Raw genomic sequence first — 52,713 nt, 5'->3', positions numbered from 1 at the left:
TGGGTCGCGCCGGCCGATGGCGATTAATTGGGCGATTCGCTAGAAATTCGACGAACAGGGCCTCAGACACAGATGGCGTGGTGGGTGTCCAGGATGTCCCTCCCCAGGATGTCCCTCCCATTACCCAGGCCAGATGTTTGCGCGATCGAGCTGAAACCCCCACCGACTGTGCTCAGCGCTGCGCGATTGTGTGTGATCGACGGCCAATGGCGGATGCCATCCAGAGAAGTGCAGCAACGATGAGAGACGGAAGCACTACTAAGCTTGCCCCCAGCATTGTCGCAGATTGCCTCGACTGCCAAACCCATGCCCAAACGACCACCAAGTAGAGCAAGTAAGCTGCAACTGTTGGCGCCCTCGCTGCTCGAAAGGATTGAGCAATGAATATGAAGACGAGGAGCGTGACCTGAACGATTCCACCACCCGCAGCCAAATAGATAACGATTGGATCACCGCTTGCATGCGCCGCAGTTCCCTGCAAGAGAAGAAAGCAGCCGTATAGTACAGAGACAAGTCTCGCTTTCATTGCAGTCCTCAGTCGTGCCCGAAGATAAACAGATCACCTTGAGGTAACTCCCCGCGTTGGAACCATTGCCACGCAGCTTCCGTCGCTCTGTGAAGAGCGCTGCCAGCACCCGGGTCAAAGACTTCGGCTCGCACGTGTGTCGCCTGCTCTCCAAAGGTTTCGTTTCCAGACCAAAGCTGGAACCCCGCGTGCGACGGTGACGTGGCGTCCTGAAGCGTGTGAAGTGCAACCCCAAATCTGAAGAGTGCTTCGTCTCGTGTCGACGCTGCCCACGCTCGCGCGAAGTGTGCTCTGACAAACTCGTTCGCAAGCGCTCTTGCTTCATCCGCGGTCTGATCTGGATTTCTCATTGCATGCCGGAACGACGAGGCGGCGTCTTGAAACTGCACGCCATCAGCAAATACCTGCGCCCTATCAAGAATCGCGCGCTCACGGGACGATAGAGTACGCCCGATCACATCGCGTGTGACGTTCTGATGAACGTAAAAGCCCTTTTGAGATGCCCATGCCAAGCGCGTGCCGCTTGCCCCACCGACTGTGCTCCCCTTCGACGTCCCCGCATCCCGCGGCTGGTGAGGCAGATTGAACGGCTCGCGCTGGTGAGTGCGAGGGATACTGTAAGCGGTTATGTGGGGCGTGGTCGATAGCCGCTGGATCCTCGACAGCATGTCATGCCGATCCATGCTGGTCCACGAGAGCAGCGAGTTAAACATATAGTCCGCGGCGCTGACGCCAAGGCCGAGGTCATTGAAGTCGGGCCCGCCCGGATCCCACGTTCCAGTATCCAGGTGGCCAAAGATCGCGTCGTTCAGACTCTCCTGACCGTCGGGATGGCAGATTGTTATACGACAGCCACCGAAACCGCTCGGATCTGTAATGCTGAGCGGATTGTTGCCCACGTACGCGTAGCGATTCCATCCCTGCGTAGCTCCTCTTTGGACATCCACATACTTTTCCACATACTTTGCGCCGTCGCCTTCTTCCCTATTCGGGCCTCCCTCAGTGGGTATCCAGAGATGTCCACTCCCAGCACGGCACGGCTCGCCGTAAGCCGCGCATGCGATAGATATTCAGGTCGATGGGTGTCCAGGCCGCCCGCTAGAGCAGCCAGCGATCCAGGATTGTGCCATTCATGGCATCGGCATCTAACACGCCGATGCCAACGCTGGCAATTGGCTACGTCGGATCGATCTGATTGACGCTGCAGCTGCCGTTCACCAGACCAGCAGTGAACACACGCATCTGCACGTCACCGAGATCGCCGCGTAACTGCAACCCGAGTATGTAAGCCTGCATCGGTTTGCCTGTCGCGGGTATGGACATCCAACCGTAAGGCGCGCCCGCGCAATTGTCGGGAAGGCCGGTATCGAGCCGGATCATCACCTCGCCGCCCGCCATCGTGATGTCGATCACCCGACCATCCTGATAGTTGGGGCCGGCACTGGCGACTTGGCTGACTCCCAGGCCGACGATGGCAGTGACGATCGCGCCTCTGACGATTTTCTTGCTCATAGTCATACTCCGTGTCGTACTACATCCGTGACTGGTCCGGCTCCACTCCATCGATCACGCTCAGAACCACAGAAACGTCCTGCCGTAGTTGGGCTTCGCAACTATTGAGCGATCGGCCGTGAATAGGGCTATCGGCATCGTCTATGGCCGTGAACACGACATCGATCGCGCGCTGCAGATATGGATTCAGGCTCTCCATGGAGCGCGAGTCGCGCAGGCGCTTCCACAGCACCTGGTAGCGATCCGCGAACTCCTCTGCAGGAAGGCGGCCATCGACGAAGCTCCGCATCGATTCCAGCAATTCCTTGAGATCGTCACCGGACATTGCTGGCTAACGCAACTCCATTTGGAAAGCAGTCCAATCGGGAAAATCTCCTGAGAAGATGAAGAAGTCGTCGATGTAGACGAGGCCAAGACTCTCCAGTCTGCGCTGGAACTCGTCGGCTGCCTCGCGCCCAAAGTGAGGACCGAACGAAGCAATGTCTTCGTTTTTGTCCAACGGCTTGTCCACCTCCATGGCATCGAGCACCCGCTTGAACTGAATTCCTTTCGCGCGCAGCGCTGCCAATCGCACGACGATTCCATTTTCGGCACTGATGACGACCGATGCCATGGTTGATCCTCCTCTAGTCAAGGCGGGTAGGTGACCGACATGTTATAGATCGGCACACGCTGCATGGGTTGAAGTATCTGAAACCACTCTGGTTTTCCGGCACCGAGCAGCGCCCGTGAGTCAATTGCAAAATCTATGCGCACAGCGTCAGTTCCGCCAGGTTTGGCCGCGCCGAAGGCTGTGACGTAAACACGCCCCTCGGCTCCTATGCCGGCTGGTATCGCTGTGCCGCCATTAGCAATCCAAATCTCGGCTTCCTCCGCGGACGCCCATCTGCTGACTGATGTGTGACCAGGCGGAATGGGGCCAGTTGCTGCGCCCGGGCCGCGCGGGAAAACTATCCGAGGGCCAAACCGGGCCGGCATGCCATCGGCAATCCCTTGCACTTCCAACCCGAATGCCAAGGGGGCTGCCGCAAGCGGCATGAGCTCGGCAGTCAGACCCAGTGTTGCCACAGTCAGTGCGACCGCGGCAGTGCTTACCTTGGCCTGATCGGAGATGTCCGGATCGCTGACAAACTCGTACGCGCCGCTCGCAGCGAATGAGCCTGGCTCGCCGAAGCGTGTGAATGGGTTTGAACTGCGTGGCGCGGGCCGGTCGATCCAACCTAGTTCCGTCACCGTCACGCTCGACATCCGACCGTCGGCAGCGATCGAGTAGGCGCTGACATTAGTGAGCTTGACGTTTGCATGCACTACCACGGTCTCGAGAATCGCAGCGGCCGCCTGCCCGGCCGACATGCCATCGCCGCCGCCGCCGCCGCCCCCACCGAAGATCGCTGAGTTCACCGGTTGATCGTTGAAGCCAGGCGCGCAGACCGTTACCTCGACGTCAGTCGAAACGCACACCTCCGCAAAACCGCTCGGGTCGATCATCGACAGCGGGTTATTCCCCACGTAGCTGTAGCGATTCAGGCCCTGGCTGCTGCCGGGCGAGAAGATGAATGGATCGGCGGAGATGAAGCGGCCGAGCCCCGGATCCTGGACGCGGCCGTTCATGTGGATCAGGCCGAGATTGTCCAAGTGCTCGTGGCCGGTGAATCCGTGCCGCGTGGCGTTGGCCATCGATTGCAACTCGGAGGTGGTCAGAGCGCTGAGCCAGTCAGCACTGCGGCGCTTGCCGAACGCGTCGAAGGACTGATCGACGATGACATTCCCGCTCGCATCCGTGATCAGGCTGGAACTGCCCAAGTGGTCCGGCGAAACGTAGTAGTTCTGCGACGTCCCGTTCGCGAGGCGCGAATGTATGACCGTGCCGCGACCTGCCGCGACGTGGTGGCGGAAGTAGGTGGTCGTTCCCGAAGTCACCTTCTCGAACAAGCCGGCCACATAGATCGTGGTCTCGCCGCCGCCGGAGTAAGTGGCCACCTGCTTGCGACGGCTTCGATCCGGTGCGTATGTGAAGGTGCTGGAGGCGCCGCCCGAGCCGTTGATCACATTCGGCATGTTGAAGGACGTCCAGCTGATCGCACTGCCGGCGCGCGACGTCATGTTGCCGTTCTGGTCGTAGCAGTACGACGCCGTGCCTACGCGGCGCACGGCGTGCGGCTGGCTATGCGAGTAGTAGTTGCAGCCAGCCTGAGCGGTCGAATAGTCGTACGTCGACGCGCTGAAATCCGACTTCTGCGTGATGTTTCCAATCGCATTGACGGAGAGCGACAGCGTCTGCACGCCGAGCCGGTACACGTTCTGCAGCCGGTCGAGCGCGTCGTACGTGAAGGTCTCGTTCAGATTCGAGCGATTGAGATCGGTGCGCGACTCCAGATTGCCGTTCGGATCCCACTGATAACTGAGGTTCTGCCGATTCGTGGTCGAACCGGCAACACCCGAGCTGACGCTGCTGACCAGGCCCGTCAGCGCGTCGAAGCCGGTCACGATCTGCTGGCCGTTGCCGAAGGTTTCCTGCGTGACCTGGCCGCGGTCGTTGGTATTCGCCAGGGTCCACAGCGTCGTGTTGGCGTAGTCGTCCTTGACCTGGACCTGCTGGCCATACAGATATGAGTACTTCGCGCGGAACCGATTGGCGCCGCTGCTCGCGGGATAGGTCAGTGTGTCGAGCAGTCCCGCCGCGTTGTACCCCACATCGATATCGTAAGAGCCGTCCGCGCCGTAGTTGTACGTGACGTGATTGGGTCGACCATACCCGTCGTAAGTGTACGATTCGATGTAGCCGCCGGCCGCCGTCACGGATTCCATCTGACCGATGTTCTTGAACGCCGCGGACGCGCCCCAATTCCACTGCGTCAGCACGCCCGGCGTTTCCGGCTCGGTACGAGTCTTCATCCTCGACAGCGGGTCGTACGTGAAATCGACCTGCTGATTCTTGGCGTCGATCTGCCGGGTCAGCTCGCCGAACGACGTGTATCTGTACTGCCACACGCCGGCATCCGGGTCGCTCTGCTCGAGCTTGAAGCCGCGCCGATTGGTTTTGCTCGTCAACACGTTGCCGGCATTGTCGATGGCCGACGTCGCCAACAGACCGGCGCTGTCGAATGAATAGGAATACTCGGTCGTTCCTCCCGGCGAGGGATCGACGACTTTACGCAGTTGACCAAACAGATCGAAGAAACGCTGCGTGGTGTGTCCGCGCGGGTTGCGGATGCTGACTTTGTGTCCCGCGTAAGTAAGCTCGGTGTAGCGATCGATCGTGTTATCGGCCCGAAGCAACTCGGAGCGAGTCACGCGACCGAGCAGATCGTAGAGATAGCGCTGAGCGCCGTTGCCGCCGGCGCTGTACGGAACGCTCTCGGTCGAGAGCCGGCCGAAAGCGTCGTAAGTCTTGCGGACGTTGCTCAACGATCCGGACGAGGGACCGGTGGCCCGCTGCGCCTGCTCGAAGATGGGACGATCGAAACTATCGAGCGCCTGCATCCGGCGCACGATCTCCAGGCCGTCGCGATCCCTTTCTGCAGTTGTTTGCTGCCAGCGAGCGCCCGTGACTCCGCACTGGCCATTGGCACAGCTTCCGTAAGTGATGTGCGTGGACGTCTGATCGGGACGCGTCTCGGACTTGAGACGCCCGAAGGCATCGTAGTCCCAAACCGTCTGCAACTGATTCGCATCGGTATGGGTCCGCGGCACACCCAGAAGATCGTCGAAGCCGAACGACTCCGTCTGGTTCAGGGGATTGGTGACACTGGTCGGGAAGCGGCACGAAGCGGTGTTGTAACCGATCTGCGTGGTTCGCGACGGCATGGCCGTACCGTCGGCATACAAGCCGTCCACGCGCACCGAGCTGAGGTTGCCGCAGTCCTCGGGATCGTACGTGTAATCGATGAACAGCCTCTCCGCCGCTGTAGCGACCGAATCCGGTTCGATGGTCTCGTCTTCCACGCGGCACGCCGCATAGTCGACGGTGCGCGAGGTGACGTGAGATCTGGATGACGAACCGAGCGATTCGGTGAACGTCGTGCGATTGGAACGACCCAGGCACCAGGTGGCCGCATCGTTATGGATCGTTTCGGCTGTGCTTCGTGACAAAGTGACGTTGTAGAGCGGCGAGTCCGTCTGCAGATCCAATAGCGACATGCTGGTCGAGGTCGGATTGCCGTAGCTGTCGAGCCCCACCGTGATGGTCTTTCTTGCAACCACTGAATTGGCGAGCACGCCCGTGACCTCGCGCAGATTGGTCACGGCCTGCCAGACATACGGATAGCTCGTTTGCTGACCCGTGGTCGGACTGGAGTACGTCAGGCTAGTGGGCGAGTTGGTGGTCTCGCTGACGATGCTGCCGCCTTGACTGACACGGCTCGAGCTCACCATGCCTCGATAAGGAAACTGCTGGTGCAGATCCACGCGAGTGGCAACGCTGTTGCGGCTGTCCGTGACGGTTCTGCGCGAGAATCCCGCGAAGTCGCGTCTTTGTACGTTCAACCTGGCGTTCTCGTAAGCGAAGCTCAAGTTATAAGAGCTGCCATTGCCATCGCTGATCTCCACGCCGCACGCTACGAGCATGCCGATGCTCACTGCGCGCAGATGCGTGTTCGCCGCCGGAGGTGTCGAGGATCCGGTGTAGCAGTTGCCCGCCGCGGTCGACTTGTAATTGAAGCGCGCGAAGTTGCCGAATCCATCGGTGATGGCCGTGACCAGCTCGGAGCGGCCGTTCGGATTGCTCTGGTGCCGGAGTTGGCCGCCGGTATCCAGGTAAATGATGTCCCGACGGCCATTGCCGTCCATGTCCAGCACGGTGGCATTCACCGGCTGATCGCCGTAGTAGGGAACGCCGGTGGAAACAGGTTGCTCGAACGACGTGCCGGTCGAGCGGCTGACGAACAAGGTGCCGCCGTTGCTGTAGAGCCGGTCCTCGAAGCCATCGCCATCCCAATCGTGGATGAGCGGAGTGGCATACAGGCCGGGCACTGTCACAGGCGCATTGAGCGCCGAAGCGCCCGAGAGCATGCACTTGCTGATCCAGAGCTGCGTGTTGCTTACCAGGTCCGTGCAGTGATCGGAGTTGGCGTCGATGTCGACCGCCACTGAGTTCAGCGTCTCGCCTACCGTGAAACCACTGGTCGTGGAGTAGAGAACGCGAGCGGTGTAGTTGGTTGCACTGGCCTGTGCGATCAGGTCACCGCGGCCGTTGCCGTCGACATCGATCCCGCCGAACGCGCGCATGCTTTGGCCGGCGCCGATGCGGACCATGTTGAAGCCGACGTTGTAAGTGGTCGTGCCGCCCTCGAAGCCCGCCGAGCCGTCGTGATTGTGATAGCGAATCCGCAGCTGGTTCTGGTTGGCGCCGATATTGACCAGGTCCTCGTAACCGTCGCCGTCCACATCGGTCATTTCCCAGATGCCCCACGGTCCGGACGGGATCGCCCCGGAGGTGGGTACGCCGGTATCGGTGAAAACGAATGCGCCGTTGTGATAACGCAGCCAGTACCACGTGCCGTAGTTCATTATCAGCAGGTCGGTGCGACCGTCCGAGTCCAGATCGGTCGGCAGGAACATCAGGCCGCCCGAGCCGTAATCGGTCGGCAGCACCAGCTCGGAAGCTCCAGGGCCGGTGGCGGAGCCCCACCTCACGCGCAGGAACCGGCTATAGTCGCCCCACTCCGTCGGGCCGGTCATCTCGACGTAGTAGGTATCTTCGTAGCCGTCGCCGTTGATATCTCCTGCGACACCAGCCTCCCAGGGGCCACTGCTGTAGCTTGCGTCGGTCTGCCCCCAGCCCTTGCTGCTGACGTTCCATTCCACGCTGGTCGGCGACCCGCAGCCCAGCCGGGATTCGTAGCCGGAATACACGCACTCCTGAATGGAGCTCAGCAACGGCCGGCCGTCGGGGCCATTGCCGCGAGTTGCGTACTGAAAGTTATAAGTGCGCCATGGCAGGCTCTGCTGCGAACCCTCGATGGAGATGTGGATCGAAGTCAGATAATAGTGATATTTCGCCAGGCCGCCGAACCACCAGGAGACATCGCTCGGCGGCAAATCCGAGCCCAGCGTCGGGTCATCGTTGAACTCGATCCATACCTGCGGCTGGATACCACGACTCTGATTTCCGCCGTAAGTGATACGCGCCGGATAGGCATGGCCGCTCTCGATGTCATAGGTGACTTCCATGGCATTGCCGGCGCGGTCGCTGACGCGATTGAGCGCCCAGGTATTCGTGATAGTCGCGCCGCCGAGAGTCGTCGCAATTCGCGACTGTTCCGTGTTGCCGTACTCGTAAATGTAACCATCCTTGCCTCGCACCTCGAAGGCCGTCGGACCGTAGCTGTTGTGCCCGGTCACCTTCACCAGCGAATAGGTCTCGATCTCGGTGCGATACGTGGAGTTGGTCTGCGCATAGGGGCCCGACACATGACGCAGGCGCCTGCCGTCCAGGCAATAGGCATCGTTGGCAGTCAGCGTCATCCCGGTCGTGACACCATCCTGCGCAAACGTTTTCGGGCAGCGAGTGATGTTGGACAGGCCGGTGATGTCCCAGCGCGGCCCGAGCTGCCCAGCCTTGCTGTTGTGGTTGTACGAGATGGCGAGCCGCGGCGCTACGCCATTGATGCCCGCCGGCAGGTCCAGCGGAATCGTGTACTGCGCCTCGCCATCGATCGAGATATTCGGCTGTCCGCCGAGCCGGACTCCGGCCATGCCAGGGTAAGTGCCGGTCGTGTCGTACATCCGTTGGAACGAGGGGCTCACGCCAGCGGCGATCGAGGTCGCCTGCTGGTTGATTCCCCCTGCATCCAGCGTCTGGAAAATCAGACCGCTGCTGTAGCCGCTGCCGTTGGGGAAACCCATCGGGATGAGTTGCGAGCTGGTCGACGACCATTGCGAGCCAGGCATGGCAACGCCATTCGTCAGCTGCGTGTTGCCGTCGGTGGTCAGAAGATACGTCGTACCTCCCGAGCGCCTTGCCTGCAGCAGGATGTCGGCTCGATTGTCGCCGTTGAAATAACCGACGATCACGTTGGCGTTGTTCGGGGACCAATCGACTCCGCGCTCGTGCCGGCTCAACAGATCCGCGGTCGCGAACACCGGCGCCGAACCCGTCGAATACGACAGGACGATGCCGCTCATTTCGGCCGGGTACGTCGGCACCGGGAAGGGCACATCGAAATCGATCGTGACGAACTTCGGCTTCGCCTGGACGAAGAAGTCGGTCTTCTGATCGCCGTTGAAATCGGCGGCATGCACCACGGCCGCCTGCGTCGACCAGTTCAATCCCTCGACCGGATTGCCGTTGTCCGACCAGCTATAGACCCATGCCGAGCTGCTGAAAGGCGCACCCGAGGATGCGGCGAACAGGATTGCGCTGTCGCCCGCGGCGGAAGTCGCCTGGAAAAACAAGTCCGCGCGACCGTCGCCGTTGAAGTCGCCGGGAATGATCTTGTGCTTCGCCTCGGACCAGTCCAGGCCGAAGGCCGGGTTGGCGAAGCTCTGGCTTGCGCCGGTGAAGTTCTGGTTACTGTCGGCCAGCAGCAGGTAGCTCGCGCCGCCGGCCTTGCTCTGCATCAGAATGTCGGGGCCGTTCTTACCGTCGAAGTCGGCGTAGATGAAGTTATATACCTCCAGCGACCATTGCAGTCCGAGGTAGTTGCTGGCCCAGGACTGCCGGCTATAAATGACATTTTCCGTTAAGAAGCCGTTGTCCAGCGCCGCTGTACCGCTGAGCTTGCTGGCATCGCGCCCGATGTACAGCAGGCTCGGCGTCGGCTTGTATTCGACTCCTATGAACGCGTAGTCCTGCGCGCTCATCGAGGTTTGCGCCAACACCTGCGGTGTCGCGACCAGAGCCAACAGCAGGTACAACAGTCGAGTGAAGTAGTTCATGCCTTCTTCCATTGAGCACGTGACTTCGATTGATTCGTGATTCGCTACGAGGCGGACAGTGGCGACCCGGGCGTTGCTGCCCTATCGTTCGCAATGACGGAGCCATCGAGCGCGAGATCCGTGACGACATCGCCACGTCGGATCGTGACCGTGACGACTTCGCCTTTGGCGAGCACGCTCAGCTGCTCCCTCGCCCGCAGCACGTCGTTTGCAACAGCACCGTCGATGGCAAAAATGACGTCGCCCGACTGCAGACCGAGCTGCGCGAATGCGCCACGGTCCTTGCCCGGGAAAATCTCCAGCCCATCCATCAATCCGTTCTCGTAATGGGGAGCCGATCTGATGATGTTCGTGATCGAATAGGCCGCGCGCTTCGCACTTCGCGCCGGAACGTCAGTTGCGCGCAAGCTAGTCAATGCGGCGGCCGCGCCCGCGCCGCCGCCTGCGACATACAACGTGGCCGTTTCAGTGCCTCGCTTGAGCAGCACGCGATCTGCATGAATCTCGACCAGTTCCGCACCATTGGCCAGCACAGCGCCGGCGACATATGTTTGCGGTTCGGCGGGATCAGGCCCGAGTCGCGCCGTACCTTCGTATGGGGTTCGTCCAGGGGAAGTGCTGACCAGAATCAACCGTTGCGGATCGGAAGCGTCGGGTGCGCTTTGTTGATTTGTGTTGGCCGGCTGCACGGACGCCGTGGGCGCCGGTGCGACTGCCGCGCTCTGCGCCGTCTCCGACGAATCTCCAAACCAGCGCTTCGGAGAGATATCCGCAGCCCATAAGAACACCGCGACGACCACTGACGATGCCGCCACGCAGAACGTGCGCATCAGCCACCGATGTCGCCGATCCATCTCGGCGACTTCGCGTTGATATCGATTCATGCCCGGCATGATCAATAGCGCGATGCTGCTTCAGATAGGCCACGCCGGACACGAACCCATGACGCCGATTGTTCTTGATGTCGTCATACGTCACCCCAAAAGCATCCCATCGCGTCGCCATGCGACGCGCCGATGAAACTTTGTTCTTGCCGGGGTTCGCGGCGACTTTTGTTATTCGCCATCCCTAGCTGCTTTCGTGCGGTTACCCTTCACCGCCGTTGCACATAAGTTGCAAGCGCAACTCAGTGCTGTCAACAGCCTTGACACTGGGGAAAGTGGAATCAGGGTTTCACCCAACGAGCTTCAGATGCAACGCTGCCAGTCCCCGAATGATGAAGCTCGGCTCGAAGTCGAGATTCCGGTTGCCGCGCGGACCATGTTTGTCCGCGGACAGCTCGATCTGCGATGTCTGTTCGAGAAAGCGTTCGAGGATGACCCGTACTTCCACTCGTGCGAGCGGCGCGCCGGCGCAGACATGCGGGCCGCGGCCGAATGCGAGGTGCTCTTTGATCTTTTCGCGATTGAGCTGGAACTCCTTCGGCTCCGGCCAACGACGCGGATCGCGATTGGCCGCGGCAAGCGCGAGGAAGATCTTCGTGCCCGCTGCAATCTCCACACCGCCAATGCGCGTGTTCTTGCGGGCCAGGCGAGACGTCATCTTGGTTGAGCCTTCCAGGCGCAGGACTTCTTCGATGAGCTGAGGGATCAGCGAGGGATCAGCGCGCAGTTTGTCCTGCAGCCCGGGCACATCGACGATGTAGCGCATCGAATTGCCGAGCAGCTTGGCGCTCGTATCCTGTCCCGCGCCGAACAGGAAGGTCGCGAGCCGGACGATCTCCATCAGATCCGGCGTCGAGCCGTCGGGATAGGTCGCATTGGCCAGCTCGGACAACACGTCGGAGCGAGGGTTGGCCCGGCGGTCCATCACGTACTGCGCGAAGTACCGGCCCATAAACTCCAGCGGACCGTTCTGAGCCTGCTGATTTTCCGTCTCGATGTTCCCTGGCGGCGGCCCCGCGGCGATCACTTCCATGAACAGCTTGCGATCGTCCGCCGGCACGCCGAGCAGATCGGCGATGACGAGTGTGACGAACGGCGTCGAAATCTCATTGATCAACTCGCAGCCGCCGCGCGCCACTGCATCGCTCACCAGCTCGCCGGCGTACTCGCGAATGAAAGCCTCGTTGGCCCTCAGGCGCGACGGCGTAAACAAACGGCTGAGGATGGAGCGAGACATCGAGTGCTGCCGGTCGTCATAAGCCACCAGCAGATCGCCACCGATGAATCGATTGCGATGCGCCTCGATCTGGGGCGTGAGGTCGTCGCCCTGGGGCGCGAAGGGCAACGGCATCGCCGGCCCCTGAGGCGCGATCGCCGAGGAGAAATCCCTGGTGTTGTTCAACACCTCGAGTGCTTCGGCGTAGCCGGTGACGACGACCACACCCCGATCCGGCAGCGTATGCACCGGCCCCTTGGCGCGCACCGCTTCGAAGTATTCGTACGGCTCTTTCAGCACCGCATAGTCGGTGAAGTAATCGCGCTCTTCCATTCGCATGGCTGACTCCCCCCGCAGATGAAACTATGAAACACCATATTGCTTAGATAAGCAACACTGTGAATCACAGTTGTCTCGGCTACAATGCGGCGACCGAACCCGATCACTCGCACCCATGGCATCGAGAACGCACCGACCTCATTTGTCAGCGGCCCAGGATCCGCGCGCAGTCCACACGCGCGAGGCGATGCGCACCGCCTTCCTGAAGCTGCTCGAAGAGAAGCCGCTGGATCAGATCAGCATTCGCGACATCGCCGCCCGGGCTGGCATCAGTTACGTCACTTTCTTCCGTCACCACCCGACGAAGGAATCGCTGCTGCATGCGATAGCGGCGGACCAGGTGCGCCGGCTGTCCGAGCTGATGCTGCCTGCGCTGGAGGCGGACGACACGCGCACCGCTTCCGTCAATCTGTGCACGTACGTCGACTCTCACCGCAAGCTTTGGTCCACGCTGCTAACGGGCGGCGCCGCTGCGGTGTTGCGCGAAGAGCTGCTGAAACAGGCCAGCGATGTAGCCTCCAGCCGCTCGAACCCGGACAACTGGCTACCGCCCGAACTGGCCGTGACTTTCAATGTGACTTGCACGATCGAGCTGCTCAGCTGGTGGCTGCGGCAGAAGCGCCCGGTGTCCATCGAGCGCGTGGCCGAGATCCAGGAGCGCATCATCATCAATCCGACGGTCGCGGCTGACAGGAACTGGGCTCAGCGCGCCAAGACCAAGCGCGCCAGGCGATCCTGAGCCGATCACTCGCCAAATCGATAGCGCAACCGGAAGCCATACATGCGAGGCTCGCCGAGCGCTGCATAGTCGCTGCCTGAGGTCGGCAGCCCCGGCACGTACTGGAAATATTCTTCATCGGTCACGTTGGTGGCGAACGCCGACAGATCCACCGGGCTGCCTGCGATGCCCTCCCAAGTCACATTCAGATTGAGCAGGTCGCGACTGTCGATCACGCCGTAATTCTTGCCGAACAGCGCCAGGATCGCCGGATCCTGGTAGCTGTAGCTGGTGAGCTGCTCATCCGTGTGCACGAAGGTCGCGCCGAACGTGATCAAGCCCACCGTCTCGGGCAGGCGCCAGGTGTAATTCGCCGACAGCGCATATTTGTTCTTCGGCGACAAGGCGAGCGGCGCGCCGCTTTCGATCTGCGAAGTCTGCACCTGATAGTTCGGATCGAGCGTCGTGACCTGATCGATGCTCCGGATCTCGGCATTGAGGTAAGTATAGTTGGCATCGAACGTCAGCCCTTCGATCGGCGTGATCGACACCTCGACCTCCGCACCATAGATGCGTGACTTGCCGGCGTTGATGACGGCTGTCGTCGGCGACACCGGCGCCGTCGCTCCTGTCACCGGATCGACGCGAGCATCGAACCCGAACTGCAGCTGCTGATCGGTGAAGTCGTTGTAGAACGCGGCGATATTGAATACGCCACGCACTGCCGAGCGGAAGCTGGTCTTCAAACCGAGTTCGAAGTTATCGACCTTCTCCGGATCGAACGTGCGATGGTCGATGGGCGCATTCGTGAACACGCCACCCGCGCGATAGCCGCGAGCGTACTTGCCGTACACCAGCACGTCGTCTCCGGGCTTGTAATCCAGGCCCAGCAGCCAGGTGGGCTTGTCGGACTCCTGCTTCAGGAACTGACCGCACGACGGCGCGCTCGACGGATCGGTGCAGCGCTGCGATGGCCCGCCGATGAACGGCGGCAACACGGGGAAGCTGTATGTGATGCGCTGGGCGCTGTTCGTTTGCTCATCCCACGTGTAACGCAGGCCGCCCGTCAAAGTGAACCGCTCGGCCAGGTCGTAGCTCGATTGCGCATAGACGCCGCGGCTTCGATACGCCGTTCTGCCAGCCGTGTAATTGACCGCTCCTACGTTGACCGGCACCGGGAATCCGAGCTGCTGACTCAGCGCCACACTGAACACGCTGCCGATGGGATCGGTGCAGTCGAGGGTAGCCAGGTCAGTGCACGACGCCAGCTGTGAAGACTGGTTGCCCACCGTGCTGAGCGGATCGCTCCACTCCAAATATCCGCCCAGCTGATAGCGCAACTTGCCATCCTCGCTCGATCCCTGCAGTTGCAGCTCTTCGGTGTAAGTGGACTGATCCGCCGTGTTGTGGCCGGGAATCGCGAACACGCCCGTGAACACGGCCGGCACGCCACGAAAGAACACCATTGGATAAGGCATCGGCAGCGTGCTCGTCTGCCAATTCGTGGCGAACAGCTGCGCGCGCTGCTCGTTGGTGAACTCCGCATAGCTCGCAATGTTCTTCAGCGTGACCGTGTCGGAGACATGCCAGGTCGTCGTATTGATCAGCTGCCACTGCTCGATGAGAGAGATCGGATCGGTGACGGCTGCCTGCACATCATGGAAGTCCGTGCCGCGAGCCTGCTCGTCCGCAAGCTGTCCGCAGGAAAGAATGCCGACGAAGTTGCGCAATCCCAGCTGCGGATCGGGCGGATTGAAGCCGGTCGGATTGCAGGCGATCAATTTCTCGACGCTGCCGTTGGTGTCCGACTTGCTCCAGGAAGCGATGGTGTAATTCTCGAGATTGGGGGTGAGATCCAGCACCAGACTGGCGCGCACGGCGCTGTAATTGACGTCGTTGTAATCCTTCGGCCCGATGCCCGAAATATTGTTCAGATACCCTTCGCGCCCCTGATGATCCGCCGCAAGCCGAAAGCGCGCGCCCTCGCCGAAAGGAACATTGAGCGCCGCCTGCAGCCGATACATATCGAAGTTGCCGTACGACCCTTCGAGGTAACCCTCGAAGTCGCCAGTCGGCTTTTGTGGCACGAGCAGCACGGCGCCGCCGGTGGTATTGCGCCCAAAGAGCGTGCCCTGCGGCCCCTTCAACACCTGCACGTTCTGCAGGTCGAAGAAACTGCCAGGACCCACACCATCGCCGGCCTGCGTGCCTTGAGTCGGGCCGCGCGCCGCGACCACATCGGCAAAGTAAGTGCCGACCGACGGCTGAGTGCCGAGCTCTTGCACGAAGCCGCGGATGGCGAAGCTCGTATTCTCGATGCCGAAGTTGCTGTTTGCCGAGAGCGACGGCGTGTAGTTCGCGAGATCGACCGCGTTGGTCACATTGCGGTTCGCGAGCTGCTCCTGATTGAACACGGTGATGGAGATCGGAACGTCCTGCAGCCGTTCCTCGGTGCGACGGGCGGTGACGATGATTTCGTTCAGCTCGTCGATCGCTGCATCGCCGCCGGCGGCATTGACGGGCGGTGTCTGAGAGAGCGCCGGTGCGCTCACACCGAGACCCGCCGCCAGCGCGGCGCCGATCACCAACGGACGCTTGTGCAACTCCGCCTTCATGGCACTCCCCCCTTTTCCGTTCTGTTTTAAGCGAACCCCGTCATTGCACTTATGAAACACACTGTTTCTTTGAGAAACACTGTGTATCACAGATTCCGGCTTGTCAACTTCACCGGATGACTCGAGCGCTTGGCTATAACGGAAGAATCAGGGGACGAATGGCGCCGCGGTCGCGACTGCTCGAAGGCAAGAACTGCGTCCGAGTTTGTTGAAGACGCGCGCGCTCTGGAACGAGCGCGCGCGTGTTACGCACTTAGTGCAGAAAAGTCCAGTTCGACGTCTCGGTGAGTATCGAGCCGTTCGACAGCTCGACCGTCCACTCGATCGGCGCACCGCCCGCCAGCGGCAGCAGCGAATCGGCGTTCGGGCACAGCACCGCGGGCTGAGCGGCGCTGGTCGGCGGCGGCACCAGTGTGCAAGAGCCCGGATAGCCGATCGGCAACGGCGCACCGTTGGCCTCCGCGATCACGCTCACGACGCTGCTGTTACGAGGCAGAGCCAGCGCTGCATCGAACTGCTGGGTCGACAGGAAACTGCCCGCCGCCGGCGACACGACGACAGCGTCGACAACGACGGGCTCGGCGCTCTCGATGTTTGCGACCACCATGAACGACTGACCAAAGTTGCTGCTGATAACGACTTCCTTCGGGTCGTACTCAGTCAGAGTGGGCACGGCTGCCGGCAGCGCCACGGACTGCGTCATGTTGCCCCGGCCATTGAAGCGAACCGTGATCTCATCGACCTGCGCGGTGCTCGCCAGCGGCTTGTTGTCGCGACTGGTCATCTCGAACATTCCCGACCCGAACTCACCCTGCGGGTCGACCTCAATTTCGATGCCCTGAGTCGGTTGATTGTTCTCGAACACGATGCCGCCAGACACGAAACGCATGCGCGCCTCATTGGCATAGGGCACATACCTGCCATACCCCTCGGGATCGTCCGAGGTATTGGGCGTGTTCGTGTTGTAAACATACGTGCCGGTCAACCGGCTGCCTGCGAGGATCTTGCCGTGGAGCATGGTGCCCGGATCGTAAACATCGACGACTCGAGCCGTGACCTTCACCCGCACGACCTCCGCCACCGCCGGTGCGGACGCCAACGCGGTCAACAACAGACCGCTGACAAACAATGCTGCCTTTTTCATGGTTCTCCCTAACGTAGTTTGCGAAAATAATGCAAGCGCGAATCCGCCGCGCGCAACGGTGGATCGCCAGGGAGCAAGGTATTGTGGCAGCGGCGCGCGAATGGCGCCGCGACGGTCGCAGCTCTTACCCGATCCCTGGTCATTCCCTGCTGCTGGCCTCACACCCATCGAGGCCACGGTTGCAGATTCGCGAGGTTTAATAGCAGATAACTGTGACGATTGCACGCACGGCGAATGAGTCAACAGTTGCTCGGCCGAAGCTCATTTCGTTACGCTGAGTCAAAGGAAACTCATCGTGCCAGAACGACTGCCTCTCGTATTGTTGCCCGGCCTGTTGTGCGATCACCGGCTGTGGCGCGATCAAGCTCGGGATCTCGAAGACATTGCCGAGCCGACTCTCCCCGACCTCACGCTCGACGACAACTTGAGCGCGATGGCCAAACGCGTGCTCGATGCCGCGCCCGAGCGTTTCGCGTTGGCCGCGCTCTCGATGGGCGGCTACGTCGCGTTTGAAATCCTGCGTCAGCAGCCTCAACGCGTGACGCGTCTGGCCATGCTGGACACGAGCGCAGCGCTCGACTCGCCACAACGAGTGACGCAACGATTGGCCGGCATCCAGTCACTCAAGCACGGGCGCTTCTTCGGCGTCACGACTCGCATGCTGCCGCAACTGGTTCACACCAAGCATGTACACGGCCCCGTCGGCGCGGAAGTACAGGCCATGGCGAAGCGCGTCGGCGGTGACGCTTTCCTGCGCCAACAGAACGCCATCTTGAATCGGCCCGACTCGCGCCCCTTGCTGGCTTCGATCGATGTTCCCACGCTGATCGCCGTTGGCGACTCGGACATTCTCACGCCGCCTCGCGATGCCGAGGAGATGCATCGGCAGATCGCAGGCTCGACCTATTACGTGTTCGCTGCGTGCGGCCATTTGCCGCCGATGGAAGCGCCGGAGGAGACATCGACGTTGCTGCGTCGCTGGCTGCTTGAATAAATTTCATAGCGCGAGAACGACCAGCAACGTATAGCGCCGGATCGCGAGCCGGCGCATCATCGGCTGCATGCTTCGCCTCACTGTATTTGTTGTCGGCCTGCTCGCGACCGCCCACTGCGCGACGGCTCAAACACAGCCCGCCTCGCCACCGTCCTTGCGCTTCCAGATCGACGAGGGGCGTAACATCAACAGCTTCTTGCGCGAAGGGCCCGTAGCTGCGCACTTGTTACTACGATCAGGCACGGACCCGCGCATCCTCGTCGCCTTCCCTGCTGGCAACAGCGGCGTCGGCCTCTGGTTCGGCAGGAGCGAGCAACCGGTGGAATGGCAGCTCGCTCGTCAACCGATGCCGGCGCACGAAAAAGACTCGAAAGGTCGGCCGCTGCATGGCGTCGAAGCGGAAGTCACCCTCGACACTGACAATCTCCGTATCCAAGAAGCGGTGCTGTCATCCGTACGCGTGCTGCGTGACTATCAAGCCCTCGGTACGATTCCGAATGAAGTCGCGGCGAAGCCGGATGTCACAGCCAATCGCATCGTTTGGGACCGCGGCAGGCTCGATGGTGCGGCGGGCTATCGGCTGTCCATCGAAGCGCTCGACGGCGCGCGAGTATCGACAGAATCCATTACTGGCGCGAACGGCAAGCTCAGGCTGAAAGTCGTCGCGTTGACCGGCGAGACTCCTCTCACACCCATCGACAACACGTCGCTGCTGACTGCGACGGCCGCTCGCGACACTCGCGCACGCGACGTGCTCACCTTTCTGAGTTATCGCGAGAAGTACCTCGCCGGCTCGTGGCGCTTCGATACTTACTTTGGCCGCGACAGCTTGATGTCACTCACGCTGCTCGCTCCAGTCCTGCAGCACCTGGCCATCGAGAGCGGCATCGGAGCGGTTCTGACTCGGCTCGCGCCGAACGGCGAGGTCGCGCATGAAGAAGATATCGGTGAGTTCGCCGTACTTCGCAACTTCAGAGAAGGTCGCGGAAAGATCGACGCACCGATCTACGACTACGGAATGGTCGACGACGACTTCATGCTCGCGCCCCTCGCCGCCGACTGGCTGCTGGACAACGAAGGCAGGACGCGTGCGCCGAAGTTCCTCTCCGAGAAGAACGCCGCCGGCCAGCGACAAGGCGATGCGCTCGTGAAGAACTTGACGTGGGTGGTGGAGCGTACCGCCGCGTTCGTGGCAAATCCCAAGCCCGCGAACCTCGTTGGCATCAAGGAAGGTCGCATGACAGGGCAATGGCGAGATAGCGAGGAAGGCCTAGGCCGCGGTCTTTACGCTTACGACGTGAACGCAGTCTTCGTTCCGGCTGCGCTCGACGCGATCGATCGTCTGCTAAAGAGTGGATTGATCGATAGTTATCTGACGGATGCCCAGCGTCGCAGCTTGCAGCGAGCAGGCAACCAACGTGACGCCTGGTCCCGCAAGGCGCCACCGATGTTCGTCGTGACCTTGCCCGCGAAGCAGGCGCGAGATCAGGTATCAGCTTATGCCGCAACAATCGGTGTGGATGCCAAGCAGCCGCTCGCCGCGCTCGACAGCGGCCTGCGTGAGCAGTCATTGACGTTCAATGCCCTGTCGCTCGACGCCAATGGCAAGCCGATTCCCATCATGCACTCCGACGATGGCTTCGCGCTGCTGTTCACTCAGCCGAGCGCTGCACAACTGCAGCGTTCGATCGATGCGATCATGCGTCCGTTTCCCGCGGGGCTGATGACGCCGGCCGGCTTGCTGGTTGCCAATCCTGCGTTTGCCGATCGAGACACGCAGGCTCGCTTCGGCAACTCTGCCTATCACGGAACGGTCGTCTGGTCGTGGCAGCAGGCGGTGCTTGCGGCGGGGCTCAGTCGTCAGCTCGCCCGAAGCGATTTGTCAGCAGAACTTCGCACGCGATTGCAGGCGGCGCGCGCTCAACTTTGGAAAGCCATCGATGCGACCAACGCGCTGCGCTCTTCGGAGCTTTGGACGTGGTCGTTTGCGAACGGCCAGTATCGTGCCGAGGCGTTCGGACAACACAATACGCATGCGGACGAATCGAACGCGGCTCAGCTCTGGAGCACGGTGTATCTTTCGTTCCGGAACGGGGAATGGCTGGGCGCGAAGCGCACGCAGTGAGTTATCGATTCGCAGCCGGGCCGGCCGCCGCGCGCCGGCGTGAGACCACGACCGGCACGAGCGATGCAAGCAACAGCAAACCGATGACCGCCCACGCCGGCGGCATCCAGGATTGTTCTTCGGCCGCAGCTGCCGTCTCGATGAGTTTCGGGCGAGCGTTGGCGACGGCGTCGATCTCGATGTCTACACCGTGCCCTTCCGCGGCGTAGGCTGACACTCGATAGCGATGACCGTCCGCGACCGGAAAATTGAACTTGCCGGCATCGTCGGTCTCGCCCGCCACGGCAGTCGCATCCGGCGTCGAAAGATCGAGCAGCTCGACGGACTCGCGCACCGCCAGCTCGCCATTCGAGTAATACACCGTGCCTTCGATCTTGTCGCCGACATGCTTGGCGTCGAGCAACAGACCGTGCGCCGCCGCCAGGCCCGGCAGCAGGAACATCAGGCAAGCGAACACCTTACTTCGCATCGAACCCAAAGGAATATTCATAGCTCAGCTCCGTATATTTGGGATTGCCTGCAACCGGAATCCGTTTGCCGGCCCACAGCCGGTTGAAACCCTGCTTCGGCACGAAAGCGGCGACGCCCTCGGCATCGGTCACCGGATCCGCCGCCGTGCCTTCCTCGCCATGGCCCAGTTTCACACCGGCGACAGGCTTGCCATCCTGAAGTACACGAACGCGGAACGGCTGACCGGCCACCGGCTGCTGCGCGGACAAAGGGACGACCTCGAACGGCTGACCGAGCGCCTTGGTCACCAGCGGCGCCCAGTCCACCACTGTCTTGTGATATTTGACGGCGTAGGTCGCACGCGTGGCGCCAGCGACTTCGTTCATCGGCTTCTCGACGCTTGGCCCCGTCGGTGGCCGCGAGTGAATGCCGTTATCGAAGTGCATGGAGATCAAAGCAGGCGCACCCGAAACATGCAGGCGCACGCCGTCGGCGGTCACCTCCTGCTTGACGCCGAGTTTCCTGCCCTGCTTGTCGACCGCATCGATCTGCTTGATCTTCTCCGGCTGGTAAGTCTCGAGCTTGCCGGCGTGGCCGCCGAACAAAACCTGGAAGTCGCCCTGAGTCTGCGGCATGGACTCGAGCCAGACCGTGTGCGCCATGGCACCCGAAGCGCAGCATGTGAGCATCGCGGAGAAAATCAGCTGGCGTGATCTGGCGAACATATCCCTATCTCATTGGAAATCGAATTGAATGCCGGCGCGCACGGTGCGGGGCGATCCCGGCGCGAACAGGAGCTGACCGCCGATGACCGACACCGAGGTGGCGTACTTCTCGTCTGTAACATTGTCGAGCCGCGCGTAGACGCGATAGTTGCGCGCGCTGCGGTTCGTGTATGAGACGCCCAGATCGAGGAGATCGTAGCTCTCCGCCTGCACCGTGTTGAGCGCATCGACTTCGTACTCGCCGACGTAGCGCCAGAACGCGTTGATGCTCCAGTCCGCGAACGGACGGTAAGTTGCTTCGAGGCTGCCGGACGTTTCGGGCACACCTGGCACCGTCAAGCCCAAGAGTCGAGCATCCGCGTTCTGCTCCACTTCGGTGTCCGTGACGCCATAGACCGCGCTCAGCTCGAAGTTCGAGACCGGCGTCCATTTCGCGCTCGCCTCGACGCCTTCACGCATGGTCGCGCCATAGTTCTCGTAAACGCCGGGCGACACCGTGCGCACTTCGCCCGTCGACTTCAAACGATAACCGGCGATGTCGAACTCGAATGCGTGGGCGGCCGCGAAGCGCATGCCGATCTCGGTCTGACGGAACACGTTCTCATCGAGCGGCTGGCCACCGATCGCGTATTTCACGAATCCGTTCGGCAGCGCGAAGCCCTCAGCCCAGCTGGCGCGCAACTGCAACCAGTCGGTCACTTGCGAATTCAATCCCACCTTCGGGCTGGCATGCTCGGCCTTGTTGAGAGCACTGCACGGGTCGGTGCCCGTCTCTGTGCCGCGCAGCTCGCACCCACCAGTGAAACGATCGGCGCGAAGCCCGAGCGACAGCTGTGCGAGCGGGTGCAGGCTCGCCCGCACTTCGGTGAATGCCGAGACGCTGTTGAGATCGGTCTCGCGATTCGACTGTGCGGGCAGCACGCGACGGCGACGGTCCAGGCCGTCGAAGAACTTGTATTCGGTGGACTCGCGGAATGTTTCGACACCAGCGATGTAGCTCACCGGAATGGACGCCAGCGCCGTCACGCCATTCAAACTGGTGCCGGCGCCAAGAACGCTGCGATCGTACGTTTCTTCGCGCTGCCGCCAGGTCGTCGCATTGATGGGCCGCGAGAACCAACGTGTGAAGTCCTGCTGGGTCGTGTACGCAAACGTCAGCAGCTTCAGGTCATCGTCGATCTGATAGTTCACGTCGCCGCGAACCGTCAGGAATTCCTTGTCCGCGCCGTCGTTCTGTGTGTTCGGATCGATGCCGCGGGGATCCGCCTGGAACTGCGCCTGCGTCAAATACGACGCAGAGTCACTCTCCGACTGCAAGTAGCGCGACGACACTGCAACTTGCAGGTCTGGCGTGACATCCGCCGACCAGCGGCCGGAGAACGTGCTGCGTTCAGTCTCACTCTGCGGCCGGTAGCTGTCAGTGCGGAACAGCTGCCCCGCAAGGTTGATCTGTTGGGTGTCGCCGAGCCCCGCGCCGTATGCAGCTTGTAGATCCACGGTGTCATACGAGCCGAACGACAAATCCGTTTCGGCATAGTCGCCGCTCTTGCGCGTCTGGATATCGACCATACCGCCACGATTGTAGTTGCCGTACAGCGCCGACACCGGGCCTTTGAAAACGCTGAACGACTCGATCTCGAGCGGCACGACCGTGTTCAGGTCGACATAACCGTCGGCATGCGACATGGCTTCGTTGAGCGGAATGCCGTCGATGACGGCGCCGAGATCGCCACCGTGACCGCCGTTGCCGAAGCCGCGAATCACGATGTTGCTGGCCACCGAGCCGAGCTGCAGGTCGCGCACGACCATGCCGGGCACGAAACGAAACAGATCGTCGACGTCGGCCAGCGCCTGCTCGCGAATCGCCACGTTGTCCAATACCGTCGCGCTGAACGCGGATTCCTCGGGCCGAAGCAGCTGACCCTTGACGACGACCTCATCGATCGTCTCGGCCGCCGCGCCGAGCGACAAAGTTCCCAGCACGCACGCGACCGCCCACCGCAATGATTCATTCGGGTTATGCACTGTCATGGCCGCTCTCCATCACGACGGGTAGGTCGCCCTTTCAGACACTGCGGTCACGTCCTGCGACGACGTGACGTAACCGTGAACTTGCACAGCCAGCAACACGGCGCTTGCCGCGATCAAGGCGCCGTTGGTTACGCGCGTGATTGCCGGGAAAGCAGTGCTCGTGCGCCAGACTTTGACGACTGCAGTCATCAACGCCAGCGCGGCAATCTGACCGAACTCGACGCCGACGTTGAACGCGATGATCTTCGTCACCAGCTCCGGATCCTTCGCCAGCGTCATCTGCTGCAGACGGGTCGACAGGCCGAAGCCGTGGATCAAGCCGAACACGAACACCATGAACAGCAGATTCGGCGCGGGCCGGCCGAACCAGCGACGGAACAGGTCCATGTTCTCGATGGCTTTGTAAGTCACGGTCAGTGCGATCACCGCATCGACCAGATAGGGATTCGCAGTGATGCCCGCCAACGTCGCGAACAGCAGCGTGATCGTGTGGCCCGCTGTGAACGCCGTGATGAACACGACGATCTGGCTGAAGCGCGTCAGAAACAGCATCACGCCCAGCAGGAACAACAGATGATCGTAGCCAGTGAGCATGTGCTCGGCGCCGATCCACGCGGCGTCGGAGAATCCGCCGATCAACATGCGCTGTTGTGCTTGTTCGCTGACCGAATGCGCCATTGCCGTGGCGGCGGCGAGCAGCACGCTCGCCGCACCACAGACAACGGACAACTGCACTGAAAAGCGACTTCTCACAGCCACCCACGCCCTCGATGGAGTTATTCGCGTCGAACCGTCCGAGGCGCGAGCGGGACGTATGATGATTTCAGAATATTTCACACAGGTTTCAGGCCACAACTTTTTTATTGGCCCCGGCTTCATCCATGAATGCGTGCTTCTGTAAGTTATGCTGCCCGCTTCGAAGCACGAGTACCGCCATGCGACGCCTCACCATTTCCATCGACGACGAGCTCGCCGACACCTTCGATCGGTTCATGCAGCAGAAGGGTTACCAGAATCGCTCCGAGGCCTTTCGCGATCTGTTGCGTGGCGAACTAGGTCGGGACAGCGTCGACCAGGGCGGTGCTCACCACTGCGTGGCGGCGCTGAGTTACGTCTACAACCATCACGAGCGCCAACTCGCCGGACGTCTCGCGCAGCTTCAGCACGATCATCACGACGTGACGGTCTCGACCATGCACGCGCATCTGGATCACGACAATTGCATCGAGACCATGATCCTGCGCGGCCACACGCAGGAAGTGGTGCAGTTTGCCGAAGCCTTGATCGCCGAGAAGGGCGTGCGCCATGGCAAGTTCAACGTGATCCCGGTGGAATCGGAGACCAACGGTCGCGCGCACCCTCAACACCACCACGTCCACTTGCGACCGCACCGCTGAAGCCGCCATCATCTCCGTTTGACGGAGACGACCGATGCGATCCCACTTGTTCACGCCGGCCCAGGTCGGCCCTCTCACGCTTGCGAACCGCATCGTGATCGCGCCCATGTGCCAGTATTCGGCCGACAACGGCTGCATGACCGACTGGCACACGATGCATCTCGGGCAGCTCGCCGTGTCGGGCGCCGGCCTGCTGACCATCGAAGCAACCGCGGTCAAGCCGGAAGGCCGCATCACTTATGCCGACGTCGGCCTGTACTCCGATGAGTGCGAGCGAGCGATGCACGGGGTGGTGGAATCGGTGCGCCGCTGGTCGGACATGCCGATTGCAATTCAGCTCGCGCATGCCGGCCGCAAGGCGTCCACCGACGTACCTTGGAAAGGCGGTGCGCAGCTACCGCCCCCTCATGCACACGGCTGGCAGACCGAAGCGCCCTCCTCGCTCGCCTTCCACGAGAACGACCATCCGCCCATCGCCTTGGATCGCGATGGCTTGAAAGATGTCCGCGACGCTTTTGTCGCCGCCGCTCGCCGCGCTGTGAACATCGGTCTCGACGCGATCCAGCTACACGGCGCGCACGGTTACTTGCTGCATCAGTTTCTGTCGCCGCTGTCGAATCGTCGCCATGACGAATATGGCGGCTCGCTCGAGAATCGGATGCGCTTTCCGCTCGAAGTGTTCGATGCGGTCCGGGACGCGGTGCCGTCCGAAAAGCCGGTCAGTATTCGCGTCTCCGGAACGGATTGGGCGCCGAACGGGTGGGACATCGAACAAACCGTGGAATTCGCGCGAGCGCTCGACGCGCGTGGCTGCAACGCCATTCATGTTTCCAGCGGCGGACTGTCACCGGCGCAGAAAATTGCGGTCGGTCCCGGCTATCAAGTGCCGCTAGCGCGAGCGGTCAAAGCGGCCGTGAAAATGCCGGTCATCGCAGTTGGCTTGATCAACGATTTCGAGCACGCGGAATCGGTGCTCGTTGCAGGCGATGCGGATTTCATCGCGCTTGCGCGCGCCATGCTCTACAACCCGCGCTGGCCGTGGCACGCCGCGGCTCACTTCGGCGCTCGTGTGAAAGCGCCCGATCAATATTTGCGTTCTCAGCCGGCGCGATTCCGTGGATTGTTCGATTTGCGCGCGGACGATTAAAGCGTTCGTTGCGCCCTGATATTCTGTGCCCGCTCCGGATGCAGCTCTTGCATGAGCGCGTCCAATTTGTCTCTCTGCCTCGTATCGACGTAGAAGCGAATCACTCGAGTGCGCGCCAACTCACGGGTGGCCGAATCGACGCCATCGGCCGTGGCCAGGATGCGATAGCTTTCGACCAGCTTCGATTCGGCCTCTCGATGTTTGCCTTCCTTGTGCAGGACTTCGCCAAGCGCGTTAGCCGATCGCGCCGCGCGCCATTCGGGCGCCCCGGTGCGCTTCCAACGGTTGGCCGCGGCCGTGAAATGCGCTTCGGCATCGGCGAGCTTACCGGTGGCCGCCAGGACCTCGCCCAGGTAGTGCTCGGCCGATGCGACGTATTGATGATCGGGGGGCAGACTCTTGCCGAACAATTCCAGAGTGTCGCGCAGTAGCGGCTCGGCTTCTTCGAACTTGGCCTGCCGGATCAAAACCGTTCCCAGCATCGTTTGCAGAAAACCGATCTTGGCGTACGCCGTGCTATGCGCATTGCGATGAATCGCGATCGCCTCGCGCACGAGCTTCTCTGCTTCGACCGTGTCCCCTTGCGCCAGCCGCACCTGGGCCAGCGAAGAAATGGTTTCCGCGACCGCTGGATTCGCTTTGAAGAGCGCTCGCTGGGTGGCCAGCGTGCGTTCGTAAATCGGCGCGGCCGCGCTGAGCTTGCCCTGGTACAACAGCGTTTCGGCCAGCACGAAGTCCGCCTTGACCCGGTCGGGATGGCGAACGTCGACCGACTCGTAGATCTCGACCGCCTCGCGTGCCACGGCTTCGGCCCGGGCATAGTCGTCCAGCCAGGTGTAAAGATTGGCCTGCTCGCTCAGGATGCTGCCGATCTCCGGATCCCGCGATCCCTTCGCCCTTCGCATCAATTCCAGCGCGGCATCGAAAGCGGCCAGCGCCTCGACCGGCCGGCTGCGCATCGTTTCGAGCCGACCGATCTCGGCCAATAGCTTTGCCTTGGCCTCCGCATCGGTCTCGCCGAGGCTCGCCATCATCGCCTGCGCCTGGCCGAAGTGCTCATCGGATTCCCGAGCCAGTCCGGCATCTCGCTCCGCGACCGCAAGCTCGATCAGAGTGGTCACGACCTTCGGGCTCGATTCCCCACTCGACTCACGCCGCAGGCGCAGCGCTTTCTCGAGCTGATCGACCGCTTCGTTCGGTTCGCCCAGGCGCCGGTAGGCGACGCCCATGTTGACGTGCAGCTCCGAGCGGACCTCGGGATTCACGTTCGGATCCGCGTCGATCACCAGCTTGGCTTGATCCAACAGCTCTCGCGCCGACATCTCCCGGCCGAAGTTCACATAGGGATTGGCCGCGGCAAAGATGTCGCGAAAATGTCCGGACACCCGTTCGGCCGTTTCTTTTTCCTGGGTCACCAGCTCGAGCGCGTCCTGAACGGCGGCCCGCTGGATGGACACGGTAATGAGCGAGCTCACGATGAGCGCCGCCACGGTGGTGCCGGTGGCCACCGCCAGGCGATTGCGCCTGATGAAACGGGAGGTGTAGTAGGCCCAGTTGCCCTGCCGTGCCTGCACCGGCTCATTCGCCAGGTAGTGTCGGATGTCCCCGATGAGCTGATCGATGGAGCTGTAGCGATGCTGCGGCTCCTTGCGCATGGCGCGCATGATGATGGCATCGAGATCGCCGGCGAGGCCGCGCTCCAGTTTGTCCGGCGTCGTGGCGCGTGCGTTGGCCAGAACGGAGATCGATGGTTCGTCATCTTTCGGTCCGGCGCGCAACGCTGTCTGCACGGCGACGCTCGGACGCAGCGGATCGGTCACGCAAATCGCGCGCTCCAGCTCGAGCTGACTGGCCGAGGACGAGGACAACGTGTACGGGCGCAATCCCGTGAGCAGCTGATAGAGCACGACGCCCAGTGAATAAACATCGCTCGCGGTCGTTACCGGCCGGCCGAGAATCTGCTCGGGACTCGCATACTCGGGCGTGAGCAGGCGGTCGTTCATGCGCGTCAGGTCGGACGGTTTGGTGACATCGCTGGCGTCCAGCAGCTTGGCGATGCCGAAGTCGAGCAGCTTGGGCACGCCATCGCCCGTGACCAGAATGTTTGCCGGCTTGAGATCGCGATGGACGATCAGGTTTTGATGGGCGTACTGCACCGCGGCGCAGACCTGGAGAAACAATTCGAGCCGTTCGCGCAGGTTCAACTGCCGCTGATCGCAGAACTGATCCACCGGCTCGCCATGGATGTACTCCATGACCAGGTAGGGCTGGTGACCTTCGGTTTCGCCCGCATCCAGCAACCGGGCGATGTTGGCGTGATTGAGGCTCGCCAGAATCTGCCGCTCGGCGCGGAAGCGCAGCCCGAAGGAAGCCGCGGCGCTCTCATCGATGATCTTGACCGCGACCTGCGCCGAATATTGTTTATCCGCGCGCTCGGCCAGATAGACGGTGCCCGATCCGCCCCGGCCGAGCACGGAAATGATCTTGTATCGATCCGCAATGACATGGCCCAGCAGGCTGTGACGGCCTGCCTGGCTGGAGCGCAGGAATGCGGCGCCGACCGCCCGTGAGATGGGGCCGCTCGTGGCCGCCTCGGGATAGACGCTGAGCAAGCCCAGAGCTTCTTCGAGCTCCTGCGGCTCTGCGATCTGCTGACGAACGTAATGCTCCCGGTCCTCGGGCAGAAGCTGCATCGCTTCTTCGAGTACTTGCCCCACTCGCGTTAGGCGCCGCTCCTCGGCGGTTCTCGGAGATGTCATTAGATCGGCATCGATAGTTACTAAACGTCAGTGGCGGATCGGACCAGGGATGTGCAAAGCCACATCGAATAACAACCCTCGGACGAGCGCCAATTCTCCGTAAAAAACAGGATGTTTGCGTGTCGGACTTTCCAGTTTCGAGGTTCTCGTCCGGGTTCTCACGCCGACCACCTAGGGCCGCAGGATGCAGTGCCGCTTAAGCAATACCCTGATTTTGCATTGGAGATAACATAATCGAACATTTCCAGTGTGACGAGGATCACAATTAAACAACGGTTATGTCTATGATTCGTCCTGTCGAGCGGGTGGCTTAGCACATTGTTTGCGGGAGAAACGTTGATATGCGTAGCAAGATTATTTCGGCGTTCGCTGTGTCCTTTGCACTGATGGCGAACGTCGCCCTGGCCGATGGCACGGTTGGCGGCAAGCGCCCGCTGCTGGCTGACGGCACGGTTGGTGGCAAGCGCCCCCTCCTGGTCGATGGCACGGTCGGCGGCAAGCGCCCGCTCCTGGCCGATGGCACCGTCGGCGGCAAGCGCCCGCTCCTGGCTGACGGCACGGTTGGCGGCAAGCGCCCTCTCCTGGCTGATGGCACGGTCGGCGGCAAGCGTCCGCTCCTGGCTGATGGCACGGTCGGCGGCAAGCGTCCGCTCCTGGCCGATGGCACGGTTGGCGGCAAGCGCCCGCTCCTGGCTGACGGCACGGTCGGCGGCAAGCGTCCGCTCCTGGCTGATGGCACGGTTGGCGGCAAGCGCCCCCTCGTCGCCTGATCATCACTCACCGGAGAACCCCATGAAACGCATCCCAATCCTTATGGTGGTTGCTGCCAGTCTGATGTCCACAGCGGTCGCCACCAACACGGTCGCCCCTGGAACGAATGCCTCCAAGCCCGAGGCGGCCGTCCAGTCGCCGGCCCTGGAGCAGTTGAAAGCGCAGGCCTCGTCTTCGATGACGACCTGGCAGCGCCCGCTCTAATCATATAAAGAACATGGCGCGCCTCGTTTCGAGAGCGCGCCACTGCGACCGGACCGGGGACGACCAAGAACCTCTGTCCGGTCTCACCGCCCCCCCGCCTCACTAGCAAATCAATATTTCGGCCGGATTACTTCGTGCGCTGCTGGCGCTCGATCTCGGCCCGCATCTCCTCGTTCCGCTCGCGCAGCTCGGGCGTGAACTCGGCGCCGAAGTCCTCCAGCTCATAGAACGGACGAATCTCGATCTCGGTGTCCTCGCCCGGCATTGGATGGGGGCAACGACGCACCCATTCGATGGCTTCATCCATGGACTTCACCTGCCAGACCCAATAGCCGGCGATCACTTCCTTGGTTTCGGCGAACGGGCCGTCGATCACCAGGCGCTTATCGCCTGAGAAGCGCACGCGCTTGCCCTTGCTGGTCGGCTTGAGGCCGTCGCCGCCGAGCATGATGCCGGCCTGCACCAGCGCCTCGTTGAATTTGGTCATCTCGGCCGCCAACTCCTCGGTGGGGGCAGCGCCGGCTTCAGAATTCTTGGTGGCCTTGATCATTACCATGACGCGCATGTTCCTGCTCCTGTCGGTTGATTGCTGCGATCTGAGTTGAAGACGACCGGATCTCACCATGGCCGACACCTTGCGGAACAAAATCGATCTCCGAGTAATTGTTACAGCCATGTCGACCGTCGCAGACCTCCCCCTCAACGCCCGGCGCCCTACCGACTACGAAACCCTCGTCGCCGCCAGCGCGACCACGCTCGACGCCATCCCAGGCGCCGTCTATGTCTGCGACCGCGAAGGCTTTCTCGTACGCTTCAATTCCGAAGCCGCCGCGCTGTGGGGCCGTACGCCGAGCCTGACAGAGCCGAAGGAGCGCTTCTGCGGCTCGTATCGCCTGCATCTGCCGGACGGTACGCCGCTAGCGCATGAAGACGCTCCGATGGCCAAGGCCATCGAAGACGGCGTCGATACGCGCAATGGCGAAGTGCTGATCGAACGGCCGGATGGATCGAACCGCAGCGTCCTGGTGAACATTCGCGCGCTCAAGGATCATCGCGGCGCGGTCCAGGGCGCGATCAACTGCTTGCAAGACATCACCGAGCGCAAGGCGCTCGAAGCAGAACTGCGTGGCCAGCGTCAAGCGCTGGAAGATTTCTTCGAGAACGGCGCCGTCGGACTGCACATCGTCAATGCCGATGGAATCATCCTGCGCGCCAACCGCGCCGAGCTCGAGTTGCTGGGCTACAAGCCGGAGGAATACATCGGCCGGCACATCGCCGAATTTCATGCCGATGCGCCGGTCATCGGCGACATTCTTCGCCGACTCTCCAGCGGCGAGCAGTTGGTGCGCCATCCGGCCCGGCTGCGAGCCAAGGATGGTTCGATCAAGCACGTGGTCATCACTTCCAACTGCCGCTTTCAACAAGATGGGCAGATGCTCAACACGCGCTGCTTTACGACCGACGTTACCGACCTGCATCTGGCGGAAGACGCGCGTCGCCACAGCGAGCAGAAGATGCGCGAACTGCTCGAAGCGCTGCCCGCCGCCGTGTACACCACCGACGCCGCAGGTCGAATCGATTTCTACAACAAAGCCGCCGTCGAAATGGCCGGCCGCACGCCGCAGTTCGGAGATGAGTGGTGCGTGACCTGGCGCCTGTACACGCCTGATGGCGTGCCATTACCGCATGATCAATGTCCCATGGCGATCGCGCTGAAGGAGGACAGGATCGTGCGTGGCGTGGAGGCTGTCGCAGAGCGACCGGATGGCACCCGAGTCCCATTCGTTCCCTATCCGACGCCTTTGCACGATGCCAATGGCAAGCTCATCGGTGCGATCAACATGCTGGTCGATATCACCGATCGCAAGCAGGCCGAGACGCGCCAGAAGGTGCTCATCGACGAACTGAATCATCGCGTCAAGAACACGCTTGCCACCGTCCAATCGTTGTCGGCGCAAACAGCGCGGCATGCCGACAATCCTCAGGATTTCGTGGTGAAGTTCCAGGCACGGTTGATGGCGCTCGCGCGCGCGCACGATCTGTTGACCAAACGTCATTGGGAAGATGCGCCGCTGGATGCGCTCGCCAAGGAGATATTGGCGCCAGTAGCGGGAGCGGCGCAGGGACGTGTGTCCATTCAGGGGCCGTCCGTCGACCTCACTCCGCGCGCCGCGCTCAGTCTCACCATGGCGCTCGGCGAGCTTGCGACGAATGCAGCGAAGTACGGCGCCCTCTCTGCCGAGGAAGGCACACTCACCGTGATATGGGATATCCGCCGTGAGCCAGGACAGCCCGCGATGTTGCAGATCGACTGGCAGGAACGCGGCGGTCCGCCGGTCAGCCCGCCGACCCGGCGCGGCTTTGGCGCACGTCTGGTGGAACGTTGTATCGAAACCGACCTGCGTGGCGACCTCGATCTGAAGTTCGAGCCCGAGGGCGTTCAATGCCGCGTAACAGTACCGCTAGCGAGTTGCGCCGCGCATGGTTGATCTGGCCGGTCTCGCGGCACTTGTCGTCGAGGACGAAGGCGCGGTCGCCTTGATGATCGAGGACATGCTCCTCGATCTGGGCTGCGAGATCGCGGCCTCGGCGGCGGACCTGGACACCGCCTGCGAGCTCGCCAGAACCGCGCCGATCGACTTCGCGCTGCTGGACCTCAATCTCGCCGGCGTCGCGGCGACGCCGGTTGCGGAGATCCTGCGCCAGCGCGCCGTCCCGTTCGTGTTCAGCACGGGCTACGGCACCGCCGGCATTCCCCAGGAATTCAGCGACTATCCTGCGCTCGCCAAGCCATTCGTGTTGAACGAGCTACGCGACAAACTATTGCTCGTGCTCGAGAAGAAAACCGGCTGAGCCGTTCGGCGCTCGCCGGTTCGTGTTTAGAACTCCTGCCACTCCACATCCGAGCCCGCCGCTTTCTTCAGAGGCTGCGGAGCCGGAGCCGCGACCGGCTTGGCGCTAGCAACACGCACCGGCTGCGGCGCCGAGGCTACAGGCGTACGCGCCACCGGCTGCTGATAGCCACCGCCGCTCGAGCGGATCTTGAACACCGAAATCATGTCGGTGAGCTTCTTGGCCTGCTCGCTCATCGAAGCCGCGACCGCCGACGTTTCTTCGGCCATCGCCGCGTTCTGCTGCGTGCTCTCGTCCATCTGCGTGATCGCGCCGTTGACCTGATCGAGGCCGCTGGCCTGCTGCTGACTGGCCGACGAAATCTCGCCGATGATGTCGGCAACCTTCTTCGCGGCGGAGACGATGTCGGTCAGATGCTGGCCGGATTCGTCCACCAGCTTGGTGCCATCCTGCACCTTGGACACCGAGTCCTGAATCAGCTCTTTGATCTCGCGAGCCGCCGTGGCGCTACGCTGCGCGAGGCTGCGCACTTCGGACGCGACGACCGCGAAACCCCGGCCCTGTTCGCCGGCACGCGCCGCTTCGACGGCTGCGTTCAACGCCAGCAAGTTGGTCTGGAACGCGATTTCATCGATGACGCCGATGATGTCGGCGATCTTGCGGCTGGAGCTGTTGATCTCGGCCATCGCGCTCACCGCGCGGGCAGCGACTGCGCCACCGCGTTCGGCCTGATCGCGAGCTTCGGACGCGAGCTGGTTGGCGTGACGCGCATTGTCGGCATTGCGCTTCACGGTCACCGTCATTTCCTCCATGCTCGACGCAGTCTCTTCCAGGCTCGCGGCCTGATCCGACGTACGAGTGCTCAAACGATCGATGCCAGAGTTGATATCGGCGGCGGCCGAGTCGACCGCACCGGAAGTCGTGCGCACATCCTGAATCAGGTTGCCCAGCTTCTGACGCAGCGTCTCGATTCCATGCAACAGGCTGGACTGATCGTCCTGGCGCAGCGTGACCGCCGTCGTGAAGTCGCCGCTCGCGATCGAGCGCACGATCTGCACCGCGAATTCCGGCTCGCCACCGAGGCTGCGGAACACGTTGCCGATCAACCACCACGAACCCACACCCAACACCAGCAACATCACCACCGCGGTGACCAGGCTCGCCATCAGGCTGCGCTGCACGTTCTCCGTGCCGCCGGCGAGCAAGGAACGAAACTCACCGATCGCATCTTCCTGCGACTTGGTCACCAACGCGGTCATCGCCTCGTTGGTCTTCTGCATGCGGGCGATGGCGCTGGCGGCGTCGCCGGTCTCGCTACCCAGCATGATCCGCGTCGCCGAGGTGGCGGCGGAGTAGTAATCGTCGAAAGCACTGCCCAGGTCGCTTGCGATGCTGCGATCGGGATCCACAGCAGCCAGGTCCTTCAACGCGGCGCGCACGCGATTGGCATGCTCGGTCGCGGCGGTAATGCCGTCCTGGTCGCCTTCCGCCACCGCCCGCTGCAGCGATTCCTGCACATCGGTGAATTCGGAGCGCACCACACGCAACGCTTCGACGGTCGGGTATTGGACCTTCTCCACGCGCGCGAGCGCAGCCGACGTCTGGGACGTCATCTGCGAGCTGACCGCGATGCCGATCATGATGATCACTGCCGTCATGATCGGCAGCATCCAGATTCGATGTTTGAATTTCATTGCACTAACTTCTGGCCTTCGTGGCCGCATTCCGCAACGGACTATTGAGTAACGGCAGCTGGCGGCGTCTCCTTGAGACGCCGCCAGCGGGCAAGCATCACAGCTTCAACACGGCCTTGACCGAGCCATCCACCGCGCTCGAATCGACGTAGCCGATCGCCTTCGGATCCGAAGCCACGAACGCCTTCACATCGGCGTCGCTCTTCAGCTCTTTCGGCGGCGTGCCCTTACCGGTGAAGGTCAGGCGCGCCCAGGTGGCTTTGGCCTGCGCGGCCGAGCGACCCGTCGCCTTTTCGTAGAACGTGCCGCGAACCGCCGCCGATTCCGGCTGGTCGGCCAGCGTGGCCGCGCCGCCCTCCGGGAACGTGCTCGAGTTGCCCAGGTACAGCGCCGCCACCTGCTCCGCCGACAGGCTCGCCGCCGGATTCTTCGGGTTGACGATCACGACCACTTCGGCGTTGGCGCCGGCCGCAGCCAGCGTCAGCGCGCATACACTCAAAATCGATTTCAGACTACGCATGAGACACCGTTAGAAAATAAAGTCGAGCGATGCGCTGACCATGTCGATCTTGCCGTCGAAGCCAGGCTGCACGTTGTTGAGGTTGCCGCGGCCGTCAGCATCGATGTGGTCGTACTGGAACTTCACCAGCGCGCCCTTGACGACCGAGAACGACGGCAGCTCGTAACGCACACCGAGGCTGTAGCTATCCTGGTCCGTCGCGCCCTGGCTCGCGATCACGCCGTTCACGGCGGCGCTCAGCGCGGGAATCGAAATGGCATTGGTGGACAGCGGGGTCTCACGGCGCGTGCCGGCCAGCGTGGCATAGGGCATCAGGTTGCCGAAGCGGCGACCGTAGGTGACATACGCCGAGTAGCGATCCGGCATGAAGTATTCGCCGCCATCCGCATCGGACCTGGCGTATTCGCTGGCGATCAGGTTGGTGCCGTCGTCGTACTGCACGCCGACGTTCAAGTTGGCGATCCGGGCGCCTCCGATGAGCAGCTTCTGAGCTTCGGACGCGCAGCTGCCGCACAAGGCGGCAGGAACCGCAAACAACGGATCGGTCAATGCGGCGACGGAGTTGGAATCCGTCTCCAGATCGATGACGCCGTAGCCGACACGCGCCTGGAACGAACCGACGTTCACAGTGGTGGCGAGACCTTTCCACTCGGGCACGTCCAGCTTGAGGGTCGACACGTCGACTTCGCTCTCGCCGAAGTAAGGATTCACGGTGACGGTGAACGCGCCGAGCTGCGCGCGGTACGTCGCATCGACGCCGAGCAGCTGATACACCGGCGACAGGTTATAAACTTCCAGCGGCGGACGCACCCAGGTGTTGGCGTAGCCGACGAACACCGAGTCCGAATACATGAAGGTCGGGGCGCGCAGGTAGCCGCCACGGAAGCTCAGGCTCTGCGTGGCCTGGGCGCGAACGTAAGCCCAATCCAGATGCGGCTCGAAGTCGCCGGTCAGGTCGGTATAAGCCACGCCCTGCACGGTCGCCGAAATATTATCGTTGAACTTCGCGGTCAGCTGTACGCCGAGCTTCGAGTCGGTCTCGAACGAACCACCTTTGTCGATGCTGTCCGGCTGCGAGGTGTAACCCACGTCGGCGAGATTGGTGTCCGACTGCGAGTAGGCAGCGGTCGAAAAGCCGCTGTATGAAAAATCCACCGCCGATGCCACGGTCGGCAACGCTGCCGCAACCGCCAACGCGACGATCGAAAAACGTGAGGACATGAGCTGACTCCGTAAGTTTTGTAGCGACGGAGCCTTGGCCCCGTGACACCCTCACTATCGGCGTCGCATTGCAACGACTTGATTTGATCTCTCCTGATGCCGCATTGCCGGAAACGGTGTAGGGGCGCTGCGGGGCAACCCTTAGGGCTCGAAGCGGAGTCACACTTCTGGTGCGGATTCGCGTTGACAGCGCAATCAGAGCAACGAATTCGTCTATGACACCGATCCGATCAATCGATTTCTGCGATCGAAGCCGGTCGCGTACCTTCCCTGCGTACTCCAGTAACCGAAGCAGACGCAGCCCATGAGCAAAGCCGATATCAGATCCGCGACCGACGTCACACTCACGACGACTGCCGGCAACCCCATTGCCGACAATCAGAACTCGCTGAGCGCGGGGCCGCGCGGACCGCTGCTGCTCCAGGACTATCAACTGATCGAAAAGCTCGCTCATCAGAACCGCGAGCGTATTCCCGAGCGCGTCGTGCACGCCAAAGGCTGGGGTGCCTACGGGACTCTGACAGTGACGGGCGATATCTCCGCATACACCAAAGCCAAGTTGCTACAGCCGGGCGCGAAGACCGATCTGATCCTGCGTTTCTCGACTGTAGCCGGGGAACTAGGCGCGGCCGATGCGGAACGCGACGTGCGTGGCTTTGCGGTGAAGTTCTATACGCCCGAAGGCAATTGGGACCTGGTCGGCAACAACACGCCGGTGTTCTTCATTCGCGATCCACTCAAGTTCCCGGATTTCATTCGCACGCAGAAGCGCCATCCGCGCACCAACCTGCGTTCGCCGGCCGCGCAATGGGATTTCTGGTCGCTCTCCCCCGAGAGCCTCCACCAGATCACCATTCTGTTTTCGGATCGTGGCCTGCCGACCGATGTGCGACATATGAATGGTTACGGCTCGCACACCTATAGCTTGATCAACGAAGCGAGCGAACGCGTCTGGGTGAAGTTCCATTTCAAGACCCGGCAGGGCCATCGTCACTGGACCAATGCCGAAGCGGCGCAGGTCGTCGGCCGCACCCGCGAGAGCACGCAGGAAGATTTGTTCGCGTCCATCGACAACGGCGACTTCCCGCGCTGGACTTTGCAGGTGCAGATCATGACCGAAGCTCAGGCGGCCGCGTGGTCGGAAGCGACCGGATTGAACCCTTTCGATCTCACCAAAGTGTGGCCGCATCGTGACTTCCCGCTCATCGATGTCGGCGTGCTCGAACTGAACCGGAACCCGGGCAACTACTTCGCGGAAATCGAGCAAGTCGCGATGTCGCCGTCGAACATCGTGCCGGGCATCGGCTTCTCGCCCGACCGTGTGTTGCAGGCTCGGATCTTCAGCTACGCCGACGCGCATCGTTATCGCCTGGGCACGCACTATGAAGCGTTGCCGGTGAATGCGCCGAAGTGTCCGGTGCATCATTATCACAAGGATGGCTCGATGCGTTTCTTCCAGAACGACACCGGCAATGCCGATGCGTACTACGAGCCGAACTCGTTGGACGGCCCGAAGCAGGATGCGCGCTTCGCCGAGCCGCCATTGCCGCTGCATGGCGCGGCCGATCGTTACGATCATCGCTCGGGCAACGACGACTTCATTCAGCCCGGCACTCTGTTCCGTCTGTTCGACGCCGCCCAGAAGCAACGCTTGTTCGACAACATCGCCGCGGCCATGCAAGGCGTGCCGGAGTCCATCGTCCGTCGCCAGCTCGCGCTGTTCACGAAATGCGATCCCGCATACGGCGAAGGCGTACGTCGCGCGCTGAAGCTCGATCCGGTCGGCGACGACCGCATCAAAGGCACCAGCGCCACCGATGAAGCCAAGGAAAGCGACGGCATCCCCGCATAGTCTCTCGACCCTCGATCCTCCTCCCTGCACTCGCCCCGCTTCATGCGGGGCGCTTTTTATCCGGCGCTCCTGAACTCGATGGCGGTGAGGACTGTTGTAGGATAGGGCCGTTGTCTTTCGCGCGGACGCACCGTTCTCATGAAGCAAGTCACCTCACAGGATGTACAACTCCGAGTCGAGCACACACCCCGGCCGGGTGCGCCGGCGCTGTTGCTATTGAATGCGCTCGGCACGTCGCTGGAAATGTGGGACGACCAGTTCGAGGCGCTGAGCGAGCGTTTCGAGCTGATCCGCTTCGACGCGCGCGGCCATGGCAAATCTACAATCGGCACGCACCCGGAAGCGACCCTGGATTTGCTGGCCGCCGACGCGCTCAACGTGCTCGAAGCCTGCGGGGTCGCGCGCGCCCATCTTTGCGGGCTGTCCTTAGGCGGAATGATCGCGATGCATATCGCCGCCAAGTGGCCGGATCGAGTGCTCAAGGCGGCGTTGTGTAATACCACGCCTCACATGCCGCCTCGCGAAACCTGGGATACGAGAATTCAAACCGCACTGACACAAGGGCCGGCGGTGCTGGTCGAAGGCACGCTGGGGCGATGGTTCACGCCGCAGTTTCATCAAGCGCATCCCGACAAGGTCGCCAGGATCCGTGCGTTACTTTTGGAAACATCGCCGCAGGGCTATGCGGCCTGTTGCGCGGCCATTCGCGATATGGATCAGCGCGAGTCCATCAAGAACATCACTGCGAAGACGCTGATCATCGGCGGCATGCATGACGCGGGAACGACACCCGCGCACGCGGAGTTCATGGCGAACTCGATTCCGGAAGCAAAGCTGGTTCTGCTGGATGCCGCGCACTTGTCGAACGTCGAGCGCGCCGATGAATTCAACGCCACCTTGATCGAGTTCCTGCAAGGCGAGCTGGCGCCGCCGGCTGCGCAGGCTGAAAAAGATTAGATCAGGCTGCGCCCAGTTTTTGTAGCAGCGCCGCGCGCTGCTCCGGGCTGATCTCATAACAACTGAACAGATCGGCCAGCCACATACCATCGGCGACCAATCGCAGATGCAGTTCCTCGAGCGGGGTCTCGCCCGATAGATTGTCGGACGGCGACAGATGCAAGCGTGCCCGCACGCGCCCCGCCAGCTCGGGCTGCGCAGTACAGATGATGGTCAGGGCTTTGAACACCTGCTGATCCTTGGGCAGCTGTCCCATCCGCGACACAACCTGCAGATAAGCTTTCGCGAGGCTGCCACCCGCCGCCTCACGCTCGACTTCGATCTGCAGCTGTTCGGCCAGATAGTCGGCGAGCGCTTCCAGCAGGGAATTCTTCGAGTCGAAGTAATACAACAACCCGCCCTTGCTGACATGCGCGGCCTCGGCGACCGCATCGAGCGTCAACGCGGCGGTGCCTCTCTTCAGCACCAGCGCCGCAGCGGCATCCAACAATTGTTGCCGCCGAAGGCCTGCGGCGCGGGCACGAATAGATGGAATGGTGCTCATCAGATCCAAGGTTGTGACGGCTGCCTGGCGAATCAAGACGGGCGCGAGGCCAGGCAAATTCCTTTGGGGGAATGCCTGAGGCTCGCGCCCGATCTCGTAGATGGCGAATTTAGACAGGCGTCACCCGTCGCGGTTCCAACTAAACCGGCTGGGCGGTCGGTATTCCTGCGATCTGCGGCTTCGTCTCTTCTTGCTGCGGGCCGTGCTTGCGATGATCTGCAGCAATCAACGTATAGAACACCGGCACCACGAACAGCGTAAACAGCGTGCCGACAATCATGCCCGTCACTAGCACGATGCCGATGCTGTTCCGCGCCTCGGCACCTGGGCCCGAAACCAGCACCAGCGGGAAGTGGCCGAACACGGTCGCTGCGGAGGTCATCAGAACCGGACGCAACCGGGTCAGCGAGGCCTCACGCAAAGCCGCGATCTTTTCTACGCCCCGCTCCTGCAGCGTGTTCGCGAACTCGACGATGAGAATGCCGTTCTTCGCGATCAGGCCAACCAGCGTGATCAAGCCCACTTGTGAGTAGATGTTGATGGTGGTCATGTCGAGGAACGTGAACACCAGCGCACCCGAGATCGCGAGCGGCACCGAGCCGAGCAACACGATCAATGGATCGCGGAAGCTCTGGAACTGCGCGGCCAGCACGAGATAGATCATGATCAGTGCGAAGCCCAGCGTGGCCGTCAACGCTGCACTCTCGTGACGAATCTGTCGCGATTCGCCCGCGTAGTCGATCAGCACATTCTCGCCACCGGCCTTCTTGGCAGCGGCTTCGAGCACGCGCAATCCTTCGTCCTTGGTCACCCCCGGCTGCACGCCGCCGAAGATGCGCGCCGAATTACGTTGCGCGAATCGATTCAACGTGCGCGGCCCCGTTTCCGATTCGATGTGCATGAAGGTGGACACCGGCACCAGCGCGCCGCTCGGCGTCTTGATCTTCAGATCGAGCAGCGGATCGAGCGTGGCGCGATCCTTGTCGCCGATCTGCGGAATCACCTTGTAGCTGCGATCGAAATAGTTGAAGCGATTCACGTACGCGCCGCCCAGCAACGTGCCCAGCTCGCGACCGACGCCTGCAAGGTCGAGCCCCAGATCGGCCAGCCGCTCGCGATCGAGCACGACCCGCGCCTGCGGCAGATCGATCTTCAGATCCGTATCGACATACAGGAACTTGCCGCTGGCCATGCCCGCATCGAGCACCGCCTGCGTGGTCGCAAGCAATTCTTCGATGGACTGGTCGTTCTGCACGACCATCTCGACGTCATACTGGCCCGGTGTCGGCAACGGCGGATCGAGGCGCGGATACACGCGCACTCCCGGCACTTGAGAGACGGCGCCATAAACTTCGCCGAACATCTCTTCGGTCGACCGCTCCCGCTCCTTCCAGTTCTTCGCGACCAGACCGCCGTAGCCGCCCCAGGCCGCCGTCAGCGACCACATGAAGTCCGCTTCGGGGAAGGCCGTGAGCGCCTTCACCACGTTCTGCGAATCGCGATCGGTCGCCACCAGCGACGAATCCGGCGACGCCTCGAAGAACAAGCTGATATGACTTTGATCTTCGACCGGCGCCAGTTCCTGACGCGAGTACATGAAGAGCGGCCATGCCGCGAGCGTTACTAGCGCCGCCATGGCGACGATGCCCCACCGCATGCCGAGCGCGCCGTCGAGCAGCTTCTCGTAACCGCGACGGACCGCGTCGAATCCCCGATTCACGAGGACGGTCAACCTGGTCTCGTGGCCGTGCTCGTGCACGAAACGCGAGCTCATCACTGGCGACAACGTCAGCGCGACCAGACCGGACACGACAACTGCGGCCGCGAGCGTGATCGCAAACTCGAGGAACAACGAGCCCGTCAGGCCGCCTTGGAACGCAATCGGCGTGTACACGGTCGCGAGCGTGATCGTCATCGCAACGACGGGACCGGCCAGCTCACGCGCACCCGCAAGCGCAGCGTCGATGCGAGACTTGCCTTCGCGCACGTGCCGCTCGACGTTTTCGACTACGACGATGGCGTCGTCGACGACCAGGCCGACCGACAGCACGATCGCGAGAATCGTCAGCAGGTTCAGACTGAAGCCGAACGCGATCATCACGATGGCGGCGCCCACCAGCGACACCGGCATCGCGACCAGCGGCACCAGCGCGGTCCGGACCGATCCCATGAACAGGAACACGACGATGGCCACGATCAGCACCGTCTCGCCCAGCGTCTTGGTGATCTCTTCCAGGGCGCTGCGCATGAACATGGTGCCGTCCCACACCAGCCGCATCTCGATGTCAGCCGGCAGCGTGGGCTCGATGCGCTCCATCTCGGCGCGCAAATGTTTCTCGACTTCGATTTCATTCGAGCCGGGCAACGGCCACACGCCGAGGTACACACTCTGCTGGTTGTTGTACTTGGCGACCATCGCCGCTTCTTCGGCGCCCAGCTCGACCCGCGCCACATCGCTCAAGCGCACGATTGCGCCGTCGCGGTCGGCAACGATCAGATTCTCGAATTCCTTGACTGCGCGCAGATCGGTGTTGGCGAGCAGGTTGACCTGCACCAGGTTGCCCTTGGTCTGACCGACAGCGGCCAGATAGTTGTTTCGGCGCAAGGCATCGTGCACGTCACCCGGCGCAAGATTGCGGGCCGCGAGCCGATCCGGATCGATCCACACGCGCATCGCCAACGGCTGCGCACCCTCGTAAGTCACGCGCTGCACGCCAGTGAGGGTCGACAACTGCGGCTGCAATGTGCGCGACAGCCAGTCGGTCAGCTCGGGGACAGTGCGGTCCGGCGAAGTGAAGCCGAGATAGAACGTCGCATACGGACGATCGGCGCGTTGCACGTCGACGACCGGCGGCTCGGCATCGGCCGGCAATTCGGAACGGACCTGCTGCAGGCGTGCGGTGATTTCAGCCAGCGCATCGGTGCTGTTGTGATCCAGCTTCAAGTGCACGGTCACCGTGCTCTGGCCGGCGCGACTGGTGGAGTCGACGTAATCGACGCCACTGATCTGCGAGACCACGCGTTCGATCGGCGTCGTCAGGAATCCGCGAACGGTCTCGGCGCTCGCGCCGGTGTAATAGGTCGTGATGATGACCGACGAGCTTTCGACACTCGGGAACTGCTGCACCGGCAGGTTGAACAGCGCCCGCGCGCCGACCAGCACGATGACCAGGTTCACGACGATCGCGAGTACCGGGTGCTTGATGAATATGTCTGTGAATGAGCGCATGACTATAGTCCGTTACATGCTGGTGGCGTTCGGCTGCGCCTGGCTCTCGCCGCCATTGAGCGCCACCGACTCGGGCTTGTTGCTCACCGCGACCAGCGCCGCCTCACGCAGCTTGAACGAGCCGGACGCCGCGACTTGTTCGCCGGGCTCCAGGCCTTTGGTGATGACAACCTCGTCGCCCGCCATTGCGTCGACCACGACTTCGCGCAGGCGGGCTCGAGTCTTGCCCTGCTCGTCCGCAACCACGACGAATACATGATCGCCGGCAGGACCTTTGCGGACCGCGCTCGCGGGGACAGCAGTTGCCAGCAGTGGCTGGCCGACTGCGACTTGAACTCGCACTGAAGCGCCGGGCGCCGGCGTTTGCGCCGTATTCTTGAGCTTGGCGCGCACCGCCGCGTTACGCGTCGTCGGATCGACCCGTGCGTCGATCGCGAGAATCTCGGCCTTCACGCCTTTGGGATCGCCCGAAGCAAACACATCCACCTTGCTGCCGGGACGCAGTTCGGCCGCGACCTGCTGAGCGACGCTGAAGTCGACATAGGTGGAGTCGTCCACGCCTTGCAGCGTCGTCAACAGCGCGCCTTCGTTCAAATACTGGCCGGGATGCACGTCGGAAATACCGATGCGAGCCCGGAACGGGGCGCGAATGATTTTACGGTTGATGACCGCTTTGATACGGGCGACCTGCGCCTGCACCACTTCCTGTTCGGCGCGAGCGGCATCCACTTCCATCTCCGACGCCGCGCGATGCTGACTCATGCGTTGCATGCGGGCGAACTGAGTGCGGGCCAGCTCGGCCTGCGCTTGCAGCGCCTGCAGATCTGCCTCTTCTACCGATACATCGAGCGCCACCAGCACGGTGCCGGCCTCGACGATTTTGCCGGGCTCGAGCGCGACCTGACGCACGGTGCCGGGCAATTCATTGCGGACCGTGATGGACCGCAAGGCGACCACCGTGCCGATCGACGTTGTGGTCCGAATATGTTCGTGCTCGCGAGCCACCGCGGTAACCACCGATTCCGCAGGCTCCGGCTGATTGGCCGCCGCTGCTTCCGATTCAGCAATGCTGGAACGTTTCCAGGCACTGAGCAGCACGCCGGACACGATTACCGCGCCCACGAGCAACAAAGACCCTATCCATTGACGCGACTTCATCGTCCGATCCCCTAAAGATCCAAATCCTGCGACAGGCGTGCAAGGTATGCCTTGCCCGGCAGCGGACCAATCGGGGGCAGCGAAACTCACTCGTGCCGGATAAGCAGGAATCGACAGGGTGTTGGTTACAGCTCGTGACCCAAGAGCCAGTTGTCGTTAAATAAGAAACAAGGGCGGAGCCACTTTGTTATGACGCCATGACAGTTGGGCAGGTCATTCGCTGCGCCAGAGCCGCCAGTACTGACCGATGCGTCCAACAAAGCGCGGCGGCTTTTCCTGGAAGATTCTCGCTCCCAGCTCGAATGCCTTGTCCTGCAACCGCTTGCGTCGCCGATCGAGCACAGCAACCAATGCTTCGTAGTCTTTGCTCTCGAAGGCATCGGCATGGCATGCGATTCTGGCGCGTAACACGGCCAGATCGTGGTCGTCGCCAAGGTGATCGGCCAGTTTGTGGGTCTGGTCGGCCAGCTCTTGCAGCGGCCCGGGCCAGGCCGGCTGCAGGATCTGCAACTGATGCCACAGATATTTCACCTGCTTGCGCCAGTCGTGCAGATCGGCGCTGTCCCGCGATTTCTCGGCCGCTTTCATTCTTTTTTTGCCGCCGCGATAGATGCGCCTTAGGCCACCGCCGATGACCGTCCAGTCACCGCCCTTCAGGGTCCATCGCTGGCTGCGCGCCCTGACTTCGCGCAACGCCTTCCGCTGCCTGTTGACCAGGGTGATGTTGATAGCCTGCCGGGCCGATGTTTTTTCCTGGCGCAGCACGCGCCGAAACCGGTCCAGTTTTAGCGAACGAGTCGCCGGGTCGTAACGCTCGACCAGGTCGTCCAGCGCGGCCATCAATACTTTGCTATCGCGAGCCACCCCCAACGGACGGGCAGCATCGCGCAGCGCGCTGTTCTCACGTCGATAAGCAATCTCGCCCATCGAGCCTCGCAACAATCGGAGTGCCGCCCGGGATTTCTTCAGCTGCTTGCGCGCGTCGTGAATGTTCGCATCCGTGATTCTCTTCTTACGCAGCGACTCGTCGGCCCCGGCCAGCCACTCTTGCAGAATTCGCCGCACCCCTGACAGACCGGCTTCGTCGGACTGCAACTCGTGCATCGTCACGCGCCTTTGGCCGGCTTCGCTTTGGATCGATCGAATTCGCGGACGGCGTCGCGAAACATTTTTTGCGCCTGCCGTGCGCCGCCCCGCCCGGTGATCCTGAACTCGCGGCCCTGCGCCTGATTGTACGAGCGGAAGAAATGCTCGATCTCCTTCAGCTGCTGCCCGTCTACCTGATCGAGCTGGGTGATCGACGGTTTGTTCACCGAGGTCTCGAGCGTCGCGAGCAGCCGATCGTTGCGAATCATCTTGCGACGCTCTTTCTGAACCGCCCGGATCACGCCAATCAAGTGAACGTGCACCAGACAGCCCGGAAACAACGGCGCGTCGGCGAGCACCATGACATCCAATGCATCGCCATCCTCGGCGCAGGTGGACGGAATCGAGCCGAAGTCATGGGGAAACGACATGCCGGCCGGCAGAATGCGGCTGAGCTTCAACAGGCCGAGCTTGGAATCGAACTTGTATTTGTTACGACTGCCCTTGGGCGTGTCGATGACCACGCGCACCAGGCCGGTGTCCGGGTCCAGCGCGGGCAGCTCCATGGGAGATGCGTTGGGCATGGCGGCCTCCTTGGATCTTGAAGCGGCGAGCCGGGCGGTCGGTTCCGCACCTATGCTCCCTGTGGATCGATCCATAGGTTTTTTGACTTAGACGCCCCACCGCCCACGGCCTAGCATCGGGCAAACACTACGAGAGGGGACGCGGGGGAATGTCGATCGCCGCCATCGCCGAGCGGCGCACGCAGGTGCGCTACTTCATCATCGGCTTCATTTTCATCGTCACCTCCATCAATTACGCGGATCGTGCGACGTTCTCGATCGCCGGCAGCGACGCGGCGCGCGAGCTGGGACTGTCGCCAATTGCCACCGGTTACATCCTTTCCGCCTTCGCCTGGGCCTATGCGCTGGCGCAGATTCCCGGCGGCGCGCTGCTGGATCGATTCGGCACCAAGCGCATTTACGCCGGCGCCATCGCGGTCTGGTCGGTGTTCACGTTCTTGCAGGGGTTCGCGGGCTTCATCGCCGGATTGTCGGCGGTGACCATGCTGTTCGCGCTGCGCTTCCTGGTCGGCCTGTCCGAAGCGCCGTCGTTTCCCGGTAACGCACGAATCGTGGCGGCCTGGTTTCCCAGCAGCGAGCGCGGCACCGCCTCTGCCATCTTCAATTCGGCCCAGTACTTCTCCCTGGTCGCGTTCGCGCCGCTCATGGGCTGGGTGGTTCACAACCACGGTTGGCGGGCGGTGTTCTATGTGATGGGCGGCCTCGGCGTGCTAGCAGCGCTGGCCTTCGTCCGCTTCATCCACGACCCCGTGCGTCATCCGGACATCAATCAGGCCGAGCTCGACTACATCGAACGCGGCGGCGGCCTGGTCGCACTCGATCAAGCGAATGCCAGCAAGGGCAATACGTTTCGCTGGGACAATCTCAAACAATTGCTCACCAATCGCATGCTGCTCGGCATCTATCTGGGCCAGTACTGCATCAACGTGCTCACGTACTTTTTCGCCACCTGGTTCCCGATCTACCTGGTGAAAGAACGCGGCCTGAACATTCTCGAAGCGGGCTTTGCCGCCGCGGCGCCGGCGATGTGCGGTTTCATCGGCGGCGTGCTCGGCGGCTATATCTCCGACTGGCTGTTGAAGCGCACCGGATCGCTCACCATCGCGCGCAAGACCCCTCTGCTGATCGGCATGATCCTGGCGACACTGATCATCGCGTGCGTGTACATCGAGCAGGAATGGCTCGTGGTCACGGTCATGGCGATTGCGTTCTTCGGTAAGGGCATCGCGTCGCTGGGATGGGCGATCATCTCCGATGTCTCACCTCGCCAGTTTGCCGGGCTCACCGGCGGCGTGTTCAACATGTTCGGCAATTGCGCGGGCATCGTGACACCGATTGTGATCGGTTATCTGGTCGCAGCCACCGACTCGTTCGACAGCGCGCTGATCTTTGTCGGCGTGCACTGTCTGCTGACCATCTTCGCCTACTTTGTCATCGTGGGACCGATTCGCCGCGTGGAGCTGCAGTGAATCGCCGCCAATTCGTCGCGAGTGCATCTGCCCTCGCGGCATGGCCGCTGAGCGCCAGCACGAACCCCTCTCTGATCGTCGCGACGCCCATGGCGCCGCCGGAATGGGCGTTGCTCCAGCGAGAGCTGCTGCGCGTTCAAACCGAAGCGTGCGAAGCTTTCTATGCTCGTTATTTCGACGAGCGCGGTTACTTGCGCGCCGTCGAGCGTTGGGGCGCGAACGACGGCCCCGACGACGCCATCGAGCACTTGAATGACTGGGCGCTGTTGCATGCACTCGGCGGGTCGGATCGCATCCTCGAGCTGTATCGCAAGGCGTGGGAAGGTCATCTGCAACAGTATTCGCGAGTACGCACCAAGCAGGTCGAGCTCGGCCGGCGCGGCATGTATGTCCGCGAATTTCCACCGCAGATGGATTGGCAACACATCAGCGAAGGGCTCACGACGTTTAATCTGATGGGCTTGTCGACGCCGAAGGATCCCAAGCTCATCGAACGCGCGCGTCGCTTCGCTGGGTTCTATACCGGCGAGGATCAGTCCGCGCCGAACTACGATCGCGAACGTCGCATCATCCGCAGCGTCTTCAACGGCAGCGCCGGCCCGCTGCTACGGCCCGCGACCGCGCTGGATTGGGCCGGCGATCCCTTCGATGTTTCCAAGTTCAAGATGGAGCATGGCGAGCGCACCTATGAAGAGACGCTCGCGCACTATCGCGACTACACCGATATCGTCGGTGACAATCCGCTCAACCTGCACGCAACCACGCTGGCCTTGAATGCTTTCATGCTCACGGGCGATCGCAAGTATCGAACCTGGGCACTGGAGTATCTGGACGCCTGGGTGGAGCGCGCCGAAGCGAACGGCGGCATCCTGCCCAGCATCGTCGGGCTTGACGGCCGCATCGGCGGTCCGGCTGGAAAATGGTACGGCGGCGTGTACGGATGGGGCTTCAGCCCCATCGTGCCGCAAACCGGCGAGCGCGAGGATCGCAATCGGGTGCCGCGCGCCATTGTCGCGTTCATGAATGCCAGCCTGCTGACGGGTGACGACCGTTACATGCAGCTGTGGCGGCGACAGAACGAAGTGATCAATCAGCAGGCACGCACCATCGACGGCAAGCTGCACACGCCGCGCATGTATGGCGAGCAAGGCTGGTATAGCTACGCGCCGGGCCCCTATCGCACCAACGTATTCGAGATCTGGTATGTCTCGATGCGCGCCAGCGACCGGGAGCTCGCAGGCGATCATCCGTGGATTGCGTTTCTCGAAGGGCGCAATGCGGCCTATCCGATCGAGGCGCAACGCCAGGCGCTGATTCGCGTCAGGGAACGAATCGCCGGCATGCAAGCGGACACGAGCACGCCCGAAACGCGGCTCGCCGACAACGCGATCAACTTCAATCCCGCTTCGGTGACGGCATTGATTCAACTGACGCAGGGCGGCCTGCACATCGCGCGCCCGCCCTGGTCGAGCACGTCGCCTCATCAGGGCGGCGCACCGCTGCATTGTCGATTGCGATATTTCGATCGAGAGCGTCGGCGAGCAGGCTTGCCTTCAGATGTCGCGGCGCTGGTCGATGAGCTCGGCGCCGACCGCACGAGCGTGACGCTGGTGAATCTCAATCCCGCCAGCTCGCGCACGATCACCGTGCAAGGCGGGGCGTACGCGGAACATCGCATCGAGTCGGCAACGCTGGATGGACGACGCGTTGCAATCGACGGCTCTGCATTCGATCTCGAGCTGCGCCCAGGCTGCGGCGCGCGACTGCAATTGAACATGCGCCGCTATGCGAATGCGCCCACGCTGGCGTTCCCTTGGCTGCGCTAAGCGTCGCTGGCGAACTCTCCGCACAGATTCAACATCGGTTGTAGCGCGGGATTGCCGTTATCACGACGCCACACCATGTGCAGCTCGACCGGCTGCGTCGGCTGGGTCGCGAACTTGCGGAACTGAATCGCGTCCATGTGCAGCTCGATTGCCGAGGCCGGCACGATGGCGGCAGCGAGCCCGGCGCGGACCAATCCCAACATCGAATGAATCTGCGTCACGTGCTGCACGTACTCGGGCAACGCGCCCGCCGCTTCGAACAGCCGTGTGAGCATGTTGTGGAAGTAGCCCGCGCCCATGCGCGAATACATGATGAGCGGCTGATTGTCGAAATCGCTCGGCGTCAGCGCTGGATTGTCGGCACGCGGATCGCCGGCGGGCAACGCCGCCATCAACGGCTCTCTGAGAATCAGCCGCGACTCGAAGCTCGTCTGCTCGACCGGCGGGCGCACGAAAGCGATATCGATCTGACCGGTCATCAGCGCCTCGAACTGATCCGAGGTCACCATCTCGAACAGCTCTAACTCGAAATGCGGCAGCGACGCGCGCGCACGAGCCACGATGCGCGGCAGAAAGCTGTAGCCAGATACTGCGGTGAAGCCGATCGCCACTCGTCCGGTATCGCCCTTGGCGACGCGACGAGCCGCGAGCGCGGACGTTTCAGCCAGGCGGATGATGCGGCGGGCTTCGGGAAGAAAAGTGCTGCCGGCCGGCGTGAGCTTGACCTGGCGGCTACTGCGCTCCAACAGCTGGACACCGAGCCCCCGCTCCAACAATTGAATCTGCCGGCTGAGCGGCGGCTGGGTCATGTTTAGCCGTACAGCGGCCCGGCCGAAGTGCAGTTCCTCGGCGGTGACTACGAAACAACGCAGCTGGCTCAGTTCGAACATGCACTGACATATAGCGTGCTCAGGCGCTGCGTGCCAGGGGGCCTCCGAAAATCGCCGGTGCGGTCGCCTCGGCCCGCTCGATGAGGGCGCGCAATTCCTCCAATTCGCGCTCGCTCAAATCGGTCAGTGGCGGACGCACGGGGCCGGCCGACTTGCCGACGACTCGCATGCCCGCCTTGACGATGGCGACCGCATAACCCTTGCCTCGATTGCGAAGCGCAATGTACGGCATGACGAAATCGCGCAAGCCCGCGAGCACTTTCGCCTGATCCTCGGCGCGCACCGCCTTGTAGAACGAAGACGCCCAGCCCGGCATGAAGTTGAATATGGCCGAGGAGTACGTGGTCACGCCCATCTTCAGATACGGAGCGGCAAAGGTTTCGGCCGTCGGCAGGCCGCCGATGTATGTCAGCCGGTTGCCCAGGCGCGTGTAGATGCGCGTCATCAATTCGATGTCGCCGACGCCGTCCTTGAAGCCGACCAGATTGGGATGCTGATCGCACAGCCGCGCCAATGTGACGTCGTCGATGATGGCGTTGTCCCGGTTGTAGACGATCACGCCGATGGAGACGGCTTTACAAACCGCCCCGATATGCGCGGCCAGCCCTTCCTGCGAGCCATTGACCAGGTACGGCGGCAACAACAACACGCCATCGGCGCCGGCGGCCTGCGTCGCTTGCGCCAGCTCTATGGCCATCGCTGTGCCATAGCCGCAGCCGGCAATCACCGGCAATCGCCCACCGCACTCCGCCACCGCCGCGGACACGACATCGACGACTTCTTTGAACGTCAGGGAAAAGAACTCGCCCGTGCCGCCGGCAGCAAACAGCCCTGCCAGGTCGTGCTTCATCATCGCCGCGCAGTGGGCGCGATAGGGCTCGACGTCGAAGCGGTTGTTCGCATCGAAATGCGTGACAGGGAAGGACAGCAATCCGCGGCCGACGCTTACGGCCATTTCCGTGGGGGTGAGAGGCATTTGTTGCGGCAAGTTCCTGAAGCGGCGATTGCTCCATGTGCCGCTAGCGTACGAGTAGCACACCGCCCCGGTCCAAACCAAAGGCGCTATCGATCAATGCTCAACCGCTCTTGATCGCCCGCGGCGCCGGCCACTGTCGAAATTCCTTCACCGCCCCCAGAGCCGACCAGAACCTGGCAGACGCGGACCGTCGAACCGAATACGGCGACCGGAATGTTTGCATCGCGATGGCGTGCACAATTCGGCGTCGAATGTTTCCTATCGAGGGCCGGCCGAGCAGCTCGACAAGTCTTTCTTGCGAATCGTTGCAACCTCGCATGCGGTCGGCAGCGCCGTGATCGAGATCACAAAAAACCATGGCCCCACAACCAATGCCCCTTTGTTAGATTTCAGCCACGATCCTGTCGCCAAGCGACGACGTCAGTGGCGTGAATCCGAGCGACGCTTCCGCAAGAACAGTAGAATACCGTCGGCGCACCGATGCGCTACCTCGTGAGAGTGAACGAATCAACTATGAAGATGAACGCCAAAACTCTGATCTGTGCCGCTGCGCTGGCCCTGCCGTTCGCGGCTTCCGCCGAGCAGCTGAGCTATCGCTATGTGGACGTCGCGCATTTCCCCGAAGCGGAAATCGACGCTGACGACGTCGATGTGGACGGCGACGGCATCCAGCTGCGCGGCTCGCTGCCCGTCTATCAGAATATTTTCGCGCTGGCCGAATTCCAGTCTCTGGACCTGGACTTCGATGTGGACGCCACACGCTTCATGGTGGGCGCCGGCGGCCACTGGGCGCTCGGCCCGAACCTGGACATCATCGCGCGCGGCGGCCTGGTGCATGTCGAAGTGGACGCCGGTCGCTTCGACGATGACGACACGGGCCTGTTTGCCGGCGTGCGCCTGCGCTCGCTGGTCGCGCCCAAGATCGAAGTCGAAGGCGGTGTCGAGCACGTGGCCGTGGATGTGGCCGGCATCGATGGCGACACGTACCTGATCGGTGAAGGCCGTTACAACTTCACGCAGCAGTTCTCGGCGGGCGTGTTGATCACGGTCGGCGGCGACACCAGCGTGTTCGGCGCGCAGGGCCGATTCAACTTCTGATCTGCTCGTTGGCTGGTGGCGTGACGCAGCTTCGTCACGCCACCGGCAATCTCACATCCCCGCTTGTTCCGCCGCGACCTTTCCCAACGCGGCGATATCGTCGCCCTCGCCACCGCGCGCCAGCAGCGCGAGAAATTTGTCGCGAACCAGGCTCGCCAGCGGCAGAGGCACATTCAAACTTTCGCCGGCGGCAAGGGCCAGCCGAGTGTCTTTGGCGCCGAGCGGTGCCGCGAACCCGGGCGGTCGATACTGCTGCTTCGTGATCAACGGCGCATAGATCTTGTAGATCGGCGCGGCAAATAACGTGTTGGTCATCATGTCGACGAACGCATGTTCGTCCACGCCGGCTTTGCGCAACAACGCGATGCTTTCGGCGAGCGCTTCGACGGCGGCGAAGATCATGAAATTGCCGCTGAGCTTGACCAGATTGGCAGCGCTCGGCCGCTCACCGAACGGCCACACCTTCTGCCCCATCGATTCCAGCACCGGCATCGCGCGCTGGACCGGATCGGCCGCGCCGGCCGCCAGAATGTTGAGTTGACCCGCGGCGGCAACTTGCGGGCGGCCGAACACGGGCGCGGATACGAAATGTTGTCCTGCCTTGGCGTGCTCATCGGTGAGGCGCTCGGCCAGCGCGACGCTGATGGTGCTGGCAGACACATGGATTGCGCCGGCGCTGAGGTTCTCGAGAATGCCGTGCGCACCGAAGGTCACTTCTTCCAGCGCCGCATCGTCCGCAACCATCGTGACGACCAGGTCACCCCGACACGCGTCGGCGGGAGACTTGGCGAGTCGTGCACCTTTTGCGACGAGCGCGTCGGCTTTGCTTGCTGTCCGGTTGTAAACCGTCAGCTCATGCCCACCACGCAACAGGCTCTCGCCCATGCCGTGGCCCATCAAACCCAGGCCGATCAAACCGACTTTCATGATTGCACCTCTCGCCTGCCATGCTATGGATTCGGCAGGTGGAGGTGAAGACGCAAAAATGCAACGCGCTTGCCCAATCGCGTCAACGCAGATTGCCGCGCGCGCCGGAGGCGCGCAGGCTCAGACGTTGAAGCGGAAGTGCATGACATCGCCTTCGTGGACGATGTATTCCTTACCTTCCAGGCGCAGCTTGCCGGCTTCCTTCGCGCCCTGCTCGCCCTTGTAAGTCACGTAGTCGTCGTACGCCATGACTTCGGCGCGGATGAAGCCTTTCTCGAAGTCAGTATGAATGACACCGGCCGCTTGCGGAGCCGTGGCGCCGACGCGGACAGTCCACGCACGCGCTTCTTTCGGGCCCACGGTGAAATACGTTTGCAGACCGAGCAGCGTGTAG

General features: G+C 62.1%; 41 protein-coding genes. 14 read left to right on the top strand and 27 right to left on the bottom strand.

Annotated features, from left to right (window positions below; genetic code table 11):
• Positions 1 to 534: 534 nt before the first annotated feature.
• The 7 genes from GYH35_RS18070 to GYH35_RS18040 form a co-directional block, all read right to left on the bottom strand.
• Positions 535 to 1,485, bottom strand: a complete 951-nt coding sequence (locus tag GYH35_RS18070; RefSeq protein WP_161829136.1) for a hypothetical protein — start codon at positions 1,483 to 1,485, stop codon at positions 535 to 537.
• Positions 1,486 to 1,702: 217 nt separating this feature from the next.
• Complete coding sequence (locus GYH35_RS18065; protein WP_161829135.1) at positions 1,703 to 2,038, bottom strand: hypothetical protein; 336 nt, start codon at positions 2,036 to 2,038, stop codon at positions 1,703 to 1,705.
• A gap of 19 nt (positions 2,039 to 2,057) precedes the next feature.
• A complete protein-coding gene (locus GYH35_RS18060; protein WP_161829134.1) occupies positions 2,058 to 2,363 on the bottom strand; it encodes a colicin immunity domain-containing protein in 306 nt (101 codons plus the stop codon).
• A 6-nt stretch (positions 2,364 to 2,369) separates the two neighbouring features.
• Positions 2,370 to 2,651 (bottom strand): hypothetical protein, encoded by a 282-nt coding sequence (locus GYH35_RS18055; protein ID WP_161829133.1) that lies wholly within the window; start codon positions 2,649 to 2,651, stop codon positions 2,370 to 2,372.
• 17 nt (positions 2,652 to 2,668) lie between these two features.
• The gene (locus GYH35_RS18050; RefSeq protein ID WP_161829132.1) at positions 2,669 to 9,916 is read right to left on the bottom strand and encodes an FG-GAP-like repeat-containing protein; all 7,248 of its coding nucleotides are present in this window, start codon (positions 9,914 to 9,916) and stop codon (positions 2,669 to 2,671) included.
• A 44-nt stretch (positions 9,917 to 9,960) separates the two neighbouring features.
• Positions 9,961 to 10,800, bottom strand: a complete 840-nt coding sequence (locus tag GYH35_RS18045; RefSeq protein ID WP_161829131.1) for a type II secretion system protein N — start codon at positions 10,798 to 10,800, stop codon at positions 9,961 to 9,963.
• A gap of 289 nt (positions 10,801 to 11,089) precedes the next feature.
• On the bottom strand, positions 11,090 to 12,355 hold the full coding sequence (locus GYH35_RS18040; protein ID WP_161811293.1) for a cytochrome P450: 1,266 nt from the start codon (positions 12,353 to 12,355) through the stop codon (positions 11,090 to 11,092).
• Positions 12,356 to 12,542: 187 nt separating this feature from the next.
• Between GYH35_RS18040 and GYH35_RS18035 the strand changes: the two genes are divergently transcribed.
• Positions 12,543 to 13,094, top strand: a complete 552-nt coding sequence (locus tag GYH35_RS18035; RefSeq protein WP_161811292.1) for a TetR/AcrR family transcriptional regulator — start codon at positions 12,543 to 12,545, stop codon at positions 13,092 to 13,094.
• 5 nt (positions 13,095 to 13,099) lie between these two features.
• Here GYH35_RS18035 and GYH35_RS18030 read toward each other — a convergent pair whose 3' ends face one another.
• Together GYH35_RS18030 and GYH35_RS18025 are read right to left on the bottom strand one after the other, a co-directional pair.
• Entirely contained in the window at positions 13,100 to 15,688 is a 2,589-nt protein-coding gene (locus GYH35_RS18030) for a TonB-dependent receptor (RefSeq protein WP_161811291.1), read from the bottom strand.
• Between the two features lie 253 nt (positions 15,689 to 15,941).
• The gene (locus GYH35_RS18025; protein ID WP_161811290.1) at positions 15,942 to 16,832 is read right to left on the bottom strand and encodes a hypothetical protein; all 891 of its coding nucleotides are present in this window, start codon (positions 16,830 to 16,832) and stop codon (positions 15,942 to 15,944) included.
• A gap of 295 nt (positions 16,833 to 17,127) precedes the next feature.
• Here GYH35_RS18025 and GYH35_RS18020 point away from each other — a divergent pair, with 295 nt between their 5' ends.
• Positions 17,128 to 17,826, top strand: a complete 699-nt coding sequence (locus GYH35_RS18020; RefSeq protein ID WP_161811289.1) for an alpha/beta fold hydrolase — start codon at positions 17,128 to 17,130, stop codon at positions 17,824 to 17,826.
• A 67-nt stretch (positions 17,827 to 17,893) separates the two neighbouring features.
• A complete protein-coding gene (locus tag GYH35_RS18015; RefSeq protein WP_161811288.1) occupies positions 17,894 to 19,951 on the top strand; it encodes a hypothetical protein in 2,058 nt (685 codons plus the stop codon).
• A gap of 1 nt (position 19,952) precedes the next feature.
• Here GYH35_RS18015 and GYH35_RS18010 read toward each other — a convergent pair whose 3' ends face one another.
• Genes GYH35_RS18010 through GYH35_RS17995 form a run of 4 tightly spaced genes read right to left on the bottom strand, consistent with a single transcriptional unit; the run spans position 19,953 to position 23,892 of the window.
• Positions 19,953 to 20,441, bottom strand: coding sequence for a hypothetical protein (locus GYH35_RS18010; protein WP_161811287.1), 489 nt, complete (start codon positions 20,439 to 20,441; stop codon positions 19,953 to 19,955).
• A complete protein-coding gene (locus tag GYH35_RS18005; protein ID WP_161829130.1) occupies positions 20,410 to 21,126 on the bottom strand; it encodes a DUF4198 domain-containing protein in 717 nt (238 codons plus the stop codon). The genes GYH35_RS18010 and GYH35_RS18005 overlap by 32 nt, the downstream gene beginning before the upstream one ends.
• A gap of 9 nt (positions 21,127 to 21,135) precedes the next feature.
• Positions 21,136 to 23,157: a TonB-dependent receptor gene (locus tag GYH35_RS18000; RefSeq protein WP_161829129.1), complete on the bottom strand. Its 2,022-nt coding sequence runs from the start codon at positions 23,155 to 23,157 to the stop codon at positions 21,136 to 21,138.
• A gap of 12 nt (positions 23,158 to 23,169) precedes the next feature.
• Complete coding sequence (locus GYH35_RS17995; protein WP_235936804.1) at positions 23,170 to 23,892, bottom strand: HupE/UreJ family protein; 723 nt, start codon at positions 23,890 to 23,892, stop codon at positions 23,170 to 23,172.
• Between the two features lie 200 nt (positions 23,893 to 24,092).
• Here GYH35_RS17995 and nikR point away from each other — a divergent pair, with 200 nt between their 5' ends.
• Together nikR and GYH35_RS17985 are read left to right on the top strand one after the other, a co-directional pair.
• On the top strand, positions 24,093 to 24,554 hold the full coding sequence (gene nikR, locus GYH35_RS17990) for a nickel-responsive transcriptional regulator NikR (RefSeq protein WP_161829128.1): 462 nt from the start codon (positions 24,093 to 24,095) through the stop codon (positions 24,552 to 24,554).
• 34 nt (positions 24,555 to 24,588) lie between these two features.
• Positions 24,589 to 25,701 (top strand): NADH:flavin oxidoreductase/NADH oxidase, encoded by a 1,113-nt coding sequence (locus GYH35_RS17985; protein WP_161829127.1) that lies wholly within the window; start codon positions 24,589 to 24,591, stop codon positions 25,699 to 25,701.
• On the opposite strand, the gene GYH35_RS17980 is transcribed toward GYH35_RS17985, so the two are convergent.
• Complete coding sequence (locus GYH35_RS17980; RefSeq protein ID WP_161811282.1) at positions 25,698 to 28,394, bottom strand: serine/threonine-protein kinase; 2,697 nt, start codon at positions 28,392 to 28,394, stop codon at positions 25,698 to 25,700. The two genes, GYH35_RS17985 and GYH35_RS17980, sit on opposite strands and share 4 nt — an antisense overlap.
• 407 nt (positions 28,395 to 28,801) lie before the next feature.
• Here GYH35_RS17980 and GYH35_RS17975 point away from each other — a divergent pair, with 407 nt between their 5' ends.
• Together GYH35_RS17975 and GYH35_RS17970 are read left to right on the top strand one after the other, a co-directional pair.
• Positions 28,802 to 29,230 (top strand): hypothetical protein, encoded by a 429-nt coding sequence (locus GYH35_RS17975; RefSeq protein ID WP_161829126.1) that lies wholly within the window; start codon positions 28,802 to 28,804, stop codon positions 29,228 to 29,230.
• Positions 29,231 to 29,252: 22 nt separating this feature from the next.
• Entirely contained in the window at positions 29,253 to 29,435 is a 183-nt protein-coding gene (locus GYH35_RS17970) for a hypothetical protein (protein ID WP_161811280.1), read from the top strand.
• Positions 29,436 to 29,562: 127 nt separating this feature from the next.
• Here the strand turns inward: GYH35_RS17970 and GYH35_RS17965 are convergent, their stop codons facing one another.
• Positions 29,563 to 30,000 carry a YciI family protein gene (locus GYH35_RS17965; protein WP_161811279.1) on the bottom strand — a complete coding sequence of 146 codons (438 nt, stop codon included), beginning with the start codon at positions 29,998 to 30,000 and terminating at the stop codon, positions 29,563 to 29,565.
• Between the two features lie 109 nt (positions 30,001 to 30,109).
• Between GYH35_RS17965 and GYH35_RS17960 the strand changes: the two genes are divergently transcribed.
• Entirely contained in the window at positions 30,110 to 31,924 is a 1,815-nt protein-coding gene (locus GYH35_RS17960; protein WP_161829125.1) for a sensor histidine kinase, read from the top strand.
• A complete protein-coding gene (locus GYH35_RS17955; protein WP_161811277.1) occupies positions 31,917 to 32,288 on the top strand; it encodes a response regulator in 372 nt (123 codons plus the stop codon). The genes GYH35_RS17960 and GYH35_RS17955 overlap by 8 nt, the downstream gene beginning before the upstream one ends.
• A gap of 26 nt (positions 32,289 to 32,314) precedes the next feature.
• Here the strand turns inward: GYH35_RS17955 and GYH35_RS17950 are convergent, their stop codons facing one another.
• The 3 genes from GYH35_RS17950 to GYH35_RS17940 all read right to left on the bottom strand — a co-directional run bounded on the left by GYH35_RS17950 (position 32,315) and on the right by GYH35_RS17940 (position 35,723).
• Positions 32,315 to 33,982 carry a methyl-accepting chemotaxis protein gene (locus GYH35_RS17950; RefSeq protein ID WP_202624393.1) on the bottom strand — a complete coding sequence of 556 codons (1,668 nt, stop codon included), beginning with the start codon at positions 33,980 to 33,982 and terminating at the stop codon, positions 32,315 to 32,317.
• 97 nt (positions 33,983 to 34,079) lie between these two features.
• A complete protein-coding gene (locus tag GYH35_RS17945; RefSeq protein ID WP_161829123.1) occupies positions 34,080 to 34,502 on the bottom strand; it encodes a type 2 periplasmic-binding domain-containing protein in 423 nt (140 codons plus the stop codon).
• Between the two features lie 9 nt (positions 34,503 to 34,511).
• Complete coding sequence (locus GYH35_RS17940; RefSeq protein WP_161829122.1) at positions 34,512 to 35,723, bottom strand: hypothetical protein; 1,212 nt, start codon at positions 35,721 to 35,723, stop codon at positions 34,512 to 34,514.
• Between the two features lie 304 nt (positions 35,724 to 36,027).
• Here GYH35_RS17940 and GYH35_RS17935 point away from each other — a divergent pair, with 304 nt between their 5' ends.
• Both GYH35_RS17935 and pcaD read left to right on the top strand, forming a co-directional pair.
• Positions 36,028 to 37,575 carry a catalase gene (locus GYH35_RS17935; protein WP_161829121.1) on the top strand — a complete coding sequence of 516 codons (1,548 nt, stop codon included), beginning with the start codon at positions 36,028 to 36,030 and terminating at the stop codon, positions 37,573 to 37,575.
• A 138-nt stretch (positions 37,576 to 37,713) separates the two neighbouring features.
• Complete coding sequence (gene pcaD / locus GYH35_RS17930) at positions 37,714 to 38,532, top strand: 3-oxoadipate enol-lactonase (protein ID WP_161829120.1); 819 nt, start codon at positions 37,714 to 37,716, stop codon at positions 38,530 to 38,532.
• 1 nt (position 38,533) lies between these two features.
• Here the strand turns inward: pcaD and GYH35_RS17925 are convergent, their stop codons facing one another.
• The 5 genes from GYH35_RS17925 to GYH35_RS17905 form a co-directional block, all read right to left on the bottom strand.
• Positions 38,534 to 39,076, bottom strand: a complete 543-nt coding sequence (locus tag GYH35_RS17925; protein ID WP_161811271.1) for a TetR/AcrR family transcriptional regulator — start codon at positions 39,074 to 39,076, stop codon at positions 38,534 to 38,536.
• A 139-nt stretch (positions 39,077 to 39,215) separates the two neighbouring features.
• Positions 39,216 to 42,305: an efflux RND transporter permease subunit gene (locus tag GYH35_RS17920; RefSeq protein WP_161829119.1), complete on the bottom strand. Its 3,090-nt coding sequence runs from the start codon at positions 42,303 to 42,305 to the stop codon at positions 39,216 to 39,218.
• Between the two features lie 12 nt (positions 42,306 to 42,317).
• Positions 42,318 to 43,463, bottom strand: coding sequence for an efflux RND transporter periplasmic adaptor subunit (locus GYH35_RS17915; protein ID WP_161811269.1), 1,146 nt, complete (start codon positions 43,461 to 43,463; stop codon positions 42,318 to 42,320).
• A 213-nt stretch (positions 43,464 to 43,676) separates the two neighbouring features.
• A complete protein-coding gene (locus GYH35_RS17910; RefSeq protein ID WP_161829118.1) occupies positions 43,677 to 44,567 on the bottom strand; it encodes a CHAD domain-containing protein in 891 nt (296 codons plus the stop codon).
• Positions 44,568 to 44,569: 2 nt separating this feature from the next.
• Positions 44,570 to 45,133 (bottom strand): inorganic diphosphatase, encoded by a 564-nt coding sequence (locus tag GYH35_RS17905; RefSeq protein ID WP_161829117.1) that lies wholly within the window; start codon positions 45,131 to 45,133, stop codon positions 44,570 to 44,572.
• A 149-nt stretch (positions 45,134 to 45,282) separates the two neighbouring features.
• On the opposite strand from GYH35_RS17905, the gene GYH35_RS17900 reads away from it, so the two are divergent.
• Together GYH35_RS17900 and GYH35_RS17895 are read left to right on the top strand one after the other, a co-directional pair.
• Positions 45,283 to 46,602 carry an MFS transporter gene (locus tag GYH35_RS17900; protein WP_161829116.1) on the top strand — a complete coding sequence of 440 codons (1,320 nt, stop codon included), beginning with the start codon at positions 45,283 to 45,285 and terminating at the stop codon, positions 46,600 to 46,602.
• Positions 46,599 to 48,428, top strand: a complete 1,830-nt coding sequence (locus GYH35_RS17895) for a hypothetical protein (RefSeq protein ID WP_161829115.1) — start codon at positions 46,599 to 46,601, stop codon at positions 48,426 to 48,428. Before GYH35_RS17900 ends, GYH35_RS17895 begins: the two co-directional genes overlap by 4 nt.
• Here GYH35_RS17895 and GYH35_RS17890 read toward each other — a convergent pair.
• Together GYH35_RS17890 and kdgD are read right to left on the bottom strand one after the other, a co-directional pair.
• Positions 48,425 to 49,318 carry a LysR substrate-binding domain-containing protein gene (locus GYH35_RS17890; protein WP_161829114.1) on the bottom strand — a complete coding sequence of 298 codons (894 nt, stop codon included), beginning with the start codon at positions 49,316 to 49,318 and terminating at the stop codon, positions 48,425 to 48,427. The two genes, GYH35_RS17895 and GYH35_RS17890, sit on opposite strands and share 4 nt — an antisense overlap.
• A 19-nt stretch (positions 49,319 to 49,337) precedes the next feature.
• Positions 49,338 to 50,294, bottom strand: a complete 957-nt coding sequence (kdgD, locus tag GYH35_RS17885) for a 5-dehydro-4-deoxyglucarate dehydratase (RefSeq protein WP_161811263.1) — start codon at positions 50,292 to 50,294, stop codon at positions 49,338 to 49,340.
• Positions 50,295 to 50,813: 519 nt separating this feature from the next.
• On the opposite strand from kdgD, the gene GYH35_RS17880 reads away from it, so the two are divergent.
• Positions 50,814 to 51,392, top strand: coding sequence for an outer membrane beta-barrel protein (locus GYH35_RS17880; protein WP_161829113.1), 579 nt, complete (start codon positions 50,814 to 50,816; stop codon positions 51,390 to 51,392).
• Between the two features lie 51 nt (positions 51,393 to 51,443).
• Here the strand turns inward: GYH35_RS17880 and GYH35_RS17875 are convergent, their stop codons facing one another.
• A complete protein-coding gene (locus GYH35_RS17875; RefSeq protein ID WP_161811261.1) occupies positions 51,444 to 52,319 on the bottom strand; it encodes an NAD(P)-dependent oxidoreductase in 876 nt (291 codons plus the stop codon).
• 120 nt (positions 52,320 to 52,439) lie between these two features.
• Positions 52,440 to 52,713: DUF933 domain-containing protein (locus GYH35_RS34945; protein ID WP_235936803.1), on the bottom strand; the 274-nt coding region annotated here is incomplete at its 5' end.

Source organism: Steroidobacter agaridevorans, assembly GCF_009932555.1.
Classification (GTDB): domain Bacteria; phylum Pseudomonadota; class Gammaproteobacteria; order Steroidobacterales; family Steroidobacteraceae; genus Steroidobacter; species Steroidobacter agaridevorans.
The sequence above is the reverse complement of the archived record's forward strand: the minus strand, read 5'-3'. Positions and strand labels throughout refer to the sequence as shown.

Bases quoted from the DNA above. Each gene is read 5' to 3' on its own strand.
- GYH35_RS18065 (WP_161829135.1), bottom strand. From the start codon at position 2,038: ATGAGCAAGAAAATCGTCAGAGGCGCGATCGTCACTGCCATCGTCGGC.
- kdgD (WP_161811263.1), bottom strand. From the start codon at position 50,294: ATGCCTCTCACCCCCACGGAAATGGCCGTAAGCGTCGGCCGCGGATTG.
- GYH35_RS17915 (WP_161811269.1), bottom strand. From the start codon at position 43,463: ATGAAGTCGCGTCAATGGATAGGGTCTTTGTTGCTCGTGGGCGCGGTA.
- GYH35_RS17875 (WP_161811261.1), bottom strand. From the start codon at position 52,319: ATGAAAGTCGGTTTGATCGGCCTGGGTTTGATGGGCCACGGCATGGGC.
- GYH35_RS17920 (WP_161829119.1), bottom strand. From the start codon at position 42,305: ATGCGCTCATTCACAGACATATTCATCAAGCACCCGGTACTCGCGATC.
- pcaD (WP_161829120.1), top strand. From the start codon at position 37,714: ATGAAGCAAGTCACCTCACAGGATGTACAACTCCGAGTCGAGCACACA.
- GYH35_RS18050 (WP_161829132.1), bottom strand. From the start codon at position 9,916: ATGAACTACTTCACTCGACTGTTGTACCTGCTGTTGGCTCTGGTCGCG.
- GYH35_RS17905 (WP_161829117.1), bottom strand. From the start codon at position 45,133: ATGCCCAACGCATCTCCCATGGAGCTGCCCGCGCTGGACCCGGACACC.
- nikR (WP_161829128.1), top strand. From the start codon at position 24,093: ATGCGACGCCTCACCATTTCCATCGACGACGAGCTCGCCGACACCTTC.
- GYH35_RS17960 (WP_161829125.1), top strand. From the start codon at position 30,110: ATGTCGACCGTCGCAGACCTCCCCCTCAACGCCCGGCGCCCTACCGAC.
- GYH35_RS18055 (WP_161829133.1), bottom strand. From the start codon at position 2,651: ATGGCATCGGTCGTCATCAGTGCCGAAAATGGAATCGTCGTGCGATTG.
- GYH35_RS18025 (WP_161811290.1), bottom strand. From the start codon at position 16,832: ATGAAAAAGGCAGCATTGTTTGTCAGCGGTCTGTTGTTGACCGCGTTG.
- GYH35_RS17945 (WP_161829123.1), bottom strand. From the start codon at position 34,502: ATGCGTAGTCTGAAATCGATTTTGAGTGTATGCGCGCTGACGCTGGCT.
- GYH35_RS18060 (WP_161829134.1), bottom strand. From the start codon at position 2,363: ATGTCCGGTGACGATCTCAAGGAATTGCTGGAATCGATGCGGAGCTTC.
- GYH35_RS17980 (WP_161811282.1), bottom strand. From the start codon at position 28,394: ATGCAGCTTCTGCCCGAGGACCGGGAGCATTACGTTCGTCAGCAGATC.
- GYH35_RS17940 (WP_161829122.1), bottom strand. From the start codon at position 35,723: ATGTCCTCACGTTTTTCGATCGTCGCGTTGGCGGTTGCGGCAGCGTTG.
- GYH35_RS18010 (WP_161811287.1), bottom strand. From the start codon at position 20,441: ATGAATATTCCTTTGGGTTCGATGCGAAGTAAGGTGTTCGCTTGCCTG.
- GYH35_RS18045 (WP_161829131.1), bottom strand. From the start codon at position 10,800: ATGAATCGATATCAACGCGAAGTCGCCGAGATGGATCGGCGACATCGG.
- GYH35_RS17890 (WP_161829114.1), bottom strand. From the start codon at position 49,318: ATGTTCGAACTGAGCCAGCTGCGTTGTTTCGTAGTCACCGCCGAGGAA.
- GYH35_RS17955 (WP_161811277.1), top strand. From the start codon at position 31,917: ATGGTTGATCTGGCCGGTCTCGCGGCACTTGTCGTCGAGGACGAAGGC.
- GYH35_RS17975 (WP_161829126.1), top strand. From the start codon at position 28,802: ATGCGTAGCAAGATTATTTCGGCGTTCGCTGTGTCCTTTGCACTGATG.
- GYH35_RS17910 (WP_161829118.1), bottom strand. From the start codon at position 44,567: ATGCACGAGTTGCAGTCCGACGAAGCCGGTCTGTCAGGGGTGCGGCGA.
- GYH35_RS18015 (WP_161811288.1), top strand. From the start codon at position 17,894: ATGCTTCGCCTCACTGTATTTGTTGTCGGCCTGCTCGCGACCGCCCAC.
- GYH35_RS18035 (WP_161811292.1), top strand. From the start codon at position 12,543: ATGCGCACCGCCTTCCTGAAGCTGCTCGAAGAGAAGCCGCTGGATCAG.
- GYH35_RS17985 (WP_161829127.1), top strand. From the start codon at position 24,589: ATGCGATCCCACTTGTTCACGCCGGCCCAGGTCGGCCCTCTCACGCTT.
- GYH35_RS17880 (WP_161829113.1), top strand. From the start codon at position 50,814: ATGAACGCCAAAACTCTGATCTGTGCCGCTGCGCTGGCCCTGCCGTTC.
- GYH35_RS18040 (WP_161811293.1), bottom strand. From the start codon at position 12,355: ATGCGAATGGAAGAGCGCGATTACTTCACCGACTATGCGGTGCTGAAA.
- GYH35_RS17950 (WP_202624393.1), bottom strand. From the start codon at position 33,982: ATGAAATTCAAACATCGAATCTGGATGCTGCCGATCATGACGGCAGTG.
- GYH35_RS17970 (WP_161811280.1), top strand. From the start codon at position 29,253: ATGAAACGCATCCCAATCCTTATGGTGGTTGCTGCCAGTCTGATGTCC.
- GYH35_RS17965 (WP_161811279.1), bottom strand. From the start codon at position 30,000: ATGCGCGTCATGGTAATGATCAAGGCCACCAAGAATTCTGAAGCCGGC.
- GYH35_RS18000 (WP_161829129.1), bottom strand. From the start codon at position 23,157: ATGACAGTGCATAACCCGAATGAATCATTGCGGTGGGCGGTCGCGTGC.
- GYH35_RS17900 (WP_161829116.1), top strand. From the start codon at position 45,283: ATGTCGATCGCCGCCATCGCCGAGCGGCGCACGCAGGTGCGCTACTTC.
- GYH35_RS17925 (WP_161811271.1), bottom strand. From the start codon at position 39,076: ATGAGCACCATTCCATCTATTCGTGCCCGCGCCGCAGGCCTTCGGCGG.
- GYH35_RS18005 (WP_161829130.1), bottom strand. From the start codon at position 21,126: ATGTTCGCCAGATCACGCCAGCTGATTTTCTCCGCGATGCTCACATGC.
- GYH35_RS17935 (WP_161829121.1), top strand. From the start codon at position 36,028: ATGAGCAAAGCCGATATCAGATCCGCGACCGACGTCACACTCACGACG.
- GYH35_RS18030 (WP_161811291.1), bottom strand. From the start codon at position 15,688: ATGAAGGCGGAGTTGCACAAGCGTCCGTTGGTGATCGGCGCCGCGCTG.